This is a genomic window from Nonomuraea sp. NPDC048892 (genome assembly GCF_040649735.1).
Lineage (GTDB): Bacteria > Actinomycetota > Actinomycetes > Streptosporangiales > Streptosporangiaceae > Nonomuraea > Nonomuraea maheshkhaliensis.
In genome coordinates, this window is sequence record NZ_JBEZFZ010000005.1 from 1 (window position 1) to 57,671 (window position 57,671).

At 71.9% G+C, this 57,671-nt stretch carries 34 protein-coding genes and 1 pseudogene (1 of these 35 running past the window's edge); 19 read left to right on the top strand and 16 right to left on the bottom strand.

The window, feature by feature from the left end:
• The first annotated feature begins 12 nt into the window (after positions 1-12).
• Positions 13-15,033: an amino acid adenylation domain-containing protein gene (locus tag AB0C28_RS17495; protein ID WP_358075521.1), complete on the top strand. Its 15,021-nt coding sequence runs from the start codon at positions 13-15 to the stop codon at positions 15,031-15,033.
• A gap of 157 nt (positions 15,034-15,190) precedes the next feature.
• On the opposite strand, the gene sbnB is transcribed toward AB0C28_RS17495, so the two are convergent.
• On the bottom strand, positions 15,191-16,216 hold the full coding sequence (gene sbnB / locus AB0C28_RS17500; RefSeq protein ID WP_358075524.1) for a 2,3-diaminopropionate biosynthesis protein SbnB: 1,026 nt from the start codon (positions 16,214-16,216) through the stop codon (positions 15,191-15,193).
• Positions 16,213-17,226 carry a 2,3-diaminopropionate biosynthesis protein SbnA gene (sbnA, locus tag AB0C28_RS17505; protein WP_357862334.1) on the bottom strand — a complete coding sequence of 338 codons (1,014 nt, stop codon included), beginning with the start codon at positions 17,224-17,226 and terminating at the stop codon, positions 16,213-16,215. Before sbnA ends, sbnB begins: the two co-directional genes overlap by 4 nt.
• Positions 17,227-17,410: 184 nt before the next feature.
• On the opposite strand from sbnA, the gene AB0C28_RS17510 reads away from it, so the two are divergent.
• A complete protein-coding gene (locus AB0C28_RS17510) occupies positions 17,411-18,940 on the top strand; it encodes an amino acid adenylation domain-containing protein (protein ID WP_358075527.1) in 1,530 nt (509 codons plus the stop codon).
• A gap of 62 nt (positions 18,941-19,002) precedes the next feature.
• Here AB0C28_RS17510 and AB0C28_RS17515 read toward each other — a convergent pair whose 3' ends face one another.
• Together AB0C28_RS17515 and AB0C28_RS17520 are read right to left on the bottom strand one after the other, a co-directional pair.
• Entirely contained in the window at positions 19,003-19,410 is a 408-nt protein-coding gene (locus AB0C28_RS17515; RefSeq protein ID WP_357862338.1) for a cold shock domain-containing protein, read from the bottom strand.
• A gap of 255 nt (positions 19,411-19,665) precedes the next feature.
• Complete coding sequence (locus tag AB0C28_RS17520; RefSeq protein ID WP_358075530.1) at positions 19,666-21,564, bottom strand: ABC transporter ATP-binding protein; 1,899 nt, start codon at positions 21,562-21,564, stop codon at positions 19,666-19,668.
• Between the two features lie 315 nt (positions 21,565-21,879).
• On the opposite strand from AB0C28_RS17520, the gene AB0C28_RS17525 reads away from it, so the two are divergent.
• Positions 21,880-22,092, top strand: a complete 213-nt coding sequence (locus tag AB0C28_RS17525) for an MbtH family protein (RefSeq protein ID WP_345572647.1) — start codon at positions 21,880-21,882, stop codon at positions 22,090-22,092.
• Positions 22,093-22,175: 83 nt separating this feature from the next.
• Here the strand turns inward: AB0C28_RS17525 and AB0C28_RS17530 are convergent, their stop codons facing one another.
• A complete protein-coding gene (locus AB0C28_RS17530) occupies positions 22,176-23,249 on the bottom strand; it encodes a ParB N-terminal domain-containing protein (RefSeq protein ID WP_357862342.1) in 1,074 nt (357 codons plus the stop codon).
• Positions 23,250-24,042: 793 nt separating this feature from the next.
• Between AB0C28_RS17530 and AB0C28_RS17535 the strand changes: the two genes are divergently transcribed.
• Positions 24,043-25,722 carry a transposase gene (locus AB0C28_RS17535; RefSeq protein WP_358075533.1) on the top strand — a complete coding sequence of 560 codons (1,680 nt, stop codon included), beginning with the start codon at positions 24,043-24,045 and terminating at the stop codon, positions 25,720-25,722.
• Between the two features lie 167 nt (positions 25,723-25,889).
• On the opposite strand, the gene AB0C28_RS17540 is transcribed toward AB0C28_RS17535, so the two are convergent.
• Complete coding sequence (locus AB0C28_RS17540; protein WP_358075536.1) at positions 25,890-26,174, bottom strand: hypothetical protein; 285 nt, start codon at positions 26,172-26,174, stop codon at positions 25,890-25,892.
• On the opposite strand from AB0C28_RS17540, the gene AB0C28_RS17545 reads away from it, so the two are divergent.
• Positions 26,166-26,540 carry a tetratricopeptide repeat protein gene (locus tag AB0C28_RS17545; protein ID WP_358075538.1) on the top strand — a complete coding sequence of 125 codons (375 nt, stop codon included), beginning with the start codon at positions 26,166-26,168 and terminating at the stop codon, positions 26,538-26,540. The genes AB0C28_RS17540 and AB0C28_RS17545 overlap by 9 nt on opposite strands.
• Positions 26,541-26,547: 7 nt before the next feature.
• On the top strand, positions 26,548-26,910 hold the full coding sequence (locus AB0C28_RS17550; RefSeq protein WP_358075541.1) for a gamma-glutamylcyclotransferase family protein: 363 nt from the start codon (positions 26,548-26,550) through the stop codon (positions 26,908-26,910).
• A 61-nt stretch (positions 26,911-26,971) separates the two neighbouring features.
• On the opposite strand, the gene AB0C28_RS17555 is transcribed toward AB0C28_RS17550, so the two are convergent.
• The 3 genes from AB0C28_RS17555 to AB0C28_RS17565 all read right to left on the bottom strand — a co-directional run bounded on the left by AB0C28_RS17555 (position 26,972) and on the right by AB0C28_RS17565 (position 29,309).
• On the bottom strand, positions 26,972-27,094 hold the full coding sequence (locus tag AB0C28_RS17555; RefSeq protein ID WP_358075544.1) for a hypothetical protein: 123 nt from the start codon (positions 27,092-27,094) through the stop codon (positions 26,972-26,974).
• A gap of 143 nt (positions 27,095-27,237) precedes the next feature.
• Positions 27,238-28,290 (bottom strand): phosphoglycerate dehydrogenase, encoded by a 1,053-nt coding sequence (locus AB0C28_RS17560; RefSeq protein ID WP_358075547.1) that lies wholly within the window; start codon positions 28,288-28,290, stop codon positions 27,238-27,240.
• A 95-nt stretch (positions 28,291-28,385) separates the two neighbouring features.
• Positions 28,386-29,309 (bottom strand): LysR family transcriptional regulator, encoded by a 924-nt coding sequence (locus AB0C28_RS17565; RefSeq protein ID WP_358075550.1) that lies wholly within the window; start codon positions 29,307-29,309, stop codon positions 28,386-28,388.
• A gap of 240 nt (positions 29,310-29,549) precedes the next feature.
• Here AB0C28_RS17565 and AB0C28_RS17570 point away from each other — a divergent pair, with 240 nt between their 5' ends.
• From AB0C28_RS17570 to AB0C28_RS17615, 10 genes are read left to right on the top strand one after another with little or no spacing between them, the layout of a single operon-like run.
• The gene (locus AB0C28_RS17570; protein WP_357862356.1) at positions 29,550-30,854 is read left to right on the top strand and encodes a citrate:proton symporter; all 1,305 of its coding nucleotides are present in this window, start codon (positions 29,550-29,552) and stop codon (positions 30,852-30,854) included.
• A 43-nt stretch (positions 30,855-30,897) separates the two neighbouring features.
• Entirely contained in the window at positions 30,898-31,752 is an 855-nt protein-coding gene (locus AB0C28_RS17575) for a fumarylacetoacetate hydrolase family protein (RefSeq protein WP_357862357.1), read from the top strand.
• Positions 31,749-33,185 carry an FAD-linked oxidase C-terminal domain-containing protein gene (locus tag AB0C28_RS17580; RefSeq protein WP_358075553.1) on the top strand — a complete coding sequence of 479 codons (1,437 nt, stop codon included), beginning with the start codon at positions 31,749-31,751 and terminating at the stop codon, positions 33,183-33,185. The genes AB0C28_RS17575 and AB0C28_RS17580 overlap by 4 nt, the downstream gene beginning before the upstream one ends.
• On the top strand, positions 33,186-34,745 hold the full coding sequence (locus tag AB0C28_RS17585) for an acetolactate synthase large subunit (RefSeq protein ID WP_358075556.1): 1,560 nt from the start codon (positions 33,186-33,188) through the stop codon (positions 34,743-34,745).
• Between the two features lie 39 nt (positions 34,746-34,784).
• Positions 34,785-35,978, top strand: coding sequence for a carboxymuconolactone decarboxylase family protein (locus AB0C28_RS17590; RefSeq protein ID WP_358075559.1), 1,194 nt, complete (start codon positions 34,785-34,787; stop codon positions 35,976-35,978).
• Positions 35,971-37,686, top strand: coding sequence for an IlvD/Edd family dehydratase (locus AB0C28_RS17595; protein ID WP_357862365.1), 1,716 nt, complete (start codon positions 35,971-35,973; stop codon positions 37,684-37,686). The genes AB0C28_RS17590 and AB0C28_RS17595 overlap by 8 nt, the downstream gene beginning before the upstream one ends.
• 28 nt (positions 37,687-37,714) lie before the next feature.
• On the top strand, positions 37,715-39,121 hold the full coding sequence (locus AB0C28_RS17600) for an acyclic terpene utilization AtuA family protein (RefSeq protein ID WP_358075561.1): 1,407 nt from the start codon (positions 37,715-37,717) through the stop codon (positions 39,119-39,121).
• Positions 39,114-39,422 carry a DUF4387 domain-containing protein gene (locus AB0C28_RS17605; RefSeq protein ID WP_357862368.1) on the top strand — a complete coding sequence of 103 codons (309 nt, stop codon included), beginning with the start codon at positions 39,114-39,116 and terminating at the stop codon, positions 39,420-39,422. Before AB0C28_RS17600 ends, AB0C28_RS17605 begins: the two co-directional genes overlap by 8 nt.
• A 34-nt stretch (positions 39,423-39,456) precedes the next feature.
• Positions 39,457-40,626 (top strand): alpha-hydroxy-acid oxidizing protein, encoded by a 1,170-nt coding sequence (locus AB0C28_RS17610; protein ID WP_357862370.1) that lies wholly within the window; start codon positions 39,457-39,459, stop codon positions 40,624-40,626.
• Positions 40,623-41,366: an SDR family NAD(P)-dependent oxidoreductase gene (locus AB0C28_RS17615; protein ID WP_358075564.1), complete on the top strand. Its 744-nt coding sequence runs from the start codon at positions 40,623-40,625 to the stop codon at positions 41,364-41,366. Before AB0C28_RS17610 ends, AB0C28_RS17615 begins: the two co-directional genes overlap by 4 nt.
• Before the next feature lie 16 nt (positions 41,367-41,382).
• Here the strand turns inward: AB0C28_RS17615 and AB0C28_RS17620 are convergent, their stop codons facing one another.
• Both AB0C28_RS17620 and AB0C28_RS17625 read right to left on the bottom strand, forming a co-directional pair.
• Positions 41,383-42,069, bottom strand: coding sequence for a response regulator transcription factor (locus AB0C28_RS17620; RefSeq protein ID WP_358075567.1), 687 nt, complete (start codon positions 42,067-42,069; stop codon positions 41,383-41,385).
• Complete coding sequence (locus AB0C28_RS17625; RefSeq protein WP_358075570.1) at positions 42,066-43,250, bottom strand: histidine kinase; 1,185 nt, start codon at positions 43,248-43,250, stop codon at positions 42,066-42,068. Before AB0C28_RS17625 ends, AB0C28_RS17620 begins: the two co-directional genes overlap by 4 nt.
• Positions 43,251-43,443: 193 nt before the next feature.
• Between AB0C28_RS17625 and AB0C28_RS17630 the strand changes: the two are divergent.
• Positions 43,444-44,436, top strand: a pseudogene (locus AB0C28_RS17630) (AMP-binding protein); the annotation flags it as partial.
• 80 nt (positions 44,437-44,516) lie between these two features.
• On the opposite strand, the gene AB0C28_RS17635 reads toward AB0C28_RS17630, so the two are convergent.
• Positions 44,517-46,400: a S8 family serine peptidase gene (locus AB0C28_RS17635; RefSeq protein ID WP_357862380.1), complete on the bottom strand. Its 1,884-nt coding sequence runs from the start codon at positions 46,398-46,400 to the stop codon at positions 44,517-44,519.
• A 52-nt stretch (positions 46,401-46,452) separates the two neighbouring features.
• Here AB0C28_RS17635 and AB0C28_RS17640 point away from each other — a divergent pair, with 52 nt between their 5' ends.
• Complete coding sequence (locus AB0C28_RS17640; RefSeq protein WP_357862382.1) at positions 46,453-46,578, top strand: hypothetical protein; 126 nt, start codon at positions 46,453-46,455, stop codon at positions 46,576-46,578.
• Positions 46,579-46,823: 245 nt separating this feature from the next.
• On the opposite strand, the gene AB0C28_RS17645 is transcribed toward AB0C28_RS17640, so the two are convergent.
• The gene (locus tag AB0C28_RS17645) at positions 46,824-48,434 is read right to left on the bottom strand and encodes a phospholipase A2 (RefSeq protein ID WP_358075573.1); all 1,611 of its coding nucleotides are present in this window, start codon (positions 48,432-48,434) and stop codon (positions 46,824-46,826) included.
• Positions 48,435-48,812: 378 nt separating this feature from the next.
• On the opposite strand from AB0C28_RS17645, the gene AB0C28_RS17650 reads away from it, so the two are divergent.
• Positions 48,813-51,911 (top strand): BTAD domain-containing putative transcriptional regulator, encoded by a 3,099-nt coding sequence (locus tag AB0C28_RS17650; protein WP_358075576.1) that lies wholly within the window; start codon positions 48,813-48,815, stop codon positions 51,909-51,911.
• A 19-nt stretch (positions 51,912-51,930) separates the two neighbouring features.
• On the opposite strand, the gene AB0C28_RS17655 is transcribed toward AB0C28_RS17650, so the two are convergent.
• The 3 genes in view from AB0C28_RS17655 to AB0C28_RS17665 are tightly spaced (at most 43 nt apart) and all read right to left on the bottom strand, a layout consistent with a single transcriptional unit that may run on beyond the window.
• Positions 51,931-55,755: a hypothetical protein gene (locus AB0C28_RS17655; RefSeq protein WP_358075579.1), complete on the bottom strand. Its 3,825-nt coding sequence runs from the start codon at positions 55,753-55,755 to the stop codon at positions 51,931-51,933.
• A gap of 43 nt (positions 55,756-55,798) precedes the next feature.
• Positions 55,799-57,082: a hypothetical protein gene (locus AB0C28_RS17660; protein WP_357862390.1), complete on the bottom strand. Its 1,284-nt coding sequence runs from the start codon at positions 57,080-57,082 to the stop codon at positions 55,799-55,801.
• On the bottom strand, positions 57,043-57,671 hold the 3' portion of the coding sequence (locus tag AB0C28_RS17665; RefSeq protein ID WP_357862391.1) for a TOMM precursor leader peptide-binding protein. 484 nt of this gene lie beyond the right edge of the window; 629 of the gene's 1,113 nt are visible here — the last part of the coding sequence; its start codon lies off the right edge, out of view; it ends in the stop codon at positions 57,043-57,045. The genes AB0C28_RS17660 and AB0C28_RS17665 overlap by 40 nt, the downstream gene beginning before the upstream one ends.

The following is a 57,671-nucleotide window of genomic DNA, read 5'->3' on the forward strand; positions in this document are numbered from 1 at the left end:
GCGTTGGATCCGGTGTATGCGGGTGAGCGGTTGCGGTGGATGGTGGGGGATTCGGGTGCGGTAGTGGTGGTGGCGTCGTCGGTGACGGCGGGGATTGTGGGGGATGCGGCTGAGGTTGTGGTGCTGGATGATCCGGCGGTCATGAGCGAGTTGGCTGCTCAGTCTGCTGGTTCGCCGGGCGTGGTGGTGTCGGGTGGTTGTGCGGCGTATGTGGTGTATACGTCGGGGTCGTTGGGGTGGCCGAAGGGTGTGGTGGTGGGTCATGCGGGTGTGGTGGGTTTGTGTGAGTGGTTGGGGCGGACGGTGTTTGGGGGTGTGGATGGTCGGTTGCGGGTGGGGTTGACGTCGTCGGTGTCGTTTGATGCGTCGTGGAATCAGTTGGGTGGGTTGTTCGCGGGTCATGAGTTGCATGTGGTGGATGGTGAGTCGTGGGTGGATGCGGGCCGGTTCGTGGAGTGGGTGGCGGAGGGTGGTCTGGATTTTGTTGAGGTGACGCCGTCGTATCTGGAGGTGTTGGTTGGGGAGGGGTTGCTGGAGCGGGGTGGGCTCCAGCGGTTGGGTGTGGGCGGTGAAGCGGTTCCGCAGGGGTTGTGGGACGAGCTGTCCGCCGGTGGGGTGCAGGGGTTCAACTTTTACGGTCCGAGTGAGTGCACCGTGGATACGGCGGTGGCCCGCGTGGGCGGGGTGAGTCCGGTGGTGGGTGGGCCGGTGGCGAATATGCGTGCGTTCGTGCTGGATGAGTTCTTGCGTCCGGTGCCGGTGGGTGTGGCGGGGGAGTTGTATGTGGCGGGTCGTGGTGTGGCGCGGGGGTATGTGGGCCGGGCGGGGTTGACGGGTGAGCGGTTTGTGGCGTGTCCGTTCGTGGTGGGTGAGCGGATGTATCGGACCGGGGATCGGGTGCGGTGGACGTCCGAGGGTGAGTTGGCGTTCCTGGGCCGGGTGGATGACCAGGTGAAGATCCGCGGCTTCCGGATCGAACCCGGCGAAGTACGCGCCGTGGTAGCCGAACACCCCCGGGTGGCCCAGGCGGCGGTGATCGTCAGAGAGGACAGGCCGGGAGACAAGCGGCTGGTGGCCTACGTCGTCCCTGCCGGCGAAGGGACGGAGCCGGAAGACCGACTGCCGGAGGCCGTACGAGAGTTCACCGCCGCCCGGCTGCCCGAGTACATGGTCCCGTCAGCCGTAGTGGTGCTCGACGCGCTGCCACGCACGGCCAACGGCAAGCTCGACCGCGCCGCGTTGCCGGTGCCGGAGGTCGCCGTGACGGCCGGGCGGGCGCCGGTCAACGCCCGCGAGGAAGTCGTCTGCGCCGCGTTCGCCGAGGTGCTCGGCGTCGAGAGCGTCGGCGTGGACGACGACTTCTTCGCCCTCGGCGGCCAGTCGCTGCTGGCCATCCGCCTGGTGGCGGCGCTGCAGGCACGGGGCGTGTCGGTGTCGGTGCGGTCGTTCTTCCAGGCGCCGACCCCGGCGGGGCTGGCCAGGTCGGTGGGCGACCGGCAGGTGGAGGTGCCGGACAACGCGATCCCGGCCGGCGCCACCGCGATCACCCCGGAGATGCTGCCGCTGGTGGACCTGTCCGGCGAGGAGATCGACCGGATCGCGGCCACCGTGGAAGGCGGCGCGGCCAACGTCGCGGACGTCTATCCCCTCGCGCCGCTGCAGGAGGGGCTGCTGTTCCACCACCTGCTGGCTGAGGGCGGCGAGGACGCGTACGTCATGCCGATGGTCCTGGAGTTCGACTCGCGGGACCGGCTGGACGCCTTCGCCGACGCCGTGCAGAAAGTGGTCGACCGGCACGACATCTACCGCACGTCCATCGTGTGGGAGGGACTGCGCGAGCCGGTCCAGGTGGTGTGGCGGCGGGCGAACCTGCCGGTGACCGAGGTGAGGCTGCCCGAGGGCGACGGCGACCTGCCCGGACGGCTGGTCGCCCACGTCGGCCAGGTGCTGGACCTGGGCCTGGCTCCGCTGATGGACCTGCACGTCACCCCGGTCCCCGGTACCGGCCGCTGGCTCGGGCTCATCAGGAACCACCACATCGTCCGCGACCACACCGCGCTGGAGATCGTCCTGCGAGAGGTGCGGGCCATCCTCTCCCGGCGCGACGGCACGCTCCCGAAGCCGCTGCCGTTCCGTAACTTCGTGGCCCAGGCCAGGGGCGCCGTCGAGCGGGCCGAGCACGAGCGCTACTTCGCCGATCTGCTCGGGGACGTCACCGAGCCGACCGCGCCGTTCGGAATGGTGGACGTGCGCGGCAACGGCGCGGACGCGGTCCGCAAGGTGGTGCCGTTCCCGGCGGAACTGCACACCCGGCTGCAGGAGGTCGCCCGCCGCGTCGGGGCGAGCCCGGCGACGCTGCTGCATGTGGCGTGGTCTCGGGCGCTGGCGGCGGTGTCGGGACGGGACGACGTGGTGTTCGGCACCATCCTGTTCGGCCGCATGAACGCCGGCAGCGGCTCCGACCAGGTGCCCGGCCCGTACATGAACACTCTTCCCGTACGGGTGCGCACCGGTGAGCTCGGTGTGCTGGGTGCGGTGGCGGCGATGCGCGGACAACTGGCCGGGCTGCTGGAGCACGAGCACGCGCCGCTGACCCTGGCGCAGCGGGCCAGTGGCGTGCCGGGCGACCTGCCGCTGTTCACCGCGCTGTTCAACTACCGGCACAACACGAGCCGGCCTCAGCAGAACGACGCCCCCGCCCCGGACGGGGCCCTCGACGGCATCAGCCTCGTCTACCTGCGCGAGCGCACCAACTATCCGCTGCTGGTGTCGGTCGATGACGACGGGGACCGGATCTCGCTGGCGGTGGACGCGGTGGCGCCGATCGATCCGGGCGAGGTCGGGGTGCTGGTGCGGACCGCGACGGAGAACCTGGTGGGGGCGCTGGAGGACTGCCTGGCGGGTGGCCCGGAGGTGCCGCTTGGTCAGGTGGGTGTGCTGGGCGTCGAGGCGCTGGATCTGCTGCTGCGTGAGTGGAACGACACGGCGGTGGCGGCGCCGCAGGTGACGGTGGCGGGGTTGTTCGAGGCGCAGGTGGCGCGGACGCCGGGCGCGGTCGCGGTGGCGGCCGACGGTGTGGAGATCACCTACGCGGAGTTGGACGCTCGGGCGAATCGCCTGGCCCGGTCTCTGATACGTCAGGGTGTGCGGGCGGAGTCGGTGGTGGGGATCTGCCTGGAACGCGGGATCGATCTCGTGGTGGCGGTGCTGGCGGTGTTGAAGGCGGGTGGCGCTTATCTGCCGATCGACGGTCGGTATCCGGTGGAGCGGATCGCGTTCATGCTGGCCGACGCGGGCGCGGTCGCCGTGGTGACCTCGCCGGAGCTCATGGACCGGCTGCCTTCAGGCGTGCCGATGGTCGATGTGCACGACGTGGCGGAACTGCCCGGCGGGCCTGTGGCCGGCGAAGTGCTGCCGGGTCATGCGGCATATGTGATCTATACGTCGGGTTCGACCGGGCGGCCGAAGGGCGTGGTGGTCGAGCAGCGGTCGGTGGCCGGGTTCCTGGCGTGGGCGGTGCGTGAGTTCGGTGGGGCGGATTTCCAGCGGGTGTTGTTCTCGACGTCGTTGACGTTCGACGTGTCCGTCTTCGAGCTGTTCGGGCCGCTGGTGTCGGGCGGCTGCGTCGAGGTGGTTCCCGACGTTCTGGCGGTCGCGGACGGCGACCGCGACCTCGACGGCGTGAGCCTGGTCAGCGGGGTGCCGTCGGCGCTGGCTCAGGTGGTGGGGTCGGGTTCGCTGGAGGTGCGGCCGCGTACGGTGGTGCTGGCGGGTGAGGCGCTGTCGGCGGATGCGGTGGCGGGGTTGCGTGCGGCGTTGCCCGGTGCGCGGGTGGCCAACATTTACGGGCCGACGGAGGCGACGGTGTATGCCACCGCCTGGTATGCCGACGGCGAGGTGGATGGCGTGGTGCCGATCGGCAGGCCGGTCGACAACGCCCGCGTCTACGTGCTCGACGACCATCTCGCGCCGGTGCCGGTCGGGGTGGCTGGCGAGCTGTATTTGGCCGGGAATGGGCTGGCTCGCGGGTATCTGGGCCGGCCGTCTCTGACCGGCGAGCGGTTCGTCGCGGACCCGTTCTCTGAGGGCGGGCGGTTGTATCGGACCGGTGACGTGGTGCGCTGGAACGCGGACGGCGAGGTGGAGTATCTCGGCCGGCTGGACGAGCAGGTCAAGATCCGCGGCTTCCGCATCGAACTCGGCGAGGTCCAGGCAGCCATAGCAGCCCACCCAGAGGTCGCCCAAGCCGCCGTGGTGGCCAGGGAGGACCAGCCGGGAGACAAGCGCTTGGTCGCCTACCTCGTCCCCCGAGGACCGGCGGAAGACCTGCCCGAACAGATCCGCGCCTACGTCGCCGACCGGCTCCCGTCTCACATGATCCCGGCCGCGATCGTCGTCCTGGACACGCTGCCACTGAGCCCCAACGGCAAACTCGACCGCAAGGCCCTGCCCGCACCGGAGTACACGGCGGGCACCGGCCGCGCCCCGGCCGACGTCCGCGAGGAGATTCTCTGCGCGGCCTTCGCCGAGGTCCTCGGCCTGGACGGCGTCGGCGTGGACGACGACTTCTTCGCGCTCGGCGGCCACTCCCTCCTCGCGATCCGGCTGGTGGCCCTCGTACGGTCCCGTGGCGTCTCGGTCTCCGTACGCGCTCTCTTCGAGACACCCACCCCGGCCGGGCTGGCCCGTTCGACGGGCGAGAGCCTGGCGGCGGTCCCCCCGAACCTGATCCCGCCCGGCGCGACCGAGCTCACTCCGGACATGCTGCCGCTGGTGGACCTGACCGGCGACGAGCTCGACCGGATCACGGCCACCGTGGAAGGCGGCGCGGCCAACATCGCGGACGTCTACCCGCTCGCGCCGCTGCAGGAGGGGCTGCTGTTCCACCACCTGCTGGCCGAGGGCGGTGAGGACGCCTACGTGATGCCGACAGCGCTGGAGTTCGACTCCCGCGAGCGGCTCGACAGCTTCGCCGACGCGCTCCAGCAAGTGATCGATCGGCACGACGTCTACCGCACCTCCATCGTCTGGGAGGGCCTGCGCGAACCCGTCCAGGTCGTCTGGCGCCGCGCCGTGCTCCCGATCGAAGAACTGACCCTGGACCAGGACGGCGCCGACCCGGTGGCGGAGCTGGTGGCGCGCGGCGGCACGTCCATGGACCTCGGCCGGGCCCCGCTGATCAGGCTGCACACCGCCGCCTCGCCCGGCACCGGCCGCTGGCTGGCCCTGGTCAGGATCCACCACCTGGTGCAGGACCACACGGCCCTTGAGGTGCTGCTCGACGAGGTACGCGCCTTCCTGGCCGGCCAGGGTCACCGCCTGGCGGAGCCGCTGCCGTTCCGCGACTTCGTCGCCCAGGCCAGGAGCGGCGGGAACCGCGCCGACCACGAACGCTACTTCGCCGGCCTGCTCGGGGACGTCACCGAGCCGACCGCGCCCTTCGGCGTGGCCGACGCCCGCCGCGACGGCATGGACACGGTCCGGGCCAGGACCGACTTCGACGCCAGCCTGCACACCCGGCTGCTTGAGGTGGCCCGCCGGGTGGGGGCGAGCCCGGCGACGTTGCTGCATGGGGCGTGGTCGCGGGTGCTGGCGGCGGTGTCGGGACGGGACGACGTGGTCTTCGGCACGGTCCTGTTCGGCCGCATGAGCACGAGTGCCGGTTCCGACCGCGTACCGGGGCCCTTCATCAACACTCTTCCCGTACGGGTGCGCACCGGTGAGCTCGGTGTGCTGGGTGCGGTGGCGGCGATGCGCGGGCAACTGGCCGGGCTGCTGGAGCACGAGCACGCGCCGCTCACCCTCGCGCAGCAGGCCAGCGGCGTGCCCGGAGACCTTCCCCTGTTCACCGCGCTGTTCAACTACCGCCACAACACCCCGGGCGAAGCCGTTCCGGGTGCTGGCGAGGCGCTGAGCGGGATCCGGCGGGTGTACTTCACCGAGCGCACCAACTATCCGCTGCTGGTGTCGGTCGATGACGACGGCGGCCGGATCTCGCTGGCGGTGGACGCGGTGGCGCCGATCGACCCGCATGCGGTCGGGGCGCTCGTGCGGACCGCGACGGAGAACCTGGTGGGGGCGCTGGAGGACTGCCTGGCGGGTGGCCCGGAGGTGCCGCTTGGTCAGGTGGGTGTGCTGGGCGTGGAGGCGCTGGATCTGCTGCTGCGTGAGTGGAACGACACGGCGGTGGCGGCGCCGCAGGTGACGGTGGCGGGGTTGTTCGAGGCGCAGGTGGCGCGGACGCCCGGTGCGGTCGCGGTGGCGGCCGACGGTGTGGAGATCACTTACGCGGAGTTGGACGCTCGGGCGAACCGGCTGGCGCGGCTGCTGGTGGGCCGGGGTGTGCGGGCGGAGTCGGTGGTGGGGGTCTGCCTGGAGCGCGGGGTTGAGCTGGTGGTGGCGGTGCTGGCGGTGTTGAAGGCCGGTGGCGCGTATCTGCCGATCGACGGCCGGTATCCGGTGGAGCGGATCGCGTTCATGCTGGCCGACGCGGGCGCGGTCGCCGTGGTGACCTCGCCGGAGCTGGCGGACCGGCTGCCGGTCGACACGCAGGCGGTGCTCGTGGACGATCCCGAGCTGGCCGGGCTGCCGGACGGGTCGTTGCGCAGCAGCGTCCTGCCGGGGCATGCGGCTTATGTCATCTATACGTCGGGTTCGACCGGGCGGCCGAAGGGTGTGGTGGTCGAGCAGCGGTCGGTCACCGGGTTCTTGGCATGGGCGGTACGTGAGTTCGGTGGGGCGGACTTCGAGCGGGTGCTCTTCTCAACCTCGTTGACGTTCGACGTGTCCGTCTTCGAGCTGTTCGGGCCGCTGGTGTCGGGCGGCTGCGTCGAGGTGGTTCCCGACGTTCTGGCGGTCGCCGATGCGAGCCGGGATCTGCGCGATGTCAGTCTCGTGAGCGGGGTGCCGTCCGCGCTGGCCCAGGTGGTCGGGTCGGGTTCGCTGGAGGTGCGGCCGCGTACGGTGGTGCTGGCGGGTGAGGCGCTGTCGGCCGATGCCGTGGCGGGGTTGCGTGCGGCCTTGCCCGGGGCTCGGGTGGCCAACATCTACGGGCCGACGGAGGCGACGGTGTATGCCACCGCCTGGTACGCCGACGGCGAGGTGGACGGCGTGGTGCCGATCGGCAGGCCGGTCGACAACGCCCGCGTTTACGTGCTCGACGAGCATCTCGCGCCGGTGCCGGTCGGGGTGGCTGGTGAGCTGTATTTGGCCGGGAATGGGCTGGCTCGCGGGTATCTGGGCCGGCCGTCATTGACCGGCGAGCGTTTCGTGGCCGATCCGTTCTCCGAGGGCGGGCGGTTGTATCGCACCGGCGATGTAGTGCGCTGGAACGCCGATGGCCAGGTGGAGTACCTCGGCCGGGTGGATGAACAGGTCAAGATCCGCGGCTTCCGCATCGAACTCGGCGAGGTGCAGACGGTGCTGGCCGCCCATCCCGAGGTGGCGCAGGCCGCCGTGGTGGCCAGGGAGGACCAGCCGGGAGACAAGCGCTTGGTCGCCTACGTCGTCCCGCGAGGACCGGCGAAGGACCTGGCCGAGCAGGTCCGTGCCTTCGTTGCCGACCGGCTCCCGTCCTACATGATCCCGGCCGCGATCGTCGTCCTGGACACGCTGCCACTGAGCCCCAACGGCAAGCTCGACCGCAAGGCCCTGCCCGCCCCCGACCACTCCGCACAAGCCGGCCGAGCCCCGGCCGACCTGCGCGAAGAGATCCTCTGCGCCGTCTTCGCCGGCGTACTCAGCCTCGACAGCGTCGGCGTGGACGACGACTTCTTCGCCCTCGGCGGCCACTCGCTGCTGGCAGTGCGGCTGGTCAGCCGGGTGCGGTCGGCGCTCGGGGTCGAGGTGCCGTTGCGGGCGCTGTTCGAGGCGCCGACGGTGGCGGGCCTGGCGGCCCGGCTGAGCGACGCCGCCGCCGCCCGCCTGCCGCTCACCCCCGGACAACGGCCCGAGCGGGTCCCGCTGTCGTTCGCGCAGCGCCGGCTGTGGTTCCTCGGCCAGCTCGAAGGCCCGAGTGCCACCTACAACGTGCCGATCGTGCTGCGGCTCGCGGCAGGAGTGGACCAGGAGGCCCTCGGCCACGCGCTGCGCGACGTGGTCGGCCGCCACGAGGTGCTGCGGACGGTCTTCCCCGTCGCGGACGGCGAGCCGTACCAGCACATCATGGACCTCGACGAGCTCGACTGGAGCCTGTCGATCACCGAGCTGCCGCCGTCCGAACTGGACGCCGCCGTCACCCGGGCCATGGGGCACGCGTTCGACCTCACCGCGGAGGCGCCGATCCGAGCCTGGCTGTTCGACGCGGGACCGGACGAGCGGGTCCTGGCCGTGGTGATCCACCACATCGCCGGTGACGGCTGGTCGCGGGCGCCGCTGGCCCGCGACTTCTCCCTCGCGTACGCGGCCCGCCGCGAGGGCCGGGCCCCGGTGTGGAGCCCGATGCCGGTCCAGTACGCCGACTACGCGCTCTGGCAGCGAGAACTGCTCGGCGACGAGGACGATCCGGACAGCCTGATGTCCCGCCAGGTCGCCTACTGGCGGGAGGCCCTGGCGGGGGCGCCCGAGGAGTTGGCGCTGCCGTTCGACCGGCCGCGTCCCGCCACCGCCTCCCACCAGGGGCACAGCGTGCCCTTGACGGTTCCGGCCGAGGTGCACGCGCGGTTGGTCGAGGTGGCCAGGGCCGAGGGCGTGACCGTGTTCATGGTGCTTCAGGCCGCCTTGGCGGTGCTGCTGTCGCGGCTCGGCGCGGGCACCGACATCCCGATCGGATCGGCCAACGCGGGCCGAACGGACGCGGCGCTGGAAGACCTCATCGGCTGCTTCGTCAACACGCTGGTCGTACGGGCCGACCTGACCGGCGACCCCGAATTCCGCGGCCTGCTGGGGCGGGTGCGGGAACGCAGCCTGTCGGCGTTCGCGCATCAGGACGTGCCGTTCGAGCGGCTGGTGGAGGAGCTGGCCCCGTCACGGTCGATGGCCCGGCACCCGCTCTTCCAGGTGGTGCTCACCAAGGGCGACACCGTTGACGCCGTGCTGGACCTCCCCGTCATCCGGCCGGGGGCCCCGTCGGCGGGGGAGCGGGCGGCCAAGTTCGACCTCGACGTGATGGTGAGCGAGGCGTTCGACAGGGGTGCTCCGGCCGGGGTGCGAGGGTCGGTGACGGTCGCCACGGACCTGTTCGATCCGGAGTGGGCCGAGCGGATCATGCGTTACTGGGTACGCGTGCTCGACCTGGTCAGCACCGACCCGGGCACCCGGCTGAGCGGTGTGGACCTGCTCGGGGAGGACGAGCACCGGGCTCTCGCAGAGTGGAACCGCACGGCGGCCGACGGGCTTGCGACGCCGGTGGTGGAGCTGTTCGAGGCGCAGGTCGCGCGCAGGCCCGGGGCGGTCGCGGTGGTGGCTCCCGACGGCGAAGAGGTTACCTTCGCAGACCTTGATGAGCGGGCCAACCGGCTGGCGAATGTCCTGGTCGGCGAGGGTGTGAGCGCAGAGTCCGTCGTCGGGGTGTGTCTCGATCGCGGTGTCGAGCTGGTGGTGGCGTTGTTGGCGGTGTGGAAGGCGGGTGGCGCTTATGTGCCGATCGATCCGCGTCAGCCGGTGGAGCGGATCGCCTACCTGCTCGCCGACAGCCGGGCCGTCCTGACCGTCACCACCGAGGAGATCGCGGACGAGCTGCCCGCGAGCCACGCCCGCATGCTGGTCCTCGACGACACCTTCACCGCCCTGCGCCTGTCGATGGCCTCGAAGGACAAACCGGAACGACACCTCCACGGCACGCAGACCGCCTACGTCATCTACACCTCCGGTTCGACCGGTCGGCCGAAGGGTGTGCTGGTCAGTCAGGCGGCTTTGGCGAACTATGTGGCCTCGGTGCCGGGCCGGCTCGGGATGGACGACGGCCGGTATGCCCTGGTTCAGGGCCAGGCGACCGACTTGGGCAACACGATCGTCTTTGCCGCGCTGACCCTGGGTGGTGAGTTGCACATCATGGCCGAGGAGGCCGCCACGGACCCGGACGCTTTCGGCAGCCTGCTGGCCGAACGCGAGATCGATTTCGTGAAGATGGTGCCGTCCCACCTGGCGGCGATGGGTCCCGGTCTCCTACCCGCCCGCGCGCTGGTCCTGGGCGGTGAGGCGGCCGCTCCCGACTGGCTGGAACGGCTGCTGGATGAGGCCGACGAGCGCGGTTGCGCGGTGTTCAACCACTACGGCCCGACCGAGACGACGATCGGTGTGGCCACCACCCGCCTGAGCAGCGGTGGCACGGCACCGGTCGGCACACCCGTGGCCAACACCGCCTTCCACGTCCTGGACGAGCATCTGTCACCCGTGCCTCCCGGCGTCACCGGCGAGCTCTACGTCGCGGGCGCCCAGTTGGCCCGCGGCTACCTCGGCCGCCCGGGTCTGACGGCGGAGCGCTTCGTTGCGTGCCCGTCCGAGCCGGGCACCCGCATGTACCGCACCGGCGACCGCGCCCGCTGGACCACCGACGGCCAGTTGTTGTTCGCCGGCCGAGCGGACGACCAGGTCAAGATCCGTGGATTCCGCGTCGAACCAGGCGAGATCACCGCGACCATGACCGCGTGCCCGGCGGTGAGCCAGGCGGCCGTCATCGCCCGCGAAGAGGGCCCAGGCGACGTCCGCCTCGTCGGCTACCTCGTGCCGGACGACCCCGAGAACGCCGCCGACCTCCCGTCCGTGGCCCGCAAATTCGCCGCCGACCGCCTCCCCGACCACCTGATCCCCTCGGCCTGGGTGGTGCTCGACGCGCTCCCACTGACCGCCAACGGCAAGCTCGACCGCCACGCCCTGCCCGCCCCCGACTACGGCTCCGCCCAGACCGAGGGCGGCCGGTCGGCGGCCACGGCGCAGGAGGAGATCCTCTGCCTGGCCTTCGCCGAGGTGCTCGGCCTGGACAGCGTCGGCGTGGACGACGACTTCTTCGCCCTCGGCGGCCACTCGCTGCTCGCCGTCCGCCTGGTCAGCCGCATCCGCGCGCTGCTCGGCGTCGAGATCGAGATCCGCGCCCTGTTCGACGCCCCCACCGTCGCGGGGCTGGCGGCGGGCCTCAACGGCGCCGCCCGCGCGCGGGCGCCCCTGACGGCGGGTGCACGCCCCGAGCGCGTTCCCCTGTCGTACGGGCAGCGGCGCATGTGGATCATCGCCCAGCTGGAAGGCCCCAGCGCCACCTACAACATCCCCGTGGCGGTACGCCTGTCCGGCACGATCGACAGCCACGCCATGGGCGCCGCCTTCCGTGACGTCATCGGCCGCCACGAGGTGCTCCGCACCGTGTTCCCGGTCGCCGACGGCGAGCCGTACCAGCGGATCATCCCCGTCGACGACCTCGACTGGGAGCTGACCGTCAGGCAGGTCGCGCCGCAGGAATTGGCGGCGGCGGTGGAGGAGGCGCGGGCCTACACGTTCGACCTGTCCGCGCAGGCGCCGATCCGGGCCTGGCTGTTCACCACCGGCCCTGACGAGCACGTGCTCGTCGTCGTGGTGCACCACATCGCCGGTGACGGCTGGTCGTGGGCGCCGCTGGCGCGCGACGTCTCCGCCGCCTACGCCGCCCGCCGCGACGGCCGGGCCCCGGAGTGGGAGCCGCTGCCCGTCCAGTACGCCGACTACGCGCTCTGGCAACGCGACGTGCTCGGCGACAGCGAGGACCCGGGCAGCCTGATCTCCAGCCAGGTCGCCTACTGGCGCGACACGCTGGCCGGCCTGCCCGAAGAGCTGCCGCTACCGTTCGACCGGCCGCGCCAGGAGGTGGCCGGACACCTGGGCCGGCGGGTGCCGCTGGAGGTCCCGGCGGACGTGCACGCCCGGCTGCGCGAGGTCGCCCGCGCCGAGGGCGTGACCATGTTCATGATGGTCCAGGGCGCCCTGGCGGTGCTCCTGTCCCGGCTCGGCGGCGGCACCGACGTCCCCATCGGCTCCGCGCTGGCCGGGCGGACGGACGAGGCGCTGGACGGCCTGGTGGGCTACTTCGTCAACACCTTCGTCCTGCGTACCGACCTGTCAGGCGACCCCACGTTCCGCGAGGTGCTCGCCCGGGTCAGGGAGGCCGGGCTCGGCGCGTTCGCCCACCCCGACGTCCCGTTCGAGCGCCTGGTCGAGGAGCTGTCGCCGGCCAGGTCGCTGGCCCGGCACCCGCTCTTCCAGGTGATGCTGCTGCTGCAGAACACCGCGGGCGCCAGCCTCGACCTGCCCGGCCTGGACGCCGGCCGCCGTCCCGGCGGCGGCGAGGCGGCGGGGGAGGACACGTCCGTGGTCAAGTTCGACCTGGACGTCAGCCTCGGCGAGGCGTTCGACGCGGACGGCGGCGCGGCGGGCCTGCGTGGCGCGGTCGTCGGCGCGGCCGACCTGTTCGACCGTGCCTCGGTCGAGCGCATCGCCGAGCGCCTGGTCCGGGTGCTGGCCGCCCTGTCGGCCGACCCCGGCCTGCGGCTCAGCGCGGTGGACGTGCTCGGCGACGCCGAACGCCGGCTCATGCTCACCGGCTGGAACGACACCGCCGCCCCCATACCGGGCACGACGGTCGTCGGGCTGTTCGAGGCGCAGGTCGCCCGCACCCCCGACGCGGTGGCCCTGACCTGCGGTGACGTGGAGCTCACGTACGCCGAACTGGACCGGCGGGCCAACCAGGTGGCCGGACGCCTGATCGGCCTCGGCATCGGGCCCGAGTCCGTCGTGGCCGCCGTCTTCGATCGCGGGATCGAGCTGGTGGTGTCGCTGCTCGGCGTGATCAAGGCCGGCGCCGCCTACCTGCCGATCGACCCGGCCTATCCGGCGGGCCGCATCGCGTACGTGATCGCCGACTCCGGCGCGGCCTGCGTGCTGACCGGCGAGGACCTGCGCCCGCGCCTGGCCGAGTTCGAGATCGACGCGGGCCTGCCCGTCGTCGTGGCCGGCGAGCCGGAGGTGCGGGCGCAGGCCGGCACCAGGCCGGACGTGACCGTGGAGCCCCGCCACCCCATGTGGGTGATCTACACCTCGGGCTCCACCGGGCGCCCCAAGGGCGTGCTGGTCGAGCAGCACGCGATCGTCAACTTCCTGCTGTCGATGCGGGAGTCGTTCGCGCCCACCGCCGCCGATCGGCTGCTGGCCGTCAGCACGCACGGCTGCGACATGGCGGGCTTCGAGTTCTACCTGCCGCTGGTGACCGGCGCCCGCATCGTCCTCGCCGAGCAGGAGCAGGTGCTCGACCCGTGGGCGCTGCGCACGCTGATCCGCGCCGCCGGCGTCACCATGGTGCACGCCACTCCCAGCCTGTGGCGCGGCCTGATCGCCGACGACGGCGACCCCGTGGACTGGACGACCGTCCGCGCCATGATCGGCGCCGAGGCGCTGCCGCCCGACCTGGCGCGCACGATCCTCGGCCGGACCCCGACCCTGACGAACCTGTACGGCCCCACCGAGACCACGGTCTGGTCCACCGCGAAGGTGCTGGCCGGCCCCGCGGCCGACGTGTCGTCCATCGGCACGCCCGTCGCCAACACGCAGGTGTACGTGCTCGACGACGCCCTCCAGCCGGTCGCGCCCGGCGTGGCCGGCGAGCTGTACATCGCGGGTGACGGCTTGGCCCGCGGCTACCTCGGCCGTCCCGGGCTCACCGCCTCCCGCTTCGTGGCCTGCCCGTTCCGGCCCGGCGGCGCGCGCATGTACCGTACCGGCGACGTGGTGCGGTGGAGCGCCGGCGGCGAGCTCCAGTACGTCGGCCGCTCCGACGACCAGGTCAAGATCCGCGGCTTCCGGGTCGAGCTGGGCGAGGTCGAGGCCGTGCTGGCCGCGCACCCGCGCGTGACGCAGGCCGTGGCGCTGGTCCGCGAGGACGTGCCCGGCGACCGGCGGCTCGTCGCGTACGTGGTCCCCGGAGGCGACGCCGACGGACTCGGCCCGGCGGTGCGCGCCGCCGCCCAGGAACGCCTGCCCGGCTACATGGTGCCGGCGTCCGTCGTGGTGATCGACCGGCTGCCGCTGATGCCGAACGGCAAGCTCGACCGCAAGGCCCTGCCCGCCCCCGACACCGGCGCGGAGGAACGCACCGTCACCCACTGGGACGTCACCTCGATCGCAGCCGGCCTGTGCGAGGCGTTCGCCGAGGTGCTCGGCCGCGACAGCGTGGGCCTGGACGACGACTTCTTCGCCCTCGGCGGCCACTCCCTGCTGGCCGTCCGGCTCGTCGAACGGCTGCGCGGGCGCGGCGTGACGATCGCGGTCCGCGACCTGTTCGTGGCCCCCACCGTCGCCGAGCTGATGCGGCGGATGACGCTCTCCTCGGTACGCGACGCACTCGACGTGCTGCTGCCCATCCGCACGGAGGGCGAGCGCGAGCCGTTCTTCTGCATCCACGCCGCGGGCGGCCTGAGCTGGTGCTACATGCCGCTGGCCCGCCACGCCCAGCCGGACATCCCCCTGTACGGGGTGCAGTCCCGCGGCCTGGACGGCACCACGGAGTTCGCCCGCTCCATCGGGGAGATGGCCGCCGACTACATCGAGCAGATCCGCTCCGTGCAGCCGCACGGGCCGTACCACCTGCTCGGCTGGTCGTACGGGGGCGGCGTCGCGCACGAGATCGCCGTCCAGCTCCGCGCGGCCGGGGAGCAGGTCGGGGCGCTGGTCCTGCTCGACCAGTACCCGTGGGTGGCTGAACAGGAAGCCGCGGAGGAGCACGACGACGACCCCGACGCCGCGCTTGAACGGCAGATGGACATCGTCCGCTGGCAGGCGGGCAACGGCTTCGGCGCCGCCACCGAGGACGAGATCCGCACCTTCGCCCGTCTCCTGCGCAACCACCGTAAGTTGCGCCGCGGCTTCGAGCACGGCCGGTTCGACGGGGACGTGCTGGTGGTCGTGGCCGACGAGAGTGGTTCCGACGAGGCGCGCAGGCCCGAGTTGTGGCGGCCGTACGTGACGGGCGAGATCGGGGTGGCCCGCATCCCCTGCACCCACTACGACATCGCCAAGCCGGACACCCTGGGCCAGGTGTGGGCCGCGGTGTCCGACTGGCTGCGGCTGGACGGCTGACCGGCGAGGAGCCGGACAGCCGGACAGCCGGACGGCCGGGCGCGAGGAGCCGGATGCCCGACGGCGAAGAGCCCGCCCCCCGGATGATCGGGGAGCGGGCTCTGCGGGAGCTGGGGGATCGGGTCTGGGGAAGGCGGGCTCGGGGGGACGCGGGCCGTCAGCCGTGTCGCTTCAGCTCGTGGAAGAAGCCGGGCACCGTCATCAGGTCGCCCGCCGCGCCCACCTCGTCGTAGACGTACCTGGCCACGGCCAGGTCGAGCACCCCGAGGCCGAACGGCGAGAACACCACGGGCCGGTCGGCCGGCGGCGTCAGGGTGCCCTCCAGCACGTCGTACAGGGTGCCGGCGACGAAGGAACGGCCGCCGGTGCGCTGTTCGGCCAGGTGCGGCGACGTACCGGCCTTCAGGCAGTGCTCGACGTCGTCGAGGACGTTCCACGACGAAAGGATGATCTCCGGCGACAGGTCGCGCAGCGAGACGTGCAGCACCAGCGGATTGTGCGCCAGCGCCTCGGGCGCGTGAATGTGCGGCTCGCCCGCCACCGTCGCCAGCACGACCAGGTCGGACGCCGCGATCAGCGACTCGGCGTCGTCGTGGAACGTGACCTCCTCCGCCCCCGACCGCGTCAGATAGGCGCCGAACCCCTCGGCGTGCTCCTTGGCGAGGTCGAAGACGCCCACCTCGTCGAAGGACAGACCGGCCGCCACCAGATAGGTGTGGATGTAACGGGCGATCAGCCCGGTGCCGATGAAACCGGCGCGTCGCGGCGTCACCCCCCGGGCGGTCGCCAGCGTCGTGGCCGCGAGCGCGGCGGAGCCGGCGGTTCGGGCCGCGCTGATGATCGAGCTTTCCAGGCAGGCCAGCGGGTAACCGGTCGTCGTGTCGTTGAGGATGAGCACCGCCGAGGCGCGCGGGAGGCCGGCCGCCACGTTCTCGGGGAACGAGGAGATCCACTTGATGCCGTGCACGTCCACCGGCTTCCCTGCCGACGCGGGCAGCGCGATGATCCGGGAGGAGGGCCGGTCGGGGAAGCGCAGGAAGTAGGAGTCCGGGTTGACCGTCCCGCCCGCGCCGTGCAGCCGGTACGCCCCCTCCACCACCTCCATGACCTGCTTCTCCCTGCCGTGCAGGACACCGGCGACCTGCTCTCCTGAGACGACGGCGAACGACGGGACCTGACTCATGGGTGCGTGCTCCAATGCGGTCGGTCGGGCAGGTCGAGAGGGCCGAAGTGCTCGCGCAGCCAGCCCTCCTCGTAGATCGAGTCCAGGTAGCGCTCGCCGAGGTCGGGGGCGACCGCCAGGGCGACCGGCTCCTCACCCGGGTACTTCTCCTGCAGCCAGCGCGCGGCGCCGCTCACCACGGTGCCCGTCGAGCCGCCGAACAGGAACCCGCGCGCGGCCAGGCCGTGACAGGCGCGGATCGTGTCCGTCTCCGGCACGTGCACCACGTCGTCCACCCACGACTCGTCGACCAGTTCCGGCCGCACGCTCGTGCCCAGCCCCGGCACCATGCGGCGCTCAGGGACGTCGGAGGCCGTGCCGTGCGGCCCGTTGTAGTGGTCGAACGTCACCGAGCCCACCGCGTCCACCGCCACGATCGTGACCGGCGCGCCGCGCTCCTTGAAGTAGCGGGCGCAGCCCATCAGCGTGCCCGTGGTGCCCGCGCCGACGAACAGCACCTCCAGGCCGGGGAAGTTGCGTTCGATCGCGGGTGCGGTGTGCCGGTAGTGGGCCCGCCAGTTGCCGGGGTTGGCGTACTGGTTGAGCCAGACGTACCGGTCGTCGGCGGCACACAGGTCGCGGACGTAGCGGATGCGGCTCTCCAGGTAGCCGCCGTTGGCGTCCTGCTCCCCGATCACCACGACCTCCGCGCCGAGCGAGCGCATCAGCCGCATGGAGGCGGTGTTGCAGCGCGGGTCGGTCACGCACACGAAACGCAGGCCCTTGTCGGCCGCGACCATCGCCAGCGCGATGCCCAGGTTGCCGGACGACGACTCCACCAGCACGCAGTCAGGCCCGACCAGTCCGTCGCGCTCGGCGGCCTCCACCATTTCCGTGGCCGCCTTCAGCTTGACCGAACCGGCGAAGTTGAACCCCTCGCATTTCAAATAGAGCGGGGTCCCCGTCACCGTCCGCAAATCGATGAAAAGGTCTTCGACGTTGAACTCCTGCGGAGCTTTGATAACGGGCACTTCGCCGAATCCCCCAGTTTGACGGGAATGGACGCGACAGAAACACGTCAGGGAAGTCGAAGCGATCGACCGGCCTATTCTCCGGCTCTGCACGACCTTGATCGCGGTAGCTCCGGTCACGATACTTGAGGAAATCTCGGCCCGGCAAGGTCGGCTATTTCCCCGCATTTACCGGAGCGTGCACATGACATTCGCGGACGCCCTGCTCGGCCAGGACGAGCTGCCCAGGCTGCCCATCTCGCCGCAGCAGGCCGAACGTGCCCGCGCCGCGGCGACGCGCCGTCTCCACCCGGTGGACCTCGCCGACGCCGTGATCACCCTGGTCGAGCGCACGGCCGCCGTGGACGGGGACCGCCTCGCGGTGACCGACGACACCCGCCGCCTCAGCTACGCCGGGCTCGCCGCCGAGGCCCGCCGCCTGGCCTCGCTGCTGGAACGCTCGGGCGCGGGACCCGGCACGGTGGTGGCGGTGGGCGGGGAGCGCAACGCCGCGGTCATCGCCGGGTTCCTGGCGATCGAGCTCCTCGGAGCCGTCTACGTCCCCGCCGACGCCACCTGGCCGGCCGCACGGGTGGCCGAGGTGCTGACGAGGGCCGGCGCCGCCCTGCTCCTGGACGCCGGAGCCGGTGCCGCCTCACCCACGCTCGCCGCCGGGGCCGGTGCGGTCTCGCCTACGCTCGCCGCCGGGGCGCGTGAAGCGGGGGTGCGGCTCGTTCGTGCGGGGGAGGCCGTCGCGCAGCCGCTCTGGTCGGGACCGGCTCGGCTCGACGGCCCTGATCAGCCGCGGTACATGCTGTTCACCTCCGGCTCGACCGGCCGGCCGAAGGGTGCGGTGGTCGAGCACCAGGGCATGCTCAACCATCTGCACGCCAAGGTCGTCGACCTGGGTCTGACCGCGGGCGACACGGTGGCGCAGACCGCGCCGCTCGGGTTCGACATCTCCATCTGGCAGATGCTCTGCCCGCTCGTCGTCGGCGGCCGGGTCCGCGTCGTCGGTGACGCGACGGCGTACGACTCGGTGGCCTTCGCCCGCCTGATCGGCGCGGAGGACATCACGATCGTCGAGCTCGTCCCCACGATGGTCCGCCTACTGCTCGACGACCTCGCCACCGCCGCCCGGACAGGCCCGCCCGACGCCCCCTCCGGGACGGGGCTGCTCGGCGGGCTGCGCTGGATGCTGGCCACCGGGGAGGAACTGCCCACCGAGGTGGCGCGTCGCTGGTTGCGGGAGATGCCGCACGCCGGGCTCGTCAACGCCTACGGGCCCACCGAGTGCTCCGACGACGTCACCCACCACACGGTCACCGCCGCCGACCTCGACCTGCTGCGCCTGCCGATCGGCGGGCCCGTCGTCAACGCCGACCTGTACGTCCTGCGCCACGAGGACGACGGCTGGCACGCCTGCGAGACGGGCGAGACGGGCGAACTGTTCGTCGGCGGCGTCTGCGTGGGTCGCGGTTACGCCGGTGACCACGACCGCACCCGCGAGGCGTTCTTCCAGGACCCGTTCCACGACACCCCCACCGGCCGCCTCTACCGCACCGGCGACGCGGTCCTGGCTCTGCCGGGCGGGGCGCTGCAGTACCTCGGCCGCGTCGACCGCCAGGTCAAGATCGCGGGGGTGCGGATGGAACTGGGCGAGATCGAGGCGGTGCTCCAGCGCCACCCCAGCGTCGGCGCCGTGGCGGTCGTAGTACGCGACTTCGCCCGCTGACTCCGGCCGCGACACGTGAAGGGCGGGCGCCGACGACCGGTGCCCGCCCTTCGTGTCGTCGCTCAGCCCTCGGCCCAGCCGTGGTTCTTGGCGAACTGCAGCAGTCCGGTACGGATCTGCATGATCTGCGCGCCGGTGAGCGTCGGCGCCTGGCTGAGCAGGATCTCCGTCACCTCCCGCAGGTACTCGTCCGCGTCGAGCACGTCGCACAGGGAGTCGTCATCGTCGCCCTGCGCGGTCGTGACGCGCGAGGGAACGGCCGCCACCGTGGTCACGGCCGACGGCGTCTCGGCCGGTCGCACCCGCCACGCCTTCGGTCCCTTGTCGCCCTCCTCGACCTCGAACACCACCGAGAGCCCGGCCCGCACCTCGGACTCGGGCATCAGCATGTCGTTGACGTGCAGGAAGACGTCCTCGCCGCCACCGTCGGGCGCGATGAAGCCGTAGCCCCGCGCCGCGTCGAACTTCACCACTCGTCCAGAAACCACCACAACCCCCAAACCTCGGACCCCATGTCCGATACCTCGCTCCACAACATAGAGCCACCGGACGGGCTGACGGGAGTTCCGCCCACCGGCCCGCCCTCGTGCCGCCAACCGTGCCGCCAACCGTGCCGCCGACCGGCCACTGACCGGCCGGTCCATCGCGCCGCCAACCGCCCGCTCGCCGCATTGTTCACCTGCCCACTCAGGGGTCCACGTACCGGTTGCCGACAGGTGATCTGCTCAGCCGCCGGTTCCGGCGGCCTGCTGGGCGAACTGCGTGCGGTACAGGTCCGCGTACAGGCCGCCGGCCAGCAACAGCTCTTCGTGCGTGCCGCGTTCCCTGATGCGGCCCGCCTCGACGACCAGGATCTGGTCGGCGTTCCTGACCGTGGACAGCCGGTGGGCGATCACCAGCGACGTCCGCCCCGACAGCGCCGTCTCCAGCGCCCGCTGGATCGCGGCCTCCGACTCCGAGTCCAGGTGCGCCGTCGCCTCGTCGAGCACGACGATCGGCGGTGCCTTGAGCAGCAGCCTGGCCAGGGCCACCCGCTGCTTCTCGCCGCCGGACAGGCGGTGGCCGCGCTCGCCGACCACGGTGTCCAGGCCGTCCGGCAGGGCGCTGATCGTGTCCCAGACGAGCGCCGCCCGGCACGCCTCGATCAGCTCGCGCTCGGTCGCCCCGCGCCGCGCGTACTCGAGGTTGGCCCGCAGCGTGTCGTGGAACAGGTGCGCGTCCTGGGTGACCACCCCCACCGCGTGGCGCAGGGACCGCAGGGCCAGGTCGCGGACGTCCTGGCCGCCGACGCGCACCGCGCCCTCCGTGGCGTCGTAGAGGCGCGGGACGAGCTGGGTGATCGTGGTCTTGCCCGCGCCCGACGGTCCGACCAGCGCGGTCAGCTTGCCCGCCGGGGCGTGAAAGCTGAGGTCGCACAGCGTCCACCGCTTGTCCGCGCCGCCGCCGGGCGATCGCATGGAGGACTCCAGGGACGCGAGCGACACCTCCTCCGCGCCCGGATAGCGGAAGCGGACCCGGTCGAAGACGATGTCCGGCGCGGGCGGGCCCGAGCGGCCGGGCGCGGCCAGCTCCCGCGCGCCGGCGCGTTCGACGATGTGCGGCTCCAGGTCGAGCACCTCCAGCACCCGGTCGAAGCTCACCAGGGCCGTCATCGCCGTCGCCTGCATCGAGGCCAGCAGGTTGATCGGCCCGTAGAGCCGCATCAGCAGCGCCACCATGGCCACCAGCGACCCGAGTTCGAGCGAGCCGCCGATGGTCAGGACGCCGCCCAGGCCGTAGACGACGGCCGTGGTGAGCGCGGTCAGGACGGTGACGACGATGCCGAAGATCCGCCCGTACACGACACGCAGGATGGACACGTCACGCACGCGCCCGGTCTTCGCCGCGAACGCGGCCAAGTCGTCGTCCGGGTGGCCGTAGAGCTTGGACAGCAGTGCCCCGGACACGTTGAAGCGCTCATGCATCATCGAGCTCATGTCGGCGTCCAGCTCCATGGCCTCCCGCGCGAGCCGCTCCTGCCGCCGGGCGATCAGCCGCGCGGGCAGCAGGAAGAACGGGATCATCACCAGCGCCGCGAGCGTGATCTGCCACGACAGGTAGACCATCGCGGCGAGCACGAGCGCGAGCGTGAGCAGCGTCGACACCGACTGGGACAGCAGCGTCGTCAGGGCCTGCCTGGCGCCGATCACGTCGGTGTTGAGCCTGCTGACCAGCGCGCCGGTCCGGGTCCGGGTGAAGAACGCCAGCGGCTGCCGCTGGATGTGCGCGAACACCTTGGTCCGCAGGTCGTGCACCAGGCCCTCGCCGATCCGGCCCGAGCACCACGCCCCCAGGTACGCCGCCCCCGCCTCGACCAGCGACAACGCCGCCACCAGCAGGCAGAGCCAGAGCACTGTGCCGGTGCGCTTCGGCACGATCCCGTCGTCGATGATCGCCTTGAGGATCAGCGGGCCGGCGGCCGTGACGACCGCGACGGTGACGGTGGCCAGCAGCAGCAGGGCCAGGAACCAGCGGTACGGCGCCGCGTACGGCAGGATCCGCCGCACCGTGCCGCGTTTCACCCGCTGCCGGGTGATCGAGTCGTCGAACCGCAGCCCGGTCACCCCGCCGGCCTTTCCGCCCATGTCCTGCTTTCCGCCGTTTCGTCCGCTGCTCTTTCTGCTGCTTCGTCCGCCGTCAATGGACACCTGCCTTGTTGTCGATGCTGTGGATGCCGCCGGTGGGAGACCCCGGACGGCCGGCGGCGGCTCCCGGCCAAGTGCGGCATCAGCGCAGTTGAACGGGTGAACGCCGAAGTTGACTGCCGCCCGGCGCCTGAGCTCATAGTTGGTCCCGCGGGGCCGAGCGACGCATCACGCGGCCACCGAACGCCGGACCGGCGTCGTTGCGGACGTCCGTTCTCCGGTGCCACCCATCCCGTACCGAGAAAGGACGACGTGGTGACGAATCCGTTCGACGACCCGGATGCCCAGTACCTGGTTCTGGTGAACGACGAGGGACAGCACTCCCTCTGGCCGATCTTCGTGGCGGTGCCGGAAGGCTGGAAGACCGTCTTCGGCCAGGCGGGACGCCAGGAGTGCCTCGACTACATCGAGAAGTCGTGGACCGACATGCGTCCCAAGAGCCTGATCGAGGCCATGGAGAAGAAGTAACCACCCCTGTGACGTCGCCGATCCACCTGTGGTGGTCGGCGACGTCCGCATGTGCAGGGCAGTCATCGTCCTCGGGACAGCCGTTACTGGCCGACCGCCTTCCAGGACAGTGACGGATCGCGCTCGTCGAGCTCCTGCGCGAACTGCTGCCACGTGGCGGCGTACTGGCGGGCCAGCTTGACCACCAGCCCCTCCCAGTGGGGCGGCACCGCCGCGATGAGGTCGGACCAGCTCTCCATCGCCAGCGCGGTCTGCTGCAGCAGCCGCAGCAACTGCCGGCCCTCCTCCTTCAGCCGCAGCGAGGGGTCACGCAGCAGCTTGTCCAGCACCAGGGCGGGCTCGGAGTGCGGCGCGTGCGCCGCCGTTCCCTGCCCGGCTCGCCGCCGGGCGATCTGGTCGGGCATCGCGGCCTCGTGCGCGGGCGCGGCTGGAGCCGGCGGCCTGGCGTCGGCCGGGTGGGGCATCGTGGGCGGCTCGTTGGACAGTAGTCGTTTACGGACGTCGCTCGCCGTGGCCGGAGAGATCCCGGCCAGCCTCGCCACCTCGCGTAACGAGGCGTCGGGGTTCCTGGCGATGACCTCGGCCGCGCGCAGCCGTCCGTCGGCTCCGCTCAGCGGCCGGACCCTCCCGTCGCGGCCGATGCGGGCGTTCAACTGCGGCACGGAGCCGGTTGAACGGCGGCGGATGGCGGCCACGGCCTTCGCCCCGAGCCCCGAGGCCCGCGCGATGGCCCGGTCGGACATGTGCGGGTGGGAAGCGACGATGCGGATCGCGGCGGCCCGCCGGTCGGCCTGCGTCAGGGGCAGACCGTGGGCGATGTTGGCCTGCACGGCGTGCAGGAAGGCGTCTTCCGTGGTGCCGTCGAAGAATTCGACGTCGATGGTCTCCTGCCCGCGTACGAGGGCGGCGAGGAGACGGTGCATCCCGTCGATCACGTGCCGGTCGGTGCGGCGGACGAGAATGGGCGGAAGCGGGCCGTCGATCTCGGCCAGCCGCGCCACGTGCTCCTGGTCCTGTCCCTGCAGTCGCGGCGACTCACCGGGCAGGAGCGTGGCGATCGGAACGGAGACGATCTTTGATTCGAAGGTGTCGGGAAGCCTGCTGATTCCGGTCGGGCGAGGTTCCGTGGCATCTGTTCGATCCGGAACCGAGCTCATGCCGCTGTTGTGCAACTGCAAATGGTTCACCCCGTTATCTGTGAATCCCAACGAGCATTCCCCGTGAATTTACCGCCGTTCGGCGGTGAAATTCCCGTGCCATTTCCGTCGCCTTCCGCAGAATTCTTTCCGCCGTGACCGGCCCGCTGCCCGTCACGATCCCGAGCCCGTACGCGTGCCGAAACGCGAGGGAGAAGGCCCGTTCCGGCCCGCCGGCCGGAGTCCCGGCCCGGATCATTCGACAGACTGCCAGCGGCCGATCGCGGAGAGGCGGGAGGAGGCGGCCGACCCGGTGGGCCGCCTAAGGGGCCAGAAGCTCATAAGCCCTCATCATCCACAGGGTTCACCAGTATGCCAAGGCTTTGAGTCATCGGCGTTGTCAAAGTATATGGGCGGTATTTCCTTCGGTAGGGGCGCGCTCCTGATGGGGTGTCAAGAGGGCGAGGCGACTCCGGTCGCGGCGAATCCCCTGCTCAGCCGCCGCCGGGCGCGGGCGGCAGCCGCACAACCTAGATACACGCTTGTTGATCTTTGAGCTACTTCCGTCGCACGAAGCCCTGACCTGCCCCTCCGTCGGGGCGCGCGGCGGTCATGGCCCGGACGATCGCGCCGGAGTTCTCGCCTGGCGGCCCGCATGATCACACACGGTGAGTGGCGGGCCAGGGAGGCGTGAGCGGTTTCCGCTCACATCTCGGTCCGCACCGGGTGTTCAGCGGCGAAGCGGCCCCAAGAGTTCATGAGCGGAAGGATCACTTGTACGTTTTTTGTAGCGTGCGGGACTACCGTCGGCTCCATGTACTTGCGGTCGACCCGCCGGCGGAACAAGGACGGTTCCGTGGTCCGCTACCTGCAGTTGGCGCACAACGAGTGGGACGCGGCCACGAAACGGTCGAAGGTGCAGGTCATCTACAACTTCGGCCGCGACGACGCCACGAACCGGCAGGCCCTCGTAAGACTGGCCGCCTCGGTGATCAAAGAACTCGGACCAGAGCAGATCCTTGACGTCACCGCCGACGGGCTGGAGTTCGTGGACTCGCGGCCGTTCGGTGGCGTGTGGGTGCTGGACGCGCTGTGGCAGCAGCTGGGGATCGACAAGACGTTCCGGCGCATGTGCGTGAACGGCGGGCTGGACCCGTCGGCGGAGCGGGTGCTGTTCGCCCTGGTCGCCAACCGGGCCCTGACCGGCTGGGCGGACCCGCCCGGCGAGGTCGCCCGCTGGGTGAACGAGGACGTCTTCGTGGACGGGCTGCCTGGCATCACCGAAGAGGCGTGCCGGAAGGTGACCGACTGGTTGTGCGAGATCTCCGGCAGCCTCCAGGAGGAGGTCTCGCGCGAGCTGGCCCACCACCTCGACCACGAGGCCGACCTGCTGTTCTTCGAGTCCCCGTCCTCCGGTCCCGAACCCATTCAGAGGGTGACCGGCCTCGACTCGGACGCGTACGAGCCGCTCCTGGACGCCGCCGCGACCGGTCGGCCCGCCTTCGGCCCGCCCCCGGACCCCGACGCGGACGGCCGGACCATGGTCGGGCTGGCCGTCACGCGTGGCGGCATCCCGCTCAGGGTCTGGCGCTGGCCCGGCCGCACGCCCGACGAGGTCATGATCGGGCGGGCCAAGGAGGACATGAAGGGCTGGGCCCTGTCCCGCGTCATCTGGACGGCCGACCGGGCCTGCCCGGACGACGGCGACCGGCGCCTCCCGCGACAGGACGAGGGCCACCACGACATCGTCGGCGCGAAGCTGCGCTCAGGATCGGCCGAGGCCGACGCCGCGCTGTCCCGTCAGGGTCGCTACCACCGCGTCGCGGCGAACCTGCGGGTCAAGGAGGTCCACATCGCCGCGGACGAACGCTTCGTGATCTGCTGTGACGCCCTGACCGCCCGGCGGGACGCCGAGACGCGCGCCGGGCTGCTGGAGGAGCTCACCGGGCTGATCGACGGCACGGACCGGCTGCCCTCCGCCGAGCGGGCCGCCCTGCACCAGCGGATCTCAGCAGATCCACACATGAGCCGATATTTGCGGATGACGCCGGGCGGGTTGTTGCGCATCGACGCCAAGGCCGTCAGAGCCGAGGAGAACCTCGACGGCAAGTACCTCGTCCGCACCACCGACCCCGGACTCCCGGTCGAGGACATCGCGCTCGGCTACATGCGGCTGCTCACCTTCGAACGCGGCTGGCGCGACCTGCTCACGGGCGTGTCCCGGCTGTGCGACCGGGGCGAGCCGAGCGTCCGCAGGCACCTGCCGCTCACCTGGCTCAGCCTGCTCCTGGTCCCCGTCGCCGAGTTCCGCACCGGGCTGTCGTGGGCGCGGCTGCGGCGCGAGCTCGACCGGATCAAGCTCGGCACCTTCGCCGCCCGTACCTGCACGCTGCGGCAGCGTACGGAGATGACCGAGAAGCAGCACGATCTGCTGGCCGCGCTGCTGCTGACCCCGCCGCCGCGGATCATCGAGATGACGCCGGCGGGATGCTGAGCCCGGTAACGCGTTCGTCACCATGGTTCCGCCCGGCCCTTCCCGGGGGCACTCTGGAGCCATGCCGAAGCCGACGCCGGGGAAGGGGACGGAAGGCGAGCCCGATCGGCCGGCCGCGCGCCCCACGTCCAGCAGATCGGCACTGCGTCCGGACACGGCCGGGTCTATCAGGCCGGGCGTGACCTGACCGTCCACGAGACGGTGCTGCCCGCCACGGCGCTCCGGCCGGTCACCGAGGTCGACGCGCCGCCGACGACCGTGAACGTCCCCGGGCGCCAGCAGTTGTTCGTCGGACGTGACGAGGAGCCGGCGGCCCTGCGGACGACCCTGTCCGCCTGCCGGCCGGCGGTGGTGGCCGCCGTGCACGGGCTGGGCGGCATCGGCAAGTCCACCCTGGCCGCCCGGTACGCCGCCGGACAGGCCGGGGCGTTCAACCCGGTGTGGTGGATCACCGCCGACACCCCGCCGGGGTGCGGGCGGGGCTGGCGGCCCTCGCCGCCGCGCTGCAGCTGGAGCTGGCCGCGGCCCTCCCCTCGGAGGCCCTCGCCGAGCGGGCCACGGCCTGGCTGGCCGACCTGGAGGGAGCGCTGGGCGCCGACCACCCCTCGACGCTGATCTCGCGCAACAACCTCGCGCACGCTTACCAGTCGGCCGGTGACCTGGGCCGGGCCATCCCGTTGCACGAGCGCACGCTGGCCGACCGCGAACGGGTGCTCGGCGCCGACCACCCGACGACCCGTACCGTCCGAGACAACCTGCGCCGGGTCGCCGCCCGAGCGGCACCCCGGCCGCGATCGGCCGGTGACGGTGCGAAATGATGGCCGTATGGCCGATCAGTCCGTGGTGCTGTTCTCCTACGGCACGCTGCGTCAGCGCGAGGTGCAGCTGGCGGTGTTCGGACGCGAGCTGTCGGGCACGCCCGATCGTCTGCCCGGCTACCGGCTGTCGCTGCTGGAGATCACCGATCCGCACGTCGTCGAGGTCAGCGGCGCCACGCACCATCCGATCCTCGAAGCCACCGGCGATCCGGCCGACGTCGTGGAGGGTGCGGCGCTGCGCGTCACCGAGGACGAGCTCACCGCGGCCGACGCCTACGAGGTCGACGACTACGAGCGGGCCCTGGTGCCGCTCGCCTCCGGCCTGCGGGGCTGGGTGTACGCGGCCCACCACCGCCCGGCCGGCACGTGACCGTGCCGTCCGGCCCGTACCGCCTTCCAGCCGGCCGAGGGCGTTTCCTGGGTCTCGGGCGTCAGGGACGCACGATGAAGCGTTCCTTCGCGCGCGCGAACGCGCGGAGGGGCTCCCGGTAGAAGGCCACGTTGGGCACGCTCAGATGAGCGAAGGGCTGATGCTCCTGAGACGGGAAGGCCATACCGACAATTCCCTGCCCGATGGGGGCGCTGTGGCCGGCACAGCCGGAAGAGGTCTGGAAATCAGCGGAGTCTCGCCACACCGCCACATCACCGCCGTCTCACGATGAGTCGTCTCACGATGAGCCGTCTCACGATGAGAACGTCAAGGCGTCACTCGGGCGTCCAGTGCGACGCGGAACCGGTGTACCGAGGGGTCGTTGACGCGGTACGCGGGCCGGCCGGCGAGGGCGTTGACGAGCTCGATCGCGCCCTCCCGCCCGGCGGCTTCGCGGGCCTCCACCGTCTGGCCGGCCATGTGCGAGTACACCGTGATGCCCTGGACGCCGCGCAGCACGCTGTCGGCCGGCAGCGGCTCGACCTCGCACACGTCGAGGGCGGCCCCGGCGATGACCCCGTCGCGGACGGCCGCGGCCAGGGCGTTCTCGTCCACGATCGCGCCGCGCGCGGTGTTGACGAGCAGCGCGGTCGACTTCATCAGGCTCAGTGCCCTGGCGTCGATGAGGTGGCGGGTGGCGGGGGTCAGGGCGGTGTGGACGGAGACGACGTCCGAGCGGGTGAGCAGGGTGTCGAGGTCCACGAACTCCACGTCGGCGGCGGGCGAGCCGGGGCCGGACGCGACGGCGGGCGAGCCGGCGGCGGGCGGGACGACGGCGGGTTCAACGGCGGGCGCGAGGGCGGTGCGGCAGAGCACGGTCATCCCGAACGCGCGGGCCAGCGGCACCACGGCGCGGGCCGCCGCGCCGAACCCGATCAGCCCGAGGGTCGAGCCCCGCAGCTCGTGCCCGTCCGTACGGGGCCAGCCGCCCCCGGCGACGCCCGCGGCCAGCTCGACCAGGCGCCGCGACGCCGCCAGGATCGCGCCCACCGTGAACTCGGCGACGGCGTTCGCGTTGATCCCCGGCAGGTTGCTGACCAGGATCCCCAGCTCGGAGGCGGCGGCGACGTCAACGGAGTCGTACCCCACACCCGACCGCACCACGGCCTTCAGGGCCGGCGCCGCGGCGAGGACGTCGGCCGTCATGGGCTCGTTGGCGATGAGCGCGCCCTCGACACCGTCGAGCAGCCGGACCAGCTCGTCGCGGTCGCGGCGCCCCCGCAGCGGCGCGTGCACCGTCTCGTGACCGTGCTCCTTCAGGTACACGTCGACCGGGTCGCCGGGCCGGAGGTAGTCGGTGGTGATGAGGATGAGGGACATCGGCCGAGCGCTCACTTCTCCGTCGGGGTGGTACGCCCAGCACCGTAACGGCGCTCACCCCGGCGGGATAACCCCCGGCGGCGAAAGGTGACCTTTCACGCCGAGGCCAGCCGCTCGGGCAGCCGCTCGCCCAAGAAGTTCAGGACCGCCGTCACCCGGGCGGGCACGTGGTCGGTGTGGGCGTGCAGCGCGTACACGTCGGCGGGCGGCGTGGGCACGTCCGCCAGCACCTGGACGAGCCGCCCGTCCTTCAGCAAGGGGGCGACCTGCCAGGTGGAACGCATGATGAGCCCGCGGCCCTCCAGCGCCCAGCCGGTCACCACGTCGCCGTCGTCGCTGGACAGCGCGCCGGCGACCCGGACCCGGAACTCGTCCGCGCCCTCGCCGAAGCGCCACAGCGCGTAGTCGCCCTGGTTCTCACGGAGCAGGATGCAGTTGTGGCCGGCCAGCTCGTGCGGCGTTCCCGGCTCGCCGTGCTCACGGACGTAGGCGGGGGACGCGCACACCACGCGCCGGTTCTCCGCGAGCCGCCGCATCCGCAGGGTCGAGTCGTGCAGCGGGCCCACGTGGATCGCCACGTCGAAGTCGCGCCGGTGCGGGCTGACCGGCAGGGGCGTCGTGGTGAGCTGGATGCCGAGCTGCGGATGCCGCGCGCCGAACTCGCCGAGCAGCGGGCCGATGTGCGCCCGCCCGATGCCGAGCGACGACTCCACGACGAGCGTCCCGCGCAGGTCGCCCGAGGCGCCGGAGATCTCCTCCTCCAGCCGCTGCACGTCGGCGAGGATTGGGCCGATGCCCTTCGCGAGCGCGGCTCCCTCGGAGGTGAGCACCAGTCTGCGGGTGCCACGCCGGACGAGGCGCACGCCGAGGCGCTGCTCCATCGCCGCGAGCCGCTTGCTCACCACGGGAAGGGAGCACCCCAGCCCGCGGGCGGCCGCCGTCAGCGTCTCGCTCGCGGCCACGACCGTGAAGAACCTCAGGTCGTCGACAGACTCCGGCACGGCCCCGACCTCCGCCACGCGTCTTTCCTGGCGCGAAAGCCTACCTTCCCCTTGAGCCCCCTTGAGCGCCCTTTCAGCCCCTTACAGCCCGCCTTCGGCGGCGGAGAGTCCCACCTAGCATCGCCGCGTCCGTGCGTGAGTCCCCCGATCAGGGGACGAGAGTCCCCGGCTCGTGTGATGAGCCGCCCTTTCGCCCCGACCTAGCCTGTGACCAGGGGAAAGGCCGACGGGGTCCGTCAAAGCTGGAAGGAAGCGGACATGCTGGCTGCGCTGGGCTTCGGGTCCATCTGCCTGTTCACGGTCTTAGTGATGACCAAGAGGATCTCGGCGGTCGCCGGTCTCATTCTCATCCCCACGGTGTTCGGCCTGCTCGGCGGGTTCGGCGGGAAGCTGGGGGAGATGATGGTGTCGGGGGTCGTCGACACCGCCCCCACCGCGGTGCTGCTGACGTTCGCCCTCCTGTACTTCCTCGTGATGACGGAGTGCGGCCTGTTCGAGCCGCTCATCCGCAAGATCCTGGCGATCGTCGGCGAGGATCCGGTCCGGATCGTGCTCGGCACCGCCATCCTCATCATCTGCATCGGCCTCGACGGTGACGGCTCCACGGCCGCCTTCGTCGTCATCACCTCGATGTATCCCATCTACCGCCAGGTCGGCATCAATCCGCTGATCATCGCGATGCTGCTCGGCATCATCTGCCCCACGCTCAACTGGATGCCGTGGGGCGGCCCGGCCGCGCGGATGGCGGTCTCGCTGGACATCGAGGTCGCCGACGTGGTGCTGCCCATGCTGCCGGCGCTCGTGCTCACCCTCGCCGCCGCGCTCGTCTTCGCGTACGTCGTGGGACGAGGCGAGCGGAGCAAGCTCGCCGCGCGCAAGGCCGAAGCGGCGGCCCTCGCGGACGAGGGCGACGAGTCCGGCGTGAGCAAGACCCGCACCCCGATCCCGACGAAGAACGTCTGGTTCAACTTCCTGCTGACGATCGCCTTCATCGTCAGCATGGGCATCGAGCTGCTGCCCCTGCCGGCCCTGGCCATGATCGCGTTCTCGCTCGCCGTCACCGTCAACTGGCCCAGCCTGCGCGTGCAGAACGAGAAGCTGAAGCCGCACGCGGGGACCGTCGTCATGGTGATCTCGCTCATCCTCGCGGCCGGCGCCTTCTCCGGAGTGCTCAACGAGAGCGGGATGGTCAAGGCGATGTCGGACGCGCTCGTCGCCCACCTGCCGCAGGCGTGGGGCGGCGGTTTCGCCTTCGTCACGGCGCTGATCTCGGGGCCGCTGCTGTTCATCCTGTCGAACGACAGCTTCTACTTCGGCGTCGTGCCGGTCCTCGCGGAGACGGGGTCGGCGTACGGGATCCCGCCCGAGGTGATCGCGCACTCCGTGCTGCCCGGGATCTTCCTGCACACGCTGAGCCCGCTGAGCGCGCCGATCTACCTCGTCGCCTCCCTCCTGCGTACGGACTTCGGTTCGCTGCAGCGCTTCGCCTTGAAGTGGTCCGTCGCCATCACCCTGGCGGCCATCGCCGCGGCCACGGTCACCGGCGCGATCTACGCCGTTTGAGCCCGCAGAACGCCATCGACCAGCCAGATTCCAGGAGCAGACAGTGCGTTTCATCAGTTACTCAGCCGCGGCCGAGCAGGGCGTCGGGATCAAGTCCGAGGGAGGGTACCGGGGACTACCGGTATCCCAGCTCGGCGGTGACCTGAGGTCGTTCCTCGGTCAGGAGTCCGGGCTCGCGGACCTGGCCAAGCTGCTCCAGGGCGCACCCGAGTTCGCGCTGACCGACGTCACCCTGCTGCCGCCGGTCACCCGGCCGGAGAAGATCCTCTGCATCGGGCTGAACTACCGCTCCCACACGCAGGAGAGCGGATTCGAGGTGCCGGACTATCCGGCGGTGTTCGCCAGGTTCGCCAACGGCCTCGTCGCGCACGGCGCGCCGCTGGTCCGGCCGAACGCGTCCGCGCTGCTCGACTACGAATGCGAGCTCGCCGTGGTGATCGGCAAGGGCGGACGCCACATCGCCCGGCACGACGCGCTCGGCCACGTGGCCGGCTACTCCCTCTTCAACGACGGCTCGGTCCGGGATTTCCAGACGAAGTCGCAGCAATGGACGATGGGCAAGGCGTTCGACGCCACCGGCGCGTTCGGCCCCGAGCTGGTGACGCCCGACGAACTGCCCGACGGCTGCCGCGGGCTGCGCATCAGGACCATCCTGAACGGCGAGGTCATGCAGGACGCCGACACCGAGGACATGATCTTCGGAGTGGCCGAGCTGATCGCCGTCCTGTCCGAGGCGATGACCCTGGCGCCGGGCGACGTCATCGTCACCGGCACCCCCGACGGCATCGGCGCCTTCCGCGACCCGCAGGTCTGGCTGCGGCCCGGCGACGTCTGCACGGTCGAGATCGAGCGGATCGGCACGCTGACCAACCCGGTCGTCCAGGAGCCGGCCGAATGACACAACCCGAGGCCCACGTGTTCGACGACTACAGAGAGGAAGGACCGTTGGTGAGCGACGTCGCCGCGCGGTTCGCGAAGATCGTCGGGGACGCGAATCTCCTCGTCGGCGAGACGATCCCGCCGGACTACGGGCACGACGAGGCCCTGACCGCCGTTCCCCAGCGGCCCGCCTACGTCGCGCGGCCGCGGAGCGCGGAGGAGGTCGCGGCGCTGCTCGTCTGCGCGGGGGAGCACGGCGTCCCGGTCACCGCGCGCGGTTCGGCGACCGGGCTCTCGGGCGCGGCCCGGCCCAGGCCGGGCGGGCTGGTGATCTCGTTCGAGCGCATGAACGCCGTCCTGGAGATCGACGCCGACAACCACGTCGCCGTGGTGCAGCCGGGCATCACGCTCGCCGACCTGGACGAGCGGACCGCCGCCACCGGGCTCGGCTACACCGTCTACCCGGGCGAGCTGAGCGCGACCGTCGGCGGCAACGTCGGGACGAACGCGGGCGGGATGCGCGCCGTCAAGTACGGGGTGACCCGGCACAACGTCGTGGGACTCCAGGCGGTCCTGCCGACCGGCGAGATCATCAGGACCGGCGGCAAGCTCGCCAAGATCTCGTCCGGGTACGACCTGACCCAGCTGATCATCGGCTCAGAAGGCAGCCTCGCCCTCGTCACCGAGGTCACCGTGAAGCTGCATCCCCGGATGCCGTACGGCGCGACCGTGCTGGCCCCGTTCACGAGCGTGGACGAGGTGCTGCGCAGCGTCGTCAAGGTCATCGGCAGCGGGCTGACTCCGCACATCCTCGAATACATCGACGACCGGACCCTGCGCGCGATCGGCGACCATCTGGACCTCGACCTCGGCATCCGCGACGCCGTCAGGGACTCGGCCGCCGCCTACCTGATGGTGGCGCTGGAGAGCCGCGACAAGGACCGCGTGCAGGCCGACGTCATGGAGCTCGGCGGCCTGCTGCTCGACGTGGGGGCGATGGACGCGTACGTGCTCGAAGGCACCGCCGCCGCCAAGCTCGTCGAGGCCCGCGAGAAGTCGTTCTGGACGGCCAAGGCGCTCGGCGTGGACGACATCATCGACGTCGTGGTGCCGCGCGCCGCGATGCCCGAGTTCCTGCGCAGGACCGAGGAGCTCGTGCGCTCGCGCGACGCCGTCGTGGCCGGGTGCGGCCATGCTGGGGACGGCAACGTGCACCTCGGCCTGTTCTGCCCGGACGAGGAGAAGCGAGGGCGGCTGCTGACCGAGATCTTCGCGCTGGGCATGGAGCTGGGCGGGGCGATCTCCGGCGAGCACGGCATCGGGCAGACCAGGTCCGGGTACTTCCTGGAGCTGGAGGACCCGGCGAAGATCGCGCTGATGCGCCGGATCAAGGCGAGCTTCGACCCCGCCGGCATCCTCAACCCGGGCATTCTCCCCGCCGTGGAGGTGTGAATGGGGACGAACGGCGCGCACGCGCTGATCCGTACGCTCACTGACGCCGGGGTGGAGGTCTGCTTCGCCAACCCGGGCACGTCGGAGATGCACTTCGTGGCCGCGCTGGACGGCGTTCCTGAAATGCGGGCGGTGCTGGGGCTGTTCGAAGGCGTCGTCACCGGCGCCGCGGACGGCTACGCCAGGATCGCGGGCAAGCCGGCCGCGACGCTGCTGCACCTGGGGCCCGGCCTCGGCAACGGGCTGGCCAACCTGCACAACGCACGCCGCGCGCACTCGCCGATCGTCAACGTGGTCGGCGACCACGCGACCTACCACAAGCAGTACGACGCCCCGCTCGAATCGGACATCGAGGCCGTCGCCGGCAGCCTCAACGGCTGGGTCCGCAGGTCGGAGCGGGCCGCTGAGGTCGGCGCCGACGCCGCCGCCGCGGTCGCCGCCGCCCAGGATCCGCCAGGCCAGATCGCCACGCTGATCCTGCCGGCCGACGCCTCATGGAGTGAGGGCGGCGTGATTGCCGCTCCCGTCGAGCCCAGAAAGCCCCGGCAGGTCGGCGCGGCCACCGTACGGCGGATCGCCGGCGTGCTGACCGGCGGCGAGCCGGCCGCCCTGCTCATCGGCGGCAGGGCCTGCCGCGCGGCCGGGCTGCGCGCGACGAGCCGGATCGCCGCCGCGACCGGGGCGAAGGCGCTCGCCGAGACGTTCCCCGCGCGCATGGAACGCGGCGCGGGACTGCCGGCCGTCGAGCGGCTCGCCTACCTCACCGAGTCGGCCGTCCAGCAACTCGCCGGGATCAGGCACCTGATCGTCGCCGGGGCCAAGCCGCCGGTGTCGTTCTTCGCCTACCCGGACCGGCCGAGCGACCTGGTCCCGGAGGGGGCCCAGGTGCACTTCCTGGCCGACGGCGGCGACGACGTGCCGCAGGCCTTGGAGGACCTGGCGGACCTGGTCGCGCCGGCCACCGAACCGGTGCTCCAGGAGGCGGCCAGGCCCGAGCTGTCGTCCGGGCCGCTGACCGGGCAGAACTGGGCCGACGTGATCGGCGCGCTGCTGCCCGAGCGCGCGATCGTAGCGGACGAGTCGAACACCTCGGGACTGTCGCTGCCGCGCGCCACCGCCGGCGCCCCACGGCACGACCTGCTGACGCTGACCGGCGGTGCGATCGGCTACGGCATGCCGGTCGCCACCGGCGCCGCCGTCGCCGCCCCCGACCGGCCGGTGATCAACCTCCAGGCCGACGGCAGCGCGCTCTACACGATCTCGGCGCTGTGGACCCAGGCCAGGGAGCACCTCGACGTCACCACGGTGCTGCTGAACAACCGCGCGTACGCGATCCTGCGCCTGGAACTGCTGCGCGTCGGCGTCGAGGGGCACGGCCCCAAGGCCGGTGACCTGCTCGACCTCTCCCGCCCCGACATCGACTTCGTCCGGATCGCCGAGGGGATGGGCGTGCCCGCGACCCGGGCGACGACCGCCGAGGAGCTGGCCGAGCAGTTCCGGCACGCGCTGGCCGAGCCCGGCCCCCACCTCATCGACGCGATCGTGCCGCCCCTGCTGTGAGGCCGGACGGACCCCTTCGACCCAGGAGAACGACAGAACATGACCTACCCGACGCGTGTCCGCCCGGTGGACTTCGCCGACCTCTCACCCAGGCAGCAGCAGGTCCGGATCAAGCTGGGCCCGTACGGCGAAGAGGGCGCCTCCGCGATGATGCGGACCTTCCTCCACTATCCCGAGTTCGCCCGCTCCATCGGCCGGATCGGCACCAGGGTCACGCTGACCGGTGACCTGCCGAGGCGCCTGTCCGTCCTGGCGTCGCTGCGTACGGCCTGGCTGTGCGGAGCCGAATACCTCTGGGCGCACCTGCGCGCGGAGGGCGGCGCGCTCGGGATCACCGGCCCCGAGCTCCGCGCGGTCGCCACCGGCGACCATGCCGTCCTGAACAGCATCGAGCGCCACGTCGTCGAAGCGATCGACGAGCTGCACGAGACGCACTACCTGAGCGAGGAGAAGTGGTACCGCGTGGGCCGGCTCGGCCCGAACGCGGTCATGGACCTCATGACGACCTACGGCTTCCTCGTCACACTCTCGGCCGCGGTCAACAGCATGGGCGTGCGGTTGGAGGACGGCCTCGACGGGTGGGACGTGCCCTGGGACGCGAGCGTCACGGCCGGCACGGGGCTGGCGGCTCCGCGCGAGGCGCCGAAGCGCGTCTTCGAGGCCGACTACGCGCTGCTGAGCCCCCAGCAGGTCGAGCAGACGAACCGGATGGGCCGGCGCGGCAAGCCGACCACCTCCAAGCTGCAGAAAGCCATGATCAACTACCCGGAGTTCCTCCGGTCGATGGCGCCGTTCGGCAAGCGCGCGATCGACGACACGTGCCTGCCGCCGCGGGTGTGGCAGCTCGCCTCCATGCGCACCGTCTGGCTGTGCGACAGCGAGTACCTGTGGTCGCAGCACCGCAAGGCGTGCCTGGCGCTGGGCGTGACCGACGAGGACCTGGCCGGCGTGGCCGAGGGCCCGCGCAGTGCGTCGCTGAAGGACTTCGACCGGGTGGTGGTCGGCGCCGTGGACGAGATGTACCACGGCAACCGCCTCTCGGACGCGAACTGGAAGGAGTTCGACCGGTTCGGCCCCGAGGGGATCACGGACCTGATGCTGGTCTACGGCCTCTACGTGCTGCAGTCCTGCGTGGCGCGCACGTTCGGGACGACCCTGGAGGACGGCGCGCTCGGCTACCTGCCCGAGCTCGACCGCTTCCGCGACGGACAGCAGCGGAGGAGCCGTGGCTGAGCTGCGATCACAGGACTGGTTCGGCGGCACGGGCGCGAAGGGGTTCACCCACAGGAGCTGGGTACGCAGCCGCGGCGTGCCGGCGGACCACTTCGACGGCCGCCCGGTCATCGGCATCTGCAACACCTGGTCCGACCTCACCTCGTGCAACTCGCACTTCCGCGAGCTGGCCCAGCACGTCCGCGAGGGCATCCTGGAGGCCGGCGGCGTCCCCATGGAGTTCCCCGTCATCTCGACGGGGGAGACGCTGACCCGTCCCACCGCCATGCTGCTGCGCAACCTGGCCAGCATGGACGTCGAGGAGACGCTGCGCGCCAATCCGCTCGACGGCGTCGTGCTGATGATGGGCTGCGACAAGACCACGCCCGGCCTGATGATGGGCGCCGCCAGCGTGAACCTGCCCACGATCGGGGTGTCGGCCGGGCCGATGCTCAACGGCAGCTTCCGCGGCCGGCCCTTCGGCATCAAGGACGCCTGGAACCTCGGCGCCGACCTGCGGGCAGGCCGCGCGACCAGCGCCGACGTGGAGGAGGCCGAATCCTGCCTCAACCGCACCGTCGGCGTCTGCAACGTGATGGGCACCGGCTCGACCATGGCGGCGATGGTGGAGGCGCTGGGCGTCGGCCTGCCCGACAACGCCACGATCCCCGCGGTGGACGCGCGCCGCCGGGTGCTCGCGCGGATGGCGGGCCGCCGCATCGTCGGCATGGTGCGCGAGAACCTCACCCTTGACCAGGTGCTGACCAGGCGGGCCTTCGAGAACGCGATCAAGGTGAACGCGGCGATCGGCGGCTCGACCAACGCCGTCATCCACCTGACCGCCATCGCCCGGCGCATGGAGGTCCCGCTGGACATCGAGGACTGGCACACGATCGGCCGCGACATCCCCACCCTGGTCAACATCCAGCCGTCCGGTGCGTACCTGATGCAGGACTTCCACGAGGCCGGCGGGTTGCCCGCGGTCATCAGGGAGCTGTGCGAGGGCGGGCTGCTCGACGGCGACGCCCTGACCGTGACCGGCAGGAGCCTCGCGGAGAACAACGCAGAGGCGGCGTGCCACAACCGCGAGGTCATCTTCCGGCTGGACGAGCCGTTCAAGGCCCATTCCGGGATCGCGGTGCTGCGCGGGAACCTCTGCCCCGACGGTGCGGTGATCAAGCCGTCCGCGGCGGAACCGCGCCTGCTCAAGCACCGGGGCAGGGCCGTCGTGTTCGAGAACCAGGACGATCTCAACGCCCGTATCGACGACCCCGCCCTCGACGTGGACGCGGACTGCGTCCTGGTGCTCAAGAACTGCGGGCCCAGGGGCTTTCCCGGCATGCCGGAGCTGGGGATGATCCCGATCCCGGCCAAGCTCCTGGCCCAGGGGGTCAAGGACATGGTCCGGATCTCCGACGCGCGCATGAGCGGCACCTCCTTCGGCGCCGTCGTCCTGCACATCTCGCCGGAGGCGGCGGCCGGCGGGCTGCTGGGCGTCGTCCGCGACGGCGACCTCATCGAGCTCGACGTCGCCGCCCGCCGGCTCGAACTCCTGGTCGCCGACGAGGAGCTGACGCGGCGACTCGGGGAACGGCCCGCGACCGAGCCGAAGGCGACCCGCGGCTACGCCAAGCTCTACGCCGACACCGTGAACCAGGCTCACGACGGCTGCGACCTGGACTTCCTGGTCGGCATGACCGGCAGCGACGTCCCACCCAACCAGCACTGATCAGCCGCAGCGGCATGAAAGGGAAACATTGAACGCGACCACGCCTGCCTGGGAACCGGTAAGGATCTACGTCCCCCAGGGCTCACTGGGTGTCGGGCTCTTCCCCGAGGAGATCGACCACGCGCTGAGCCACCGTCCCCACGCCATCGCCCTGGACGCCGGCTCGACCGACGCCGGCGCGGCCTACCTGGCCACGGGGATGTCCAAGAACGACCGGAGCTCGGTCAAGAAGGACCTCACGCTGCTGATGGGGGCCCAGCGGACGGCGGGCATCCCGCTGCTCATCGGCACCTCGGGCCAGGCCGGCGGCGATCTGAACGTCGACTGGACCCGCGACATCGTCACCGAGATCGCCCGCGAGCAGGGTTACACGCCGAAGATCGCGGTCCTCTACTCCGAGCAGGTCCCGGAGCTGATCAAGCGCAAGCTGGCGGAAGGCCGGATCGCCGCCCTCCCGCCGCTGGGCGACCTGGACGAGGCCACCATCGACGAATGCCTGCACATCGTCGCGTTGATGGGCCCCGAGCCCTACTTCGCGGCGCTGGAGGCGGGCGCCGACATCGTCATCGGCGGCCGGACCTCCGACCCGGCGGTGATCGGGGCGTTCGCGCTCTGGAAGGGCGCACCGGCCGGGCCGAGCTGGCACGCCGGCAAGATCGCCGAGTGCGGGGGCCAGGCCACGACCGCCCACACCGGGCAGCGTGGCGTGATCCTGTCCATCGACGCCGGCGGGTTCGAGGTCGAGCCGGTCGATCCGCAGTTCAGGGCGACGACCGAGGGCATCGCGGAACACCTTCTGTACGAGAACAAGAACCCGTGGCGGCTGACCGAGCCCGGCGGCGAACTCGACGTCACCGACTGCGCGTACATGCAGCTGACCGAGTCGAGGGTGCGGGTCACCGGATCGAAGTGGATCCCGCGCCCCTACACGCTCAAGCTGGAAGGCGCCTCGGGCGGCCTGTTCCAGAGCATCATGATCGTCGGCATCGCCGACCCCGACGTGCTCGCCGAGCCCATCGCGTTCCACGACATGATGCTGAAGAACCTGACCGCCCGCGCCATCTCCGCCACCGGCCTGAGCAGCGACGACTTCCACATCTCGCTGCGCATGTACGGCTACAACGGGGTCAGCGGGATGGAGCCGCCGCCCGGCTCGGTCCCGCTGGAGATCGGCATGATGTGCGTCATCACCGCCCAGACGCAGGAACTGGCCAGTCACATCGCCAAGGCGTGCAACCCGTACTTCTTCCACATGCCGCTCCGCCTGGGCATGGAGCTGCCCAGCTACGGCTGGCCGTTCACACCGGGCGACATCGACCGCGGACGGGTCTTCCAGTTCGTGCTGAACCACGTGGTCAGCGTGGACGACCCCCTGGAACTGGTCCGCATACACCTGCTCGACGACGCGAAAGTGAAGGTGGCAGCCGATGCCTAAGGTCCGTGACGTCTGTCATCTCGTCCGCTCGAAGGTGGCGGGCCCGTTCTGGGTCACCATCGACCTGATGTTCGACGGCCAGGAGAACTATGATCGTTATGCGCAGAGCCCCTCGCTGAACGCCGACGCCATCGCGGCGATCTATGGGGTCGAGCCCGGCACGATCTCTCACTACCCGATTCCGCAGATGAGGGTGCTGAAGATCTCCTACCCCAGGCGCACGCCTCAGGGCGGGGTCGAGGAGCGCGACCTGCACTCCGGGCAGCAGTACGCCTACCTCCTCGATGTCGAGCTCACATGACGGGCCGTCGACGACGGGGTGAGGGTGAGAGGGCATGAGTCAGGCGTTCGGTGACTACCAGCTGGAGATCTACTTCAACGCGCTGAACGGGCGCGTCTCCGACTTCCCGATGGACTACGCGACCCTGGAACGCCGGGCGGTCGCCGCGCTCGACCCGTCGCTGCTGTCGTACATCGCCGGCGGCGCGGGGGACGAGGCGACCCAGCGGCGCAATGTCGAGGCGTTCGCGCACTGGGGGGTCGTGCCCCGGATGCTGGTCGGCGCGGTCGAGCGGGACCTGTCGGTGACGGCCTGGGGGCATGCCTTCCCCACGCCGATCTTCATGGCGCCGGTCGGGGTGGCCGGCCTGGTGACCCCCGATCGGCACGGTGACGTCGCCATCGCCCAGGCGGCGGCCGCCACCGGCGTGCCGGCGATGTTCTCCACGCTCATGGAGGATCCGCTGGAGGAGGTCATCCCGCACGCCGGCGAGACCCCGAGCTTCTTCCAGCTCTACACGCCCAAGGACCGCGACCTCGCGGCCAGCCTGGTCGAGCGCGCGGCCCGGGCCGGCTACAGCGGGATCACCGTGACCCTCGACACGTGGCTGCCCGGCTGGCGGCCGAGGGACCTGGCGTCGGGCAACTTCCCGCAGCTGCGCGGGCACGTGCTGAAGAACTACACCAGCGATCCGGTCTTCCGCCGGCTCGCCGGCTCCGAGGATCCGCAGGCGATCGTCCGCACCTGGGCGGGGCTCTTCGGCAACCCGCTGACCTGGGCCGACCTCGAATGGCTGCGCTCACTGACCGATCTGCCGCTCATCCTCAAGGGCATCGCGCACCCGGACGACGCCCGCCGCGCCGTGGACGCGGGCGTGGACGGCGTCTACTGCTCCAACCACGGCGGCCGCCAGGCCAACGGCGGCCTCAGCGCCCTGGAGCTGCTGCCGGCGGTCGTCGCGGCCTGCGACGGCCGGGTGCCGGTGCTGTTCGACTCCGGCGTGCGCAGCGGCAGCGACGTGGTCAAGGCGCTCGGCCTGGGCGCCACCATGGTCGGCATCGGCCGCCCCTACGTGTACGGGCTCGCGCTCGGGGGCGTGCCCGGGCTGATCCATCTGCTCCGGATGTTCCTGGCCGAGGCGGATCTGCTGATGGCCGTGAACGGCTACCCGGACGTGGCCGCCGTACGGGCGAACATCCAGCGCACTCTGGACGGGCCGGGATGACGGCCGCTGACGTCGCCCTGGTCACGGGGGCGAACAAGGGGCTGGGCCGGGAGATCGCCCGGCAGCTCGCCGGCCTCGGCATGCGGGTGTATCTCGGCGCCAGGGACGAGACCCGCGGCAGGCAGGCGGCAGGCGAGCTGGCCGCCGCCGGCGGCGACGTGCGCTTCGTCCGGCTCGACGTCACCGACGCCGGCTCGGTCGCGGACGCGGTCGCCGTGATCGAGGCCGAGTCCGGCCGTCTCGACGTCCTGGTCAACAACGCGGGCATCTCCAGCGAGATCGGCACCGCGGTCCCCGACATCACCGCCGACCAGATGCGCGCGACCTACGAGGTGAACGTCTTCGGCGTCGTCACCGTGACCTCGGCCTGCGTCCCGCTGCTGCGCAGGTCGGCGAACGGGCGGATCGTCAACGTGTCCAGCCGCCTGGGGTCGCTGACCGCGCTGAGCGCCCCTGACAGCCGCCAGCGCAAGCTCGGGGCGCTCACCTACAGCTCCTCCAAGGCCGCGCTGAACGTGCTCACGCTCCTGTACGCCGAGGCGCTGCGAGCCGACGGCATCCAGGTCAACTCCGTCACGCCGGGGCGGGTGCCGACCGACATCAACGCCGCCACCGACCGGCGCGGTGACCGCACCCTGGCCGAGGGCGCGGCGGCCCCCGTCCACCTGGCCACGCTCGCGCCCGGGACCATGACGGGGGCGTTCCGCGGCGCGGCGATCGACGAGTCACCGGGCTGGTGACCCCAGCCTCGCGGGGTCAGCCGTCCAGCTCGTCGGCGACGCGGACGATGCCGTACCGGTAGGCGTACCGCACGGCGTGCACCCGGTCGCGCAGCTTGAGCTTGGTGAGGATCCGTGAGACGTGCGTCTTGACGGTCTCGTCGCCGATGTAGAGGGTCGTCGCGATCTCCTGGTTGGTGAACCCCTCGGCGAGCAGCAGGAACACCTCGTGTTCCCGGGCGGTCAGCCGGGCGATGCCCGGCGGCAGCGTCTGGGCCTGCCGCTCGGCCGGGGCGATGGCGTCGGCGATGCGCGGCGTGAGCCGCCGGACCACGGACGGGTCGACGTAGGAGTCGCCGCGCGCCGCCGCCTTGACCGCGGCGATCAGCTCCTCGGCGGGCAGGCTCTTGAGCACGAAGCCCTGCACCCCAGCGGTCAGCGCACGATGGAGGTATTCGTCGCTGTCGTACGTGGTCAGCATGAGGATCCGGACGCTGGTCAGCCCCGACGCCTTGATCTCGGCCGCCGCCGCGAGGCCGTCGAGCCTGGGCATGCGCACGTCGAGGATCGCCAGGTCGGGCCGGAGCCGGAGCGTCTCCGTGACCGCGGCGCGCCCGTCGGCGACCTCGGCCACGCACTCCAGGTCCGGCTGGGTGCTGAGGATGGCGCGCAGCCCGGAGCGGAAGGCCGCGTGGTCGTCGGCGATGAGGATGCGGGATATCACGGTGTCTCTCCTGGCGATGGCGCGTCAAAGCGTACGCTCACCCTGGTCTCCCAGGTCTTTCCCGCGGCGTCGGGCCCGTGGGTGACGGTGCCGCCGAACAGGGCGACCCGGCTTCTGATGCCCACGAGCCCGCGCCCGGTCGAGGGCCGCTCAGCCCGCTGCGGGCAGGTGCCGATGCCGTTGCGCACGCCCAGCTCCACCCGCTCCCCGGCGAACTCCAGATCGACGTCCACGGTGCCGCCGTTCCCGTAACGCAGGGCGTTGGTCAGCATCTCCTGGGCGATCCGGTACAGCGCGATGTCCACCGAGCCCGGCAGCCGGCGCGGCGGGCCGGCCACCTGGAACCGGATGCCGAGGCCCGAGCGCCGGACGCCGTCGAGCAGCCCGTTCAGGTTGCCGAGGCCGAGCTGGCCGGCCGAGCCCGGGGTCCTGTGCAGGACGTCGAGCACCCGGCGCAGGTCGAGCATGGCCGACCGGCTGGACGCCTCGACGGCCGTGAGCGAGTCGATGATGTCCGGATCGGCGCACTCGGGCCGCGCGGCCAGCTTGAGCCGGGCCGCGCCCGTGTGCACGCCGATCGCGCTCACGTGGTGGGAGATGACGTCGTGCAGGTCACGGGCGATCGACGTGCGCAGCCGCTCCGCGGCCCGTTCCATCTTGGCGGTGGCGTCGCGTACCTCCATCTCGCGGTTGTGGTGCAGCTCGGCGATGTAGCCGCGGCGCGCGGAGGTGTAGCGGCCGACCAGCCAGGGGATGAACGCGTCCTTCATGATCCCGGTGACGGCCGACAGCGGATCGCCTGGGCCGGCCACCGACTCCGCGACCGCCATCCCGGCCGCCAGCACGACGGCGGCGGCGATGCTCGACCGGTCACGCAGCCAGGCGCCGGTGCGGTACGCGGCGATCACGCCGCCGATGAGGTCCCAGTCCGCGCCGGGGGTCGCCTGGAGCAGCAGCGCCAGGCCGATGGCGGCGGCCGCGTGCGCGACGGCCACGTGCCCTGAGTACCGGGGCGGCAGCGCGAGCGCGGCGTCCACGCACACGATGGCGACCAGCCCGCCGATCCTGGGCGCGGCGGGCAGAGCGGGCGTCGCCACCACGTACAACGCGACGTCGACCAGGAGGCAGGCCAGGGCGATGAGCCGAGCCTGCCGGGCGAGCGACTGCATCACACCGTGCACTTCCCTCCGTCGCGCGGACCAGTGCGCTACGGGCGTACCGGCATCCTCCACATCGGCCATCTGAACCATCTATCACTGACCCGCCCTCGGATGAATCCCCCGATCAGGGGGCATGCCTCCCCGAATGGTGTGACGCTCGCCACGCGCCCGGGTCTGTACGTTTGCGGCAATCCGGTCTCGTGATGGAGGGCCCGTGCCGTCGTACAACCTGTCCTCGCTGCTCGAATCGAGCGCGGCCAAGCACCCGGACCGTGCCGCGATCGTGCTCGGCGCGACCCGCCTGACCTACGCCCAGGTGGACGCCGCCGCCAACCAGGTCGCCGGCCTGCTGGTCTCGCGCGGCGTGCGGCCCGGCGACAAGGTCGCCCTGATGATCCCCAACCTGCCGTACTTCACCATCGTCTACAACGGCATCCTCAAGGCCGGCGCCACCGTCGTGCCGCTCAACGTGCTGCTCAAGGGCCGCGAGGTCGCCTACCACCTCGCCGACTCCGACGCGGTCGCGCTGTTCGCCTTCGAGGGCAGCCCCGAGCTGCCCATCGGCCGGGAGGCGTACGCGGGCTTCCAGGCCGCCGGGAGCGTCAGGGACTTCTTCGTGGTCACCGCCGACCCGGCCGCGCCCAGCCCGATCGAGGGCGCCGAGACGTTCGGCGCCGCCGTCGCCGGGCGGCCGGCCACGTTCGCCACGGTCGCCACCGACGAGGACGACACCGCCGTCATCCTCTACGGCCTGTCGGAGACCTCGCCGGTGGCCGCCTTCAAGCCGCGCGGCGCCCCCGCCAGGGCCGGCTCCATCGGCACGGCGATCCCGGGCGTCGAGCTCACCCTGCTCAAGCCGTCGAGCTGGGAGGAGATCGACTGGACGCCCGACGCGGTCGGCGAGATCGCGATCAGGGGCCACAACGTGTTCAAGGGCTACTACGGCCGCCCCGAGGACACCGCCGAGGTGCTCACCGGGGAGGGCTGGTTCCGCACCGGCGACCTGGCCAGGCGCGACGAGGACGGCTGGTACTCCATCGTCGACCGGGCCAAGGAGATGATCATCCGCGGCGGCTTCAACGTCTACCCGTGCGAGGTCGAGGAGGTCCTGCTCACTCATCCGGCGATCTCGCTGGCCGCCGTCATCGGCGTCTCTGACGAGTCCCACGGCGAGGAGATCAAGGCCGTGGTCGTGCTCAAGCCGGGGGAGAGCGCCACGCCGGACGCCCCGGTCGCCGGGTCGGCGGCCGAGGCGTCGGCGGGTCAGCGGGTCGGTGGGTCAGCGGGTCAGAACTTGAGCCACCAGCTCCTGAGGGTTCCGACGTCGCCGGCGGTGACGTCCTTGACCCGTAACTTCCAGGTGCCGTTGGCCGGGAACTGTCTCGCGTCCACCCAGAAGGTCTTCGAGATCCCGTCCCCGTCGTCCGTGGGATCCGGCAGCAGCAGCTTGGAGACGGAGCCGTTCGGGGCGACCAGGTCGATCTGCAGGTCGCCGCACCAGGTGTGATCGATGTCGACGCCGATCGTCACGTCGTCGTAGGCGTTGCCGGGGAACCATCCGGTGACCGTGATGGGCGCCTCCACGACGCCGCTGTCGGGGATGGCGTACTCGTTGGTGTTCTCGTAGAAGGGGACGTCCATGGACCAGGAGCTGATGGTGCCGGTGTCGCCCTTGTAGGCGTCGGTGGCGCGCAGTTTCCACGTCCCGTTCACCGTCGTCAGCTTGCTGGCGTTCACCCGGTAGACCTCCGACAGGGACGTGGCGTCACTGGGGGAGGGGTTCTGCAGGTTGTAGATCGTGCCGTTCGGGGCGACCAGCTCGATCTTCAGGTCGCCCACCCAGGTGTGCACGACGTACACCCAGATGTGCAGGTACACGGGTCCCGAGCCCTTGATGCCGCTCACCGGGAGCGGCGAGTCCACCTTGCCGGGGTCCGGGATCTTGTACTTGTTGGAGTTGATGAAGAAGCGCGACCACTGGCCCTCGGGGTCCTCCGGGTCGGGCTCCTCGGGGGTGCTGCCGAGGGCGGCGGCGTCCAACTGGAGCCGGGGGGTGACGGCGGAGCCGTTCGTGATGGGCCGGCCCGTGCTCTTCATCAGCGTGAGGAGCTCGTCGACGCTCTTGGCCGGAAACTTCTGGCGCAGTACGGCGAACGCCCCGGTGACGTGCGGGGCGGCCATGGAGGTGCCGTTCATGCTCGCCCACTTGGCGCCGGGCACTGAGGAGACGATCCCGGTGCCGGGCGCCATCAGGTCGAGCAGCGCGCCGCGGTTGCTGAAGGTGGAGACGCCGTCCTCGTCGGTGGTGCTGCCCACGGTGATGGCGGAGGAGACGCAGGCGGGAGCGGCGACGGCGTCGTTGTAGCCGTCGTTCCCTGCGGCGATCACCGTGGCCACGCCCTCGGCCAGCAGGTCCTCGATGACAGGACCGCGCAGGTCGGTCTCCCCGCAGTCCGCGGTGTAGCGGCCGGAGCCGAGGCTCAGGTTGGCGGCCACGAGCGGGACGCCGGACTCCTTGAGCTCCAGGACCTTCTCCAGCCCCGAGAGCTGGGCGCTGGTGAAGCTGAGCACGCACGGCGAGGCGCCCGTGCCGCAGAACTCGTCGGTGCCGAACTTGCTGAACACCTGGATCGCGACCACGTTCGCGCCGGGGGCCACGCCGGCCGGCGGTGCTCCGCTGACGTTCGCGCCGTTCCCGGCGGCGATGCCCGCCACGTGCGTGCCGTGGGCGCAGTTGAGCGGGGCGACCGAGCAGGGGCCCTGGTCGGTGTCGGCCGCTCCGGTGCCCTCCTGCTCGTCCTCGCCGCTGGGGCACAGGCTGGAGGCGCCGTACTCGGCGTCGGACGGCGAGAAACAGGCCTCGGCCACGACCCGGCCGGTCAGGAAAGGGTGGGTGCGGGCCACCCCGGTGTCCAGCACCGCGACCGCGGTGCCGGCGCCGGTCAGGCCCTCGGCCCTGGTCTTGTCACCGCCGATCAGGGGGACGCTCTGAGCGAGCACCGGGGGGACGGGGACGTCCTCGGTGACGCTCACCACGCCGGTCTGCAACTGCAGCCGGTTCAGACCGGCCGCGTCCACCCGCAGGGTGACCACCGGATAGCGGGAGAACGTGCGCAGCGGCGTGCCGGCGGCGGTCGCGGCGGGAAGGTCGCTCCGGGACTTGGTGACCACGTTGACGCGGATCTTGCGGCCGTCGTCCGTCTTCGCGGGCAGGGCGGGATCGATGACCGGACGCTCCGCGTTCGAGGTGACGGTGCGGGCGGGTTTCGGCGGCAGGGTCGCCGGCGCCGGATTCGGGGCCGGGCTGACCGGCGCCGGGCTCGGCGCCGCGGTCGCCGGCGCCACCTGAGCGCCCAGGAGTGTCGTGACAGCTAACGCCAAAACGAGGGGCAGCGATCTTTTCATGGCAGGGAGTCGCCTCTTCCAGCGAGATCTGTGGCGCTGAGTGGTTCGTGGGTGGCGGGCCGGCGGCCGCCCGGGAGCGGGGCCACCGGTGCCCCGTTCGCGGTTCGTGGCGCGACCGGATGGCGGCCGATGCCGCCATCCGGTCGGAGGAGGGCCACCGAGCAGGTCAGAGGTGGCGGGTCAGGGGGATCACGGGTTGCCGAACTTTTTGACGAACTTGTGGTAGACGACCGCCCATGCCCGGCAGTCGGGGCGTACCAGGATGAAGTAGCCGCCACACACCTTGTCGCGCAGGGTGATGTAGAAGCGGTTGTCCACGTCGAGCTTCTTCGAGCGTGTGTTGTCGAGGTAGTACTTGTACTTCTTCTTCTTGTTGGCCATCAGGCCGTAGCCGTAGTCGTGGGAGTCACAGGCCGGGCGGAAGTCGAAGTTGTGCGGCTTGTCGGGCGACTTCGTGCAGTGGTCGTAGGTGATGCCCCTGACCTTGAAGCCGTTGGCGGTGCGCTTCCAGGCCGGCTTGCGGAACTTGCCGCCGTGGTAGGCCCAGGCCGAGCAGCCCTTGGTCGTGTACCACATCCATTCCTTGGCCGTGTTGCACTTGCGCGGGTAGGACTGCGGCGGGTCCACGCCGTCCGGCAGGAAGTCGCTGGCCGGCGGCTCGGTCGCGTCGGGGTCGTCGAGCCCGGCCGCGCCCTCGGTCTCCCCGCCGTTCTCCGGCATGTCGGGGTCGGTGGCGGTCACTGTGGGAGCGGCGGCCCCGGCCGGGAAGGTGAGCTGCCAGCCGCCGTTGCTGGAGGACTGGATCGTCGACAGGCGGCCCGTCGGGTCGTAGTCGTAGGCCGCCTGGACGGTGCCCTCGCTCGGGTCGGCCATGCCGCGCAGCAGGCCGTTCGGGTCGTAGGCGTAGGTGGCCTCGGTCAGGGGCGCCTCGGTCCCGTACGCCACCGAGATCGACTTGAGCCGGCCGGCGAAGTCGCCGAAGGTGTCGCCCGCCGCCGTGGTGGCCGTGGCGTAGGTGAACCTGGTGACGGTGTCGGGGGTGCCGGCGCCGGCCGGCTCCCCGACGGTGCTGACGCGGCCCTGGGCGTCGTACGTGATCGTGGACGAGCCGAAGGCGGCGGTGCCCACGCTGGTCACCCGCCAGGGGTCGGCGCTCGGCGCGCCGGCCGGCCGGGACCAGGTGTACTTGAGCTGGAGAGCTCCCTGGCCGATGGGGGCGCCGGCGGCGTCGGCGAAGGCGTCGTCGTCCGCCTCGACGGGGCCGGGGTCCGTCTTCAGCGTCTCGGTCGTCGTGGTGCGCATGACGCCGAGGTTCGCGTCCCACTTGGTGAGCTGCGTGATCGTGGATCCGTTGGCGGCCTCGTAGGTACGGATGCTGCCCCCGTCCGGGCTTGAGACGTCGCTCGCCAGCGGATACTGGGTCTGCGTCCCCTCCTCCAGATCGGTGACGACGATCAGGCCGTTCTGGACCTCCAGCTTGCGGTTGATCGCCCCGCCGGCGAACTCGGCCTGCCAGCCTGGACCGAACACGCCCAGCTCGGGCCGGGTGGCCGGGGCCGACTGCGGCCGGGCCAGATCGCCGCCGGTCAGCGCCACGCCGTGCTTGCGGCTGACCGAGCCCGCCGAGACGTCCAGCTCGGTGAGCTTGAAGGTCTTCGTGTCGGCGGAGTACAGGCCGGGACCGATCTCCTGGACGTCGGCCAGCGGCGGCTCGTCCAGCGCGGCGGCGGCGACGGACGGTGAGACGGAGAAGGGGACGAGCATCGCCGCGAGGGCGACGGGCAGTGCTAATCGGCGCACGTGGTTCCTCCTGTTTACGGAGAGTGGTTGTCGAACCCGGACCATCCGATTCGGAGGATGAGAGCCCGTCATGACGCCCGGCTGACGGCAGGCTGACGTTCCGGCGTGCCACGCCCGGGGCCGGCCGCCTCCCGCCGCCGTGTACCCGATCCGGCCGGTCGCAGGAAACCCCTGGCCGGGGGCCTGATCCGGCCGGCTCGCCGGCGGCGGCCGGCGCCACATTCGCGCCACATCGCCCGGCCCGCGTCACCTCTCCGCCCGCGGGGCGGGACGGCGCGCGGGGAGGGTACGTCAGCGGTGTTCGATCCGCGCCTCTTCTCACGGATCTTGATCGAGCTGATAATGATCGCGACGATTCCCGTGCGAACGGAGAGTGTCGTGGAGTTTCGATTACTCGGCCCCCTCCAGGTCGCCGACGGTGACGGATGGGCCACGATCCGCGCACCTCAGCAGCGTGCCGTGCTGGCCGTGCTGCTGCTCGCGGGCGGCCGGATGGTCTCGATCGACCGGCTCATCGACGAGCTCTGGGGCGAACGCCCGCCCGCCTCCGCGCACAACACGATCCACGCGTACGTGATGCGCCTGCGGCGGGTCCTGGGCGACGGGCTCGGGCGCCGCCTGCTCACCCGGCCGCCCGGATACCAGTTGCAGGCCGAGGCGCAGGCGCTGGACAGCGGCGTCTTCGACCGGCTGCTCATGGAAGGACAGCTCGACGCCGCCGCCGGCCGGTGGCAGTCGGCCTCCGACCGGCTGTCGCAGGGCCTGGCCCTCTGGTACGGCTCAGGCGCGCTGGCCGATGTGGCCTCGACCCCGGTGGTCGAGATGGAGCGGGCCCGGCTGGAACGGGGTCGGCTCACCGCCCTGGAGCTCGGCATCGACGCCGACCTTGAGCTGGGCCGGCCGGCCGACGTGCTGCCGAGGCTGGAACGGCTCACCACCGAGCATCCGCTCAGGGAGAGCCTGCGCCGTCAGCAGATGCTGGCGCTGTACCGGTGCGGGCGGCGTACCGAGGCCCTGGAGGTCTACCGCGAGACCCGCCGCCTGTTCGTGGACGAGCTGGGCATCGAGCCGGGGGCGGAGCTGCGGGACCTGGAGCGCGCCATCCTGCGGGACGAGCGGCCCGTGCGCGGCGCCGTTGCCGCCGGCCTGGCGCGCGGCGGAGGTTCCGCCGCTCCGGGCCGGGCCGCCCGCGCGCGGCCGGCCGGGACCAGGCCGCCGTGCATGCTGCCGCCCGACATCGCCGACTTCTCCGGCCGCGAGGAGCAGGTGCGCCTGCTCGTGAGGCAGCTCACCAGCGGCGACGGGGCGACCGCGCCGGCCGCGACGGCGCTGTGCGGCCACGGCGGCGTCGGCAAGACGACGCTCGCCGTGCACGTCGCGCACCAGCTCCGCACCCACTTCCCCGACGGTCAGCTCTACGTCGACCTGCACGGCGCCGAGCGGCATCCGGCCGAACCCGGCGAGGTGCTGGCCCGCTTCCTCACGGCGCTGGGCGACGACGGCAGGGCGCTCCCCACGAGCACGGAGGAGCGCGCGGAACGCTATCGGGGGCTGATGGCCCATTCCCGGCTGCTGGTCGTGCTGGACAACGCGGCGAGCGAACGGCAGCTCCGTCCGCTGCTGCCCGGCGGCCCCGGCTGCGCCGTGATCGTCACCTCCAGGAGACGGCTCGGCTGGCTGGGCACCCAGCCGCTGCACCTGGACGTCCTCGACCCGGACGCGGCCCGGCACCTGCTGACCAGGATCGTCGGCGAGGAGCGCCCGGCCGGCGCACCCGAGGTGGCCGAGACGATCGTGCGGCTGTGCGGCTACCTGCCGCTGGCCATCCGGGTGGCGGGCGGACGGCTGGCCGCCCGCCCGCACTGGCCGCTGGAGCGGATGGCCACCCGGCTGATGGACGAACGGCAGCGGCTGGACGAGCTCTCCGAGGGCGACCTGGCGGTCCGGGCCAGCCTGGAGCTCAGCTACGCCGGGCTGGAACCGGGGAGCCGGCTCTTCTTCCGCTCGCTGGGCCTGCTCGACGTGCCCGACTTCGCCGCCTGGCTGCCCGCCGCGATGCTCGACGTCTCCGTCGAACAGGCGGAGAGCCACCTGGACTCCCTCCTCGACGCCCAGCTGCTCACCTGGTCCGGCACCGACGGGCTGGGCCAGAACCGCTACCGCCTGCACGACCTCGTCCGCCTGTACGCCCGCGAGCGCGCCGAGCACGAGGACCCGCCAGAGACGCACGCCCGGCTGCGCACCCGCGCGCTCGGCGCCTGGCTCTCCCTCGCCGAAAGCGCCGACCGGCTGCTCGCCGAACGCGTCGCCGCCGACATCCGCGGCTCGGCCCCCCGATGGCCGGCCGACCCGGCCATCGTCCGCGCCACCCAGGCCAACCCCACGGCGTGGTTCGACAGCGAGCGCGCCTGCCTGCCCGCGCTCATCGCCCAGGCGGGCGCGGCCGGGCTGGACGACGACACCGCATGGGAGCTCGCCGCCACCGCGATCAACTACTTCGCCGTACGCGGCTTCTACCACGACTGGCTGCGCACCCACGAGCTGGCCCGCCAGGCGTGCGTCCGGGCGGGCAACCGGCGCGGCGAGGCCGTCATGCTGCGCAACCTGGGCTTCCTGCGGATGATCGGGTTCAGAGCCCCGTCGGGGGTCATCCTGGTCGGGGCGGAGTCCGCGCTGGAGACGTTCCGCCGGACCGGCGACCGGCACGCGAAGATCGACGCCCTGTTCCTGTGCGGGTTCGGGCTGCGTCACAAGGGCAACTTCGACCAGGCGCTCGAACTCGTCACCGAGACCATGATGGAGGCGAGGTCGGCCGGATACGCCCTGGGCCTCGGGCGCCTGTGGTACCTGCGGGCGATCATGGCGCGCGAGCAGGGACACGACGTCAACGCCGCCCGCTACGCCGAGCTCAGCTTCCAGCTCGCCGAGCGCAGCGGCGCCATCCACGACCGGGTGCTCGCCCTGTGGGAGCTGGCCGCCACGCCCGGCAGGGACGTCGCGGCGCGGCAGACGTGGGGCCGGCTCCAGGAGCACATCGACGTGTGCCGTGGCCGGGGTGAGCGGGTGCTGGAGGCGTACCTGCTGCTCGCCGCGGGTGATCTCGGCCGGGTGCTGCGGCAGCCGGACGCGCGCGACCTCGTCGAACGCGCGCTGAAGGTCTTCGACGAGTACGTCGTCCCGCTCGGCCAGAGCGTCGGCCTGCGGCTGCTCGGCGAGCTCGACCACGCCGCGGGAGAGCACGAGGCCGCCTGCCGTCACCTGCTGGACGCGGTCGGGATCAGCCGCCAGACCGGCAACACGTACGAGCAGGCTCTCGCGCTCAAGGCCCTGGGCGCCGCGCGGCACGCCAGGGGGGACCACGACGCGGCGAGGCGGGCCAGGCGGCAGGCGCTGGCGCTGTTCCGGCAGCTCGGCAACCTGCGCGAGGCCGACGCGCTCACCGCCCTGGACGCGATGGCCCCCGTACGGAACGGATAGTTCCCGTGCCGCCGCTGCCTCAGCGGCAGGGAGGGTCGTACGGGAGGTCGGCTCCGACGTGGTCGCGCCAGTCCTGCGGGGTGAGCCGGGTGAGGGCGCAGACGCGGCGGGCGGCCCGCTCCTCGTCGAGGTGCCACAGCGACACCAGGTAGTGGTTGCCGCCGCCGGCCAACCTGGTGCCGTCGGGGCTGAACGCCACCGACATGACGTTGTCGGTGTGCGCGGTGAGCGGGCCGCCGCGCACGGCGGGGCGCGCCGGATCGCGTACGTCGTACAGACGGAGCGAGCCGTCGGCGCCCGCGCTGGCCAGCGTCCGGCCGTCGGGGCTGAAGGTCACCGAGAAGACCGCGCCGGTGTGCCCGGTGAGGCGGCGGCTCGCCGGGCGGCCGGTGAGGTCCCACAGCCGCACCTGCCGGTCCTCGCCCGCGCTGGCCAGGGTGCGGCCGTCGGGGCTGAACGCGACCGCGCGGACGCTTCCGGTGTGGCCGGTCACCAGCCGGTCGCGCTCGGCGGGACGGCCGGGGTCACGCACGTCCCACAGCCGTACCGACTTGTCGTGAGTGGCGGCGGCCAGGGTCGTGCCGTCGTGGCTGAACGCCAGCCCGTGGACGAACCCGGAGTATCCCGGCAACGGACGGCTGGGCAGCGGACGGCCGCGGAGCGTAGGACGGTTCGGATCGGTGACGTCCCACATTCTCACCACACCGGCCGCGTCTCCGCTCGCCAGAGTGCGGCCGTCGGGGCTGAAGGCCACCGCGTGCACGGCGCCGGCGTGGCCGCGCAGCGGCGGGCCGCGGGAGGTGGGGCGGCCGGTCACGTCCCACAGTCTCACGGCGCGGTCGGCGGCGGCACTGGCCAGGGTGCGGCCGTCGGGGCTGAACGCGACCGCGTAGACGTAACCGGTGTGACTCGCGCTGCCGCGAGGGCGCAGCCGGTCGGTGACGTCCCACAGTCGCACCTTGCTGTCGCCGCCGCCGCTGGCCAGGACGCGGCCGTCCGGGCTGAAGGCCGTCGTGGTGACGCCGCCCGCGTGCGCGGAGCGCTGGCCGGCCGGCAGGTGCCACAGGCGGATGATGTCATCGTCGCCGCCGCTGGCCAGGACCGTGCCGTCGGGGCTGAACGCCAGGCCCCAGACGTTGTCCCGGTGCCCGGTGAGCGGGCGCCCGCGCGGGACGGGCCAGAAGGGCGAGGTCAGGTCCCACATCCGGATCGTCTGGTCGTCGCCGCTGCTGGCGAGGGTGACGCCGTCGGGGCTGAAGGCCAGTGCGCGGACGGTGTTGGTGTGGCCTGGGACGGGGTTGGCGCGCGGCTCGATCCGGCCGGGCACGGTCACGTCCCACACTCTGATGGCCCGGTCGGTGCCGCTGCTGACCAGGAGCTTCCCGTCCGGGCTGAACGCCAGTGCGTTGACAGGCACGCCGCCGGAGCCGATCCGCCGCTGGACGCGCGGGGTAGGCCCGTCCTTGGCGGACATGTCCCACAATCTCACCACACCGTCCGCGTCCGAGCTGGCCATGGTGCGACCGTCCGGGCTGAAGACGACCGCGTGGACGGCGGAGTCGTGGTGCTTGAGCCTGCGCCCGGGACGTTCGGGGTGGGTGGCGTCCCAGGTCCACATCGTGCCCGCGTTCCCGGCCGCGGCCAGCGTCCTGCCGTCCGGGCTGAACGCCACGTGGTTGACGTCCTCGGCCGAGCCGGTCGCCAGGATGCCCTTCGGGCCCGGCCTGGCGGGGTCGGTCACGTCCCACAGCCGGACCTCGCCGGCGCTGCCCGCGCTCGCCACCGTCGTGCCCGCGCGGCCGATCGCCAGCGCGTAGACGGGCCCCGCGTGCCCGGTGAGAGTCCTGCCCTGGCCCCGGGCCACGTCCCAGAGGCGTAGCCTGCCGTCGCCGCCGGCGCTGACCAGGGTGCGGCCGTCCGGGGTGAACTCCACCTGGTTGACGTCGCCGCGGTGTCCCGTGAGCTGCGCGGGCAGCGGGACGTGCTGGGTGGTGAGCAGGCGCGTGTAGGTCTCGCCTGGCGGCTGATCGGGCGGGCGCCTGCGGTGGGCGAGCAGCGCCAGTTGAGCCGACAGCGCTATGTCGGTGCCGGCGGTCCGGTCGGACTCGGCCAGGATGCGGTGGAAGAGCGCGGTGTCGCGCTGGCGTACCGCCTCGCTCCGCTGCACGGAGGCGAAGACGGCGGCGGCGCCGGCGAGCACGGTCAGCACGGTCAGCACGGCCGTGACGCCGGTACGCAGCCGCCGCCCCCGCCGCCACGCCCGCACCGACGCGCCCAGAAACTCTTGCCCAGCCGGACTCAGCCCACCGCCCTCACCCGCCTTCCCAGGGTGGTCGGCCCTGGTGCGGTCCCGAGCGTTCCGCCTGGCCCGGTCGTCGTGAACGCCGTGCTCGGCGGCCCATGCGCGGGCGGCTTCGAGGCGGCTGCCTCGGTACAGCAGGGAAGCGTCGTGGCGGGAGCGCGTCCAGGCGGCGGCCGTGTCCTCCAGGTCCTGGCGGAGCAGGCCGCCGGCGCGGTCGGCGTCCAGCCAGCCGCGCAGCCGCGGCCATTCGCGCAGCAGCGCCTCGTGCGTGATGTGGATCGTGCCCGCGTCCTGGGTGATCAGCCGGGCGTCGGTGAAGGCCGTCAGCGCGGCCACGGCCGCTTCGCCCGCCACGTCGTCCCTGGACAGCGGGCGGCGGGTGTCCTCGCCGTGGTCGCCGAGCTTGACCAGGCGCAGGAACAGCGGCCGCACCGCCTGCCGGGCGCCGGGGTCCAGCGCCGTGTGCACGAGTTCGGCACTCTTGGCGATGGCCTGGTGGATGGTGCCGGTGTCGCGGTAACCCTGGGCGGTCAGGGACGAGCCGTGCCGCTGCTGCCAGGTGGCCCGCAGCGCGTGCGCGAGCAGCGGCAGCCGCCCGGCCTCGTAACCCTCGCCCGCGCCGCCGTAACGAACGCCGCCGTAACGAACGCCGCCGTCACTGACGCCGCCGTCGCGAATGCCGCCGTCACGACCGCGGTCGTCGCGGACGCCGAGGTCGCGTAGCAGCAGCTCGGTCAGGCCCGGCTCGACCTCCAGCCCGGCCTCCTGCGCCGGATAGAGGATCGCCTCGCGTACCTGCTCCTCGCTCATGGCCCCGACCAGGAGCTGCCGATCCTGCAACGCTCGCCGCAACGCCGCGTACCCGGCGCAGGCCGGATAGAAGTCGGCCCGCAGCCCCGCCACCACCAGCGCCTGCCCCGGCCCGGCCAGGCGGTCCAGCGCCTCGATGAAGGCCGCCCGCCGCGACTGCGCGCCGCACAGCGTGAAGACCTCCTCGAACTGGTCGACGATCAGCACCGTCCGCCCTGGCAGGCCGGTCGCGCGCAACAGGCGCGCGCCGCTTCCCGGATCGGTGGCCAGCGCCTCGGCCACCTCATCGGCCTGTCCGCCGGTACGCAGGCAGATCGCCGCGGCCAGCGCCCGCAACGGATCGGGCCCGGGCATCAGGGTCAGCACGGCCCACGCCGCCGACCCGGGCAACGCCCCCGCCTGCAGCCGGGGCACCAGCCCGGCCCGCAGCAACGACGACTTACCCGCGCCGGAAGGAGCCACCACCAGCTGCGGCCCGCCCCGCTCCAGCCGTCCGTCGAGCCGGTCGATCAGCTCCGCGACCACCTCGTCCCGCCCGAAGAACCACCGGGCCTGATCCGGCCCGAACGCGGCCAGCCCCGGGTATGGGCACTCGTCCCCGGCGGCCTCGCCCCGCCGCCGCCCGCGCACCCCGTCCCCGTAGTGGAAATGCTGGTCACGAGCGGCCTGGTGGACGACGGCCTCCCCGGAGGCATGCGCGACGAGATGAACGTCAGGCCCGTCCCGCTCCATGCGGTGACCATACGGCTACTGAAGGCGACCGGACAAGCCCCGGTCACGACCTCGACCGGCGGAGCCACGGGCGGCGCGTCCTGAAGAACGTCACCAGGAACATCACCTGGATGCCGCCCTCGACCAGGATGAGCAGCGCGGCGTCCACCGCGGCGACCACGGACCCGCCGCGCAGACCCTCTCGGACGGCGGCGAACGCGTGAACCAGCCCGTTGACGATGATCGGGCCGCCGTAGAAGGCGAAGACCGTCAGCGTGACGGAACCGCCCAGGGCGAGGGCGACGGCGTAGATCCGTACGGCCCGCCGCTCGTGCGGGGCCAGCTCGCCGGTGGGGTCGGCGGCCGGCGCGGAGGGCTTCCTGAACGGGGCGACCGCCCGGGCGAGCAGATACCGGACGTAACGGAGCCCGTCCCCGAACAGATCCTTGCACCGGAGCAGATCGCGCAGCACGAAGTAGAGGTCGGTGCGCATGTAGATCTGGGCCTGGAGGGGCAGGGACAGCAGCGTGGTCAGGATGAAGGCCCGCAGCAGCGCCTCGGCGAAGCCGGACAGCGGCAGGTACGCCACGGCCAGCAGCATCGTGGCGATGAGGAGGAGATCGGAGGCCATCCCGGCCAGATACACGCGGTAGCGGCGCCGGCGCGGAACGCCCCAGATGGCGGTGACGTCGGTCTGCACGACGAGGTAGTGCAGCCGGGTGCCGAACGCGATGCGTGCCGGAGCGCCGAGCGAACGTGCCGCCAGCAGGTGCATCATCTCGTGCACGCTCGCGACGACGGAGAAGAAGGCCGTGTTGACCAGCACGGAGAGCCCGGTGTACTCGCTCCAGAAGAAGTCACGGTGATGGGGGAACAACCCTGGCCGCACGACGACGGTCAGTGCCGCGGCCGCGACGACGGCGAGCCAGACCAGCCTGACGGGCCGGGCGAAGAGCGGGCGTACGTGCCGCTCGGTGATGCCCGCGAAGTGGGCGGCCTTCGGCGCGGTCCCCGGCAGCGGCCGCCCGTCGATCTCGGCCACGAACTCGAGGTCGGCGAGCGATTCCACGAAGTCGGCCACGTCCAGCTCGACGTCATGCTCGTCGGCGACGGCGGCTTCGACGTCCGCGACCGGACGCCCCTCGCCGAGCAGCCGGATCACCTCTCCGCACACCGCGGGCAGCTCGACGAACTCGCCGAGGTCCGGGCGTCCGGCCACGATCGTCTCCGGGTCCTCGTCGTCGGGACGGACGACGAGCGGGTGCAGGCGTACGACGCTGCCCGCGCCGACCTCGGCCGCCGGGACGCTCACCCGGTCCCCGGCCCGTGCGGCGAGCCCGGCCCGCACAGCGGGCAGTCGTCGTCACGCGGGACGTCGATGAAGTACTGGTGGTCCCAGACGGCCATGTTCCAGTGGAAGACCCTGCCGCGGGTCTGCGCCGGCAGGCCGCCGAGCTGATACAGCACTTCCAGCGCACAGAGGTGGCCGCTGATGTTCGCGCTGGCCGCGACCACCGCGTTCGGTCGTGACTCGGGCAGCAGCCGCCCGAGCTCCTTCTCCTTGCGTGCCTCCTCCTGCCGGTCCAGGCAGGCCCAGCAGCCGGTCTCGCCGGGCACGAACGAGCCCACGACGACCATCGGCCCGGTGTAGAGGCTCATGAACCACGGGGTGCCGGTCCGCAGGGCGGCCTCGTTGGTCCACTGGACGATCTCCGGATGGGGCTCGTCCGCGCACAGGACGAACAGGTCGTAGCCGCTCATCAGCTTCACGACGTCGTCGGGGCCGGTCACCCTGGTGTCGCTGCCGGTCACCTCGACCGCGCCGTTCATCGCCCGCAGCCGGGCGACGGCCTGGTCGACCTTGGGCTCGCCCACGTCCGGCTCGGCGTACAGGAGCTGGCGGGTCAGGTTCGACTCTTCGACGCGGTCGAAGTCGG

What these genes read in the sequence shown, in the direction of transcription:
- AB0C28_RS17530 (WP_357862342.1), bottom strand. Translation starts at nt 23,249, where the DNA reads ATGAGCTCGGTTCCGGATCGAACAGATGCCACGGAACCTCGCCCGACC.
- AB0C28_RS17610 (WP_357862370.1), top strand. Translation starts at nt 39,457, where the DNA reads ATGAGTCAGGCGTTCGGTGACTACCAGCTGGAGATCTACTTCAACGCG.
- AB0C28_RS17590 (WP_358075559.1), top strand. Translation starts at nt 34,785, where the DNA reads ATGACCTACCCGACGCGTGTCCGCCCGGTGGACTTCGCCGACCTCTCA.
- AB0C28_RS17550 (WP_358075541.1), top strand. Translation starts at nt 26,548, where the DNA reads ATGGCCGATCAGTCCGTGGTGCTGTTCTCCTACGGCACGCTGCGTCAG.
- AB0C28_RS17615 (WP_358075564.1), top strand. Translation starts at nt 40,623, where the DNA reads ATGACGGCCGCTGACGTCGCCCTGGTCACGGGGGCGAACAAGGGGCTG.
- AB0C28_RS17520 (WP_358075530.1), bottom strand. Translation starts at nt 21,564, where the DNA reads ATGGGCGGAAAGGCCGGCGGGGTGACCGGGCTGCGGTTCGACGACTCG.
- AB0C28_RS17510 (WP_358075527.1), top strand. Translation starts at nt 17,411, where the DNA reads ATGACATTCGCGGACGCCCTGCTCGGCCAGGACGAGCTGCCCAGGCTG.
- AB0C28_RS17570 (WP_357862356.1), top strand. Translation starts at nt 29,550, where the DNA reads ATGCTGGCTGCGCTGGGCTTCGGGTCCATCTGCCTGTTCACGGTCTTA.
- sbnB (WP_358075524.1), bottom strand. Translation starts at nt 16,216, where the DNA reads ATGAGTCAGGTCCCGTCGTTCGCCGTCGTCTCAGGAGAGCAGGTCGCC.
- AB0C28_RS17535 (WP_358075533.1), top strand. Translation starts at nt 24,043, where the DNA reads ATGTACTTGCGGTCGACCCGCCGGCGGAACAAGGACGGTTCCGTGGTC.
- AB0C28_RS17560 (WP_358075547.1), bottom strand. Translation starts at nt 28,290, where the DNA reads ATGTCCCTCATCCTCATCACCACCGACTACCTCCGGCCCGGCGACCCG.
- AB0C28_RS17555 (WP_358075544.1), bottom strand. Translation starts at nt 27,094, where the DNA reads ATGGCCTTCCCGTCTCAGGAGCATCAGCCCTTCGCTCATCTGAGCGTG.
- AB0C28_RS17640 (WP_357862382.1), top strand. Translation starts at nt 46,453, where the DNA reads ATGACCGGACGCTCCGCGTTCGAGGTGACGGTGCGGGCGGGTTTCGGC.
- AB0C28_RS17585 (WP_358075556.1), top strand. Translation starts at nt 33,186, where the DNA reads ATGGGGACGAACGGCGCGCACGCGCTGATCCGTACGCTCACTGACGCC.
- AB0C28_RS17605 (WP_357862368.1), top strand. Translation starts at nt 39,114, where the DNA reads ATGCCTAAGGTCCGTGACGTCTGTCATCTCGTCCGCTCGAAGGTGGCG.
- AB0C28_RS17580 (WP_358075553.1), top strand. Translation starts at nt 31,749, where the DNA reads ATGACACAACCCGAGGCCCACGTGTTCGACGACTACAGAGAGGAAGGA.
- AB0C28_RS17655 (WP_358075579.1), bottom strand. Translation starts at nt 55,755, where the DNA reads ATGGAGCGGGACGGGCCTGACGTTCATCTCGTCGCGCATGCCTCCGGG.